Source organism: Acidovorax sp. sif0632, from assembly GCF_019218805.1.
In the GTDB taxonomy this organism is placed as follows: Bacteria; Pseudomonadota; Gammaproteobacteria; order Burkholderiales; family Burkholderiaceae_C; genus Acidovorax; species Acidovorax facilis.
Map to the genome: position 1 here is coordinate 55,478 of NZ_JAHUWW010000007.1, position 53,299 is coordinate 108,776.

Here is a 53,299-nt window from a genome sequence, read left to right on the forward strand (position 1 = left end):
GGGCACTGATGGTCTGCTTGGTCACGCCTGCCACCGCCGCCAGTTCGGTGGCCGTGAGTGCGCGGTCGGCCATCAGGGCCGTGAGGACTTCGGCGCGCGCGCTGTCGCCAATGAGCGCGGCAATGCGCGCGATGTGGGGGCCATCTTTCATGGTTCGATCTTGGGCGAACCATCGAAGGACGTCAACCGCCTATCGTGAAGCCCTGTCCACCAACGACGTCTGAACACCATGATCACCTGCTTTATCCGCTACGACATCGACCCCTTCCAGCGCGAGCTGTTCGCCGAATACGCGCGCCGCTGGGGCCAGATCATCCCGCGCTGCGGGGGCCACCTGATCGGCTATTTTTTGCCGCACGAGGGCAGCAACTACGAGGCCTGGGGGCTCATCGGCTTTGAGTCGCTGGCTGCCTACGAGGCCTACCGCGCCCGCCTGCGCTCCGACCCCGAAGGCCGTGCCAACTTCGCCATGGCGCAGGAAAAGCGCTTCATCCTGCGCGAGGAGCGCACGTTCACGCAGGGCGTGGAAGGCACGCTGGACCTGCCCGCACACCCACTGGAGATCAGCGCATGATGGCCGTCATTTTCGAGGTACAGCCCGCTCCGGGCCAGCAGGACGCTTATCTGGGCGCTGCCGCTGCGTTGCGGCCTTTGCTGGAGCAGATCGACGGGTTTATCTCTATCGAACGGTTCGAGAGCCTCAGTGCTCCCGGCAAACTGCTGTCGCTTTCGTTCTGGCGTGACGAGGAGGCAGTGGCGCAATGGCGCCAGATGGAAGCCCACCGCGCCACGCAGAAAGCCGGCCGCGAGCGGATCTTCGACAACTACCGCCTGCGCGTCGCCGCCGTGGTGCGCGACTACGGCATGCACGACCGCAATCAGGCTCCCGCAGATTCACGATCAGTGCACACCTGACGGGAGCCTGCGCTCCCGGCTACGACGGCCGTGCTGCCGGGCAAGCCTCGCCATGGCCGCGTTTCGAACTGTGGTGGTCTGCACCAGCGCAGGAGAAAGGGGGTTGCCACCCAGATTTGCTGCCGGGTCAGCACCCACCGGCGGCGGATGCGGAGACGGGAGAGATCCGCAGGAGGGGCAAGCCTTCAGCAAGGGGACACAGCGCCACTCATGCTGCCCTGGCACAGGTGCAGGCTGACCCGCGCCCGGTTCAACAGCAGATCGCACAGCCACGCGTACACCAGCGCGATGTATGCCAGCTGCGCCCAGCCCACGTAGCTGCCGAACACGACGGTGTGCAGCCAGTTCTGGCCCCAAAGGTAGATGGCGCTGCTTGCCAGCGTGGCCAGAAGGAGGGTTGCGGTGGCCGGCACCAGCGATACCCCACGGGCGCCGTGGGGTCGCCGCCATGCGGCCAGGCCCAGCAGGGCGAATGCCAGGGCATTGGCACCGCTGAAGATGCGCAATTCGCGCAACAGCTTTTCGGCCGTGTCCATGTAGGCGCTGCGGATCAGCGCATCGAGCTGGGCCTGCATCTGCTGTGCGGTGCCAATCTGCAGTTCCAGCCGTTGTTGCCGCCGTTTGCGGCACTCGCACGCCGGAATCCCCATCTCGGCCGCAATGGCCGCGACCCGGGCGGGCAGGCCCGCAGACAGCGCCTTGCGCGCGGCGTCGATCTCCTGCTCCTTGCCGCGCAAGAAGACCCGCGCCTGGGCGCTCAGAAAGCGTTCGTCCAGGGCCCGGAGCTTTTCGCCCGTCTTGTGCTCGATCTGCTGGCGGATCAGCTCGCGCGCACCGTGTTCAATCCAGGTAGGTTGCAGCAGCGATACCATGAGCAACCCGCCGAAGGCGGCGCTGCCCAGCAGGGACAGCAGGAGTACGAAAGAGCGAAACAAGGTGGAGATCTCCGATGTTCAGTGCAGCTTAGCTCTGCGCAGACCGCACGTCGGCACATCCACTTTCGAGTACCAGCCGGCCCAGTGCGGGCTCCGTGAGCCGGTAGCTCAGCCGTTCGGCCACGCGCTCGGCACCCAGGCTTTCGTAGAACAGGATCCCCCGGGAGTTTGAAGCCTTCACAGGCCAGTCGATGCGGCGGCAGCCGTGTTCCATGGCATATCGGGCGAGCCCGTGCATGAGCGCCCGGCCCGCGCCCTGGCTTCTTGCGGCCGAACTTACATACAACTCTTTGAGCTGGCAGTGTCTGCGCTGGTCCTCTGCAAATTCGACCAACGAATACACCAGCGAGAACGCCGCCAGGCCCACCACAACGCCATCGCTGCGCGAAGCCACCAGCAAACGCTGGGCGGAGCCGGGCGCCAAGAGGTTCTGGCGAAGATGCTCCATCACCACCTGCCGAGGGGGTGTGGCGCCTTGGTTGTAGAAGGCGTGCAGTTCGCACAGCAGGTCGACCAGTGATGCATGCTGGTGTTCGGCGACCAGCTCAATACGAAAGCGGTGTTTTGTGGGATGGAGGGCCTGCATATGGTTTTCTCACCAGGAAGCGTCTGCAAGAGGACGAGCCGCGCATTCTGGCCCCTCCTGCGTGTCCAACGGCCACCGCATCCAGTCGATCCACGCCCTGCGGCGTGTTTCGCGCAGGGGTAGTTGGTCAGGACTTCCGTGGGTCATGCCGACCGTAGGCGCGCGTTGTGTGTACCGCGTGCCTAGGCTTTCACCGCAATCACTTCCATACAGACGCGGTACCGCTGGCTGATGCCATAGCGCACGGGCTTGAAGCCACATTCGGCCAGCAATGCATACAGACGGTCGCGGTCGAAGTTGTGATAGTGCTCAATTTCACCCCAGTACGGGTTCGCATTGCCGGCATCCAGTGCCTTCCAGACCATGGAGCCGGAGTTGGGCATGGAGATCAGCAGCACGCCACCCGGTTGCAACAGTCGGTGGGCGGCATGCAGGCCCACCTTGGGATACGGCATGTGCTCCAGCACATCTGCCATGCTGATCACACTGGCGGGGCGCGACAGCTCGAACCCTTTGACATCCTGGCAATGGGCTGCCACGCCCCATCGGCGCAACTCTTCCACCGATTGCGGACGCAGGTCCAGGCCCACAGGCTCGAAGCCGTACTCGTGCGCCGTGAACAGAAGCGATGCATTGCCAAACCCCACGTCCAGCCACGTGCCGCCGGTCTGGTAGGGCAGCACTTTTTCAATCATCTGCGCAGACACATAGCGCTGCCGCTCCAGGTCATAGCCCACCACCTGGGATTCGTTGGTGCCACGGAAAACGATATTCAGCGCTGCTTCGGTGTAGTAGCCGCTGCGAAAAACATGCTGGCACGCCGCGCATTGGCTCCAATGCATGGTGTGAGAGAGTTCTTGGCTGTAGCGAGGGTGGTGGGAACAGTCCGCACTGCGCAGCGGACGAAAGGCTTTGCTCTCGCACAACGGGCATGCCTGGTAGTCGATCAACTCATTGGCCAGGACTGCGGGGGTGTTTGCTGGAGGCCTGTAAGTCACCGGCGCAGCTGGGAAGGAGTACTTGATCATTGCCTCATTCTAGGAGCCTGTGATCTGCGCATGAGGAGCGCCCTGGCGTCACGCCGAATTGCAAACGCCGCAAGCGCAAAGAGCACGGCCCACGAGACGAAAGCTCCGGTCAGTACGTGCAGGAGGTAGGCCGGGGCCCCGCCCTCGGGCACGAGCCAGTACACCACCGCAGTGGGAGTGATGTGGACAAGGAGTGCAGCCGTTTGGATGCCGGGCCACAGGTAGGTGGTCGAAGCCCATCCAGGCGGAAGGACCGCCAGTGCCAACGCGCCGACAGCCGCCGAGAAACCGATACCGACCAGCACAGCGGCGCGCAAGCCCTTCATGCGGCCAACCAACGCTGCACGGTTCCAGCGTGCCGCTTCCAGCAACCGATGGGAGCGGGGCGGAGCGCTGGGACAGATCGAGCGGCGTGAAAGCGAGCCGTGCACCACAAATGCTATAGAAACAATAGCTTTTCGCGCTTGTCAGACAAGCGCCAGGTGCCAAAAAACCTCCAATCCGAGCCGCGCCAGTCAGCGAGCCCGTTCACGAGGCGGCCCACTCACAGCGCAAAAATTTTCCCCGGGTTCAGGATGTTCTTCGGGTCCAGTGCCCGCTTGATGGCGCGCATCATGTCCACCGCGCCCGTGCCGGTCTCGTCCAGCAAAAAGCCCATCTTGTGGATGCCCACGCCGTGCTCTCCGGTGCAGGTGCCGCCCATGCTGAGGGCGCGGGCCACCAGCGTGTGGTTCATGGCTTCGGCCTTGGTGCGTTCTTCGGCGCTGTTCGGGTCGATGAGGTAGCCGAAGTGGAAGTTGCCGTCGCCCACGTGGCCGACGAGGAAGTAGGGGATGCCGCTGGCTTCGACCTCGTCCACCGATTCGAGCAGGCAGTCGGCCAGGCGGCTGATGGGCACGCAGGTGTCGGTGCTGATGGCGCGGCAGCCGGGGCGGCTTTGCACGGCCGCGAAGTAGGCGTTGTGCCGGGCGGTCCACAGGCGGGTGCGTTCTTCGGGCGTGCTGGCCCATTCGAAGGCCTGGCCGCCGAATTCGCTGGCGATGTCTTGCACCATCTCGGCCTGTTCCTTCACGCTGGCGGGTGAGCCGTGGAACTCCATGAGCAGCATGGGTTCTTCGCGCAGGGTCAGTTTGCTGTGTGCGTTCACCATGCGCACGGTGTGGTGGTCGATGAGTTCCACGCGCGCAATCGGCACGCCGATCTGGATGGTCTGGATGGTGGTACGCACGGCGGCCTCGATGCTCGGGAACGAGCAGATGGCCGCGCTCACAGCCTCGGGCAGCGGGTACAGGCGCACGGTGATCTCGGTCATGACGCCCAGCGTGCCTTCGCTGCCCACCATCAGGCGCGTGAGGTCGTAGCCCGCGCTGCTCTTTTTGGCGCGCGTGCCGGTGTGGATGACTTCGCCGCTGGCGGTCACCACCTCCAGCGCAAGCACGTTCTCGCGCATGGTGCCGTAGCGCACGGCGTTGGTGCCGCTGGCGCGGGTGGCGGCCATGCCGCCAATGCTGGCGTCGGCGCCGGGGTCGATGGGGAAAAACAGGCCTGTGTCCTTGATCGCATCGTTCAGTGCTTTGCGCGTGATGCCGGGCTGCACGGTCACCGTGAGGTCTTCGGCATTGATGCTCAGCACCTGGTTCATGCGGCTCACGTCGATGCTGATGCCGCCCTGCACGGCCAGCAGGTGGCCTTCGAGCGACGAGCCGGCGCCGTAAGGGATCACAGGCACTTCGTACTGGCTGGCCAGCTTCACCGCATCGGCCACATCCTGCGTGCTTTCGGCAAACACCACGGCGCTGGGCGGTGGGGCCTGCAGCGAGCCTTCGTCACGCCCGTGCTGCTCGCGCACGGCCTGGGCCAGCGAGCACTGCGCGGCAAAGCGGGCCTGCAGCGCATCGATGAGGGCCTGGGGCACGTCGCGCAGCTTGATTTCGGGCAGCAGGTGGGCGGCAGCGGTGGGGGCGTTCATGGTGTGTGTCTCCGGTGGGTGCGGTCAATGAGAAGCATTCTAGGTTCGGCCCCGTGCAAGGGCTCTGGGTGATCCAACTTGGGCCTGTGCGGGGATGCGGGTATTCACGGACTTGTGGGTCCAAGGCTGCATAAATACATTACGTTCGAAATGTATATTGTGAAAGCGCCATGAACCACCGTGTTTCCCCCAAGGCCGGGGTGCGCCGCACCCATGCCGAGCGCAGCGCCGCCACCCGCCAGCACCTGATCGCCACGGCCATCGATGTGATCCAGCATCGCAGCCTGGAGGAGATGTCCATCCACGAGCTGGCCAAGTCGGCGGGCATGACATCGGGCGCAGTGCAGCACCACTTCGAGTCGAAGGCGGTGCTGATGATGAATGTGCTGAGCGAGCTGATCGAGTCCACCGTGCGCTCGGGCGAACTCTGGCCCAGCGCGGCACTGCCCGCGCGCGAACGGGCCGCGAAGTTTGTGCAGGCGGTGTGGAGTCTGGTCTATGCGCACCCGCGCTTCATCGTGGCCTGGAACATCTACCTGGGCTGCCGCAACCAGCCCGAGGTGCTGGGCCACATTGCCGAGCTGCGCCAGAGCGTGCAGGCGCGCATGCACCAAGGCTTCTTCACAGCCTTCCCCGAGCTGGCGGCAGAGCCCGACCGCGATGGCCTGCTGGGCCTGGTGCTGTCGTCGCTGCGCGGGCTGGGGATGCTGCAGCTGTTTGCGCCTGCACAGCCATCAGCGCCCGATGCCGTCCATCAGGCGCAGCTGGCCTGCCTGGCCGACTGGATCGCCACCCGGTGCGAGGCCGCAGCAGCCTCTGCGGGCACGCCCACGAAGGTGCGCACGCGCCGCCGCTGACCCCCATCAGATATCAGATGCCCACGCCGTGCGTGGGGCGCATCTGGCCTGCACGCCAAGTGCACGCACCCACACCCAACACCACCAGGAGACACACCATGACCTCTGCTTCTTTGCGCGCCCCGCGCACCCTCGCGCTCAGCGTGCTTGCCGGATTGGCCAGCATGGCAGGTGGCGCCCTGGCGCAGCAGCCGGGCGGCTACCCAGCCAAGCCCATCCAGCTCATCGCCCAGCAACCGCCCGGCAGCGGCTCGGACGCGATGACGCGCGTGTGGGCCGACTGCGCCGCGCGCGAGTTGGGCCAGGCCGTGGTGGTGCAGAACAAGCCCGGGGCTAATGGCATCCTGGCCATCAACTACCTCAAGTCCCAGCCTGCCGACGGCTACAGCCTGCTGAGCATCGGCATGTCGCAGATGACGATCACGCCCTATGTCTACAAGCAGCCGCCGTATGACCCGCAACACGACTTTGATGGTGTGGCCGTGCTGGGCACGTCGCCCCTGGTGTTGGCCGTGCCGCCCGGCATGGGTATCGCCAGCCTGGCTGACCTGCAGAAGCTGGCGCGGTCCACGCCCGGCGGGATCAACTTTGGCTCACCAGGCAAAGGCAGCCCTGCGCACCTGCTCACCTCGGCGCTGGTGGACAAGCTGGGTGTGCCCGGCACCCATGTGCCTTTTGTGGGCGAGGGTGCGGGCCTGACTGCGCTCATGGGCCAGCAGATCCATGCGATGACGTTGGTGATTGGCACGGCGGCGGCGCAGGTCAAGGCGGGTAAGCTGGTGCCGCTGGCGCTGTTCGGTGCCCAGCGCTCGGCGCTGCTGCCCGATGTGCCTACCATCGCCGAGGCCCTGCCCGCCGCCAGCGACTTGGCGCGGCCTGCGTGGATTGCGGTGGTGGCCAAGGCAGGCACCTCGCCCGAGCTGCTGAACCGGCTCAATGCCGTCACCGAAAAATGCCGTGGTGGTGATGCGCAGTACAAGTCCCGCCTGGAAGCCATGAACGTCACACTGACCACTTCCACACCCGGCGATGCCCGCACCTGGGCGGCCCGCGATGCGGCCGTGTGGCGCCCGCTGATCGACAAGCTGGGCCTGGCCACGGAATGAGTGCGAGCACAGCGGCGCCGCTGGTCACGCTGCCCCATGGCGGGCAGCTGCGCGGCCTGTGGGAGCAGGGTGTTCGTGTGTTCCGGGGTGTGCCATATGCGCAGGCGCCGAGCGGCACTTTGCGCTTTGCGGCGCCGGTGCCAGCGCTACCGTGGCCTGGCGTGCGCGATGCCACCGAGTTTGCGCCGATGGCACCGCAGCTGCCCCGCACGGCGCGTGCGGATGCGCCCATGCTGGGGGGCGAGGACTGCCTGGCCGTGAACGTATGGGCCCCGCCTGCCGAGCCCGGCGCCCGCCTGCCCGTGATGGTGTGGGTGCATGGCGGCGGGTTCTTTCGCGGCGCGGCCAGCGAGCCGCTGTACGACGGCGCTTCATTTGCCCGGCAGGGCGTGGTGTTTGTGTCGCTGCAGTACCGCTTGGGCATCGACGGTTTCCTGCATTTCGAGGACGAGGCTGGTTCGCGGGGCGGCGCAGCGCCCGCCAATCGCGGCCTGCTGGACCTGTTGGCCGCGCTGCAATGGGTGCGCGAGCACATCTCCGCCTGGGGCGGCGACCCGGCGCAGGTCACGGGGTTCGGCCAGTCGGCCGGTGCGGGCGCACTGGCCTGTGTGCTGGGCATGCCCGCATCGCGCGGGCTCTTGCAGCGCGCCATCTTGCAGAGCCCGAGCGTGGCGTGCCAGACGCTGCAAGAGGCCGCCGCTGCACGCCGCGCTGTGGCTGCACTGGTGGGGGTGGCGCCCTCTCTGGCTGCGCTGGGTGCGGCAGCCCGGCCTGCCGTGCTGCACGCGGTGCACCGCCTCGCGGCAGACCCGGCCCTGCGGCAGCAGCACGGCCTGGGCATCCGCAACTTCTTTCCCCTGCGGCCCGTGGTGGACGGGCAGGTGCTTGTTGCGTCGCCGCTGCAGGCGCTGGCGCAGCAGTGGGCGGCGCACCCGCCAGACTTGCAGGTGCTGGTGGGCAGCAATGCCGAGGAAATGCGCCTGTACCACGTGCCGGGCGGCGCGATGGACCGCGTGACCGAGGCGCAGGTGCTGGCTTTTGCGCAGGAGGTGGGTTTGGGCGCGCACGCGGTGCAGGTCCTGCGCACCACATTACCGCCCACACACCCAACGCCCGGCGAACTGCTGTGTGCCCTGCAGTCCGACTTCTACTACCGCGTGCCTGCCCAGCGCATTGCCGCACTGGCCAGCCGCTGGGCCCACAGTGCCCATGCCTACGAATTTGGCTGGCCTTCGCCGCAATGGCGGGGGCGCCTGGGGGCAGCTCATGGGGTGGAGCTGCCATTTGTGTTCGGCAACCTCCACACCACCACGGGGCAGGAACTGACAGGGCCCAGGCCACCCACCGCGCTGGCTGCGACCATGCACCAGGGCTGGGTGGCGTTTGCACAAAGGGGCGACCCCGGATGGGCGCCGTACGCGGGCGTGCAACCGCTGGTTCAGCGGTTCGATGTGGCGTCGCCTGCGTATGCGCCCCACCCGGAGCCTGTGCGGCTCTCGCTGTGGGACGGTCTTCTCTGACAAAGTAGCCGCCGAGGTAGCTGCAGAGGTAGATGCCGGAGCGGTGGCTCGCTACACTGGTCCGGCGTCTTGTTGACGACTTCAAACAGAGGGGGTTGCCATGGCTTCAGCCAATGTGGGGGATTGCCTGTCGGGTGCCTGGGGCATCTTCAAGAACAACGCCATCACCCATGTGGTGTGCACCTTGCTGGTGATGGTGGTGGCCAGCATCAGCGCGGGCCTGCTGGCCGGGCCCATGGTGGTGGGCTATATGCGCATGATCGAGCGCGAGACGCGCGGTGAGGCGGTGCAGACCGGCGACATCTTCCGGGGCTTTGACGATTTTGTGCCCGCGTTTGTGGCCGGGCTCATCAGCTCGCTGGTGGTGTCGCTGGGCTTCATGCTGTGTTTCATCCCCGGCCTGCTGGTCATGGCGCTGCCCCCGGTGGCGCTGTTCCTCGTGGCGCGCGGCGAGCGCGATGGTGTGGCTGCCTTCAACCAGGCCTGGAGCATCGTGACGAAGAACCTGGGCTCGGCGTTCTTTTGCTCGCTGGTGCTGGGCATCGTGGGTTCGCTGGGCTTTTTGCTCTGCGGGGTGGGCGCGTTGCTGACGCTGCCGCTGTCCACCATCGGCTCCTACTACATGGCGCGCCAGCTGGTGGGCGATGAACCGGTGGCGCTCCCTCCCCTCTGACCCGGGCCTGTAGTGGTGCCGGTGAGCAGATCGCCCGCCTGGCTGACGCTGGACGGGAACGCTCGGCGGCTGCGGCTGGCGTTCGGCCTGGGCTGGCCACTGGCCATGGCCGCTACGCCCTGGTGGCTGGGGCAGGGCGGGCTGGGCCTGGGCTGCGGGTTTCGCGCGCTGACGGGCATGCCCTGCCCGCTGTGTGGCGGCACGCATTCGTGTGCGGCCCTGGTCCAGGGCGATTGGGCGGCCGCCTGGGCCGCCAACCCGGGCGCGGTGCTGTTGCTGGTGTGGCTGGTGCTGCTGGCGGGCCAGGCGGTGGTGGAGGGCACGCTGGGCCACCACCGCACGGTGCGCTGGCCGTGGTGGCATCCGGCAGTGCTGGTGGCGGTGGGCGGCGGATTGCTGCTGCCCTGGCTGCTGCGCCTCGCGGGGCTCGCGTAGCCGGGTGCCCAGCCTTCTTTCTCGTTCTTCTTTCTCTATTCCTTTCCAACTTTTCGGGCACGCGCGTGCACCGCTTGTGATGTGCGCGCACCACTTGCATGCAAAGCAGCGTGTCCGTGGTGCCAGGGAACCGCCCGGTGCACAGCCTCCGTGCGCCAGACTGGTGCATTCGGCTTGTATACCAGTTGGCACGGAACCTGCGTAACCGCAGGCAATGACCACCGCCACCGAGATCAGCAACCGCATCATCGAAGCCGTGATGGCGCAAAAACTCGCGCCCGGCTCCCGCCTGGGCGAGCAGCAACTGGCCATGCTGTTCGACTGCAGCCGCACCATCGTGCGCGAGGCGCTCACGCGGCTGGCCACGCGGGGCATCGTCACCGTCAGCGCCCGGCGCGGCTGGTATGTGATCGAGCCATCGCAAGACGAAGCGCGCGAGGCCTTCGAGGCGCGCCGCGTGATCGAACTGGGCTTGCTGCACCAGCTCAAGGTGGTGGACAAGGCCGCGTTGCGCCAGCTCAAAAGCCATCTGCAGCGCGAAAAGGCCGCGCTGGCGGGCACCGACGTGGGCATGCGCAGCTTTCTATTGGGCGACTTCCACGTATGCCTGGCTGAATGCCTGGGCAACAGCCTGCTGGCCGACACGCTGCGCGACTTCACGGCGCGCACCACGCTCATCGCCATGCTCTACCAGTCGTCGCACGATGCGGCGCAGAGCTGCGCCGACCATGTGCGCATCGTCGAGGCGCTGGAGGCAGGCGACATTGCCCGCGCCGAAGCGCTGATGTCCGAGCACATCGGCACGGTGCAGTCGGCCCTGCGCCTGCAGGCCAGCAGCGACCCGCTGGCCGGGCTGCGCGATGCGCTGGCACCGGTGCGCAAGAGCCCTGCACAAGCCACCCCACCAGCCCGCGCGCGCAAGCCCCGCGCTGCCCCCAAGAGTTCCACCCCCCCAGCGTCTGACCCAGACGCCCCTGCCGACGCATCCACCTACCTAGGAGCCCTGCTATGACCACCGTCCGCACCGTCACCTCGTCCACCCGCCGCCTGACCCTGGGCGTGTTCGCCGCCGCAGGCCTGTCTGCGGCCCTGATGGCGCCCGCCGCCCACGCGCAGAACGCGCTGGACAACATCCTCAAGGCCAAGGAAATCAAGATTGCCATTCCCACCGACTACCCGCCCTACGGCTTTGTCGGCACGGACCTCAAGCCCCAGGGCCTGGATGTCGAGATGGCCAATTACATCGCCACCAAGCTGGGCGTGAAGGTCGAGTTGATCCCCGTGACCAGCGCCAACCGTATCCCCTACCTGCAGACGCAGAAGGCCGACCTCGTCATCTCCACGCTGGGCAAGAACCCCGAGCGCGAAAAGGTGATCGACTTCACTGCGGCCTATGCGCCGTTCTTCCAGGCCGTGTTTGCCAGCAAGAGCCTGAACATCAAGAGTTTTGCCGACCTCACGGGCAAGAGCGTGGCCGTGACGCGTGGCGCCATGGAAGACCAGGAACTGGCCAAGGTCGCGCCCCCCGGTGTGGACGTGAAGCGTTTTGAAGACCACGCGGCCAGCATCTCGGCTTTCGTGTCGGGCCAGACGCAGGCGATTGCCACCAGCGCATCGACGGCCGGGACCATCATGGTCAAGAACCCCAACCTGCAGACCGAATACAAGCTGCTGCTGAAAGACAGCCCCAACTTCATCGGCGTGGCCAAGGGGGAGGACAAGCTGCGCCTGCGTGTGAACGAAATCATTGCCGAGGCGCGCAAATCCGGCGACATCGACAAGATGTCCAGCAAGTGGCTGGGCCGCCCTGCGGGCGATCTGCCCCTGTAATCGCTGTTGTCGCCCCTGCTGAAAGAACCGAACAGGACCGTGGCGTGACAAGCGCCACAGGGCATTCGCACCATGCTGATTGCGCTTGACTTTTCTGCCGTGCTGTCCTCGTGGCCGTTGCTGGTGCGCGGCGTGCTCTGGACCATTGGCCTGACCATCGTGGGCACCGTGCTGGGCCTGCTGCTGGGCACGGCCTGTGCCTGGGCACGCGCCCGCAACCTCGGGCCGCGTGCACTGCCACTGCGCTGGGCGGTGGCCAGCTATGTGGAGCTGGTGCGCAACACGCCCTTCATCGTGCAGCTGTTTTTCCTGTTCTTCGGGCTGCCCGCGCTGGGGCTCAAGCTCTCGCCAGAGTTCGCCTCCGTGCTGGCCATGGTGATCAACCTGGGCGCGTACTCGGCCGAGATCATCCGCGCGGGCATCGAGGCCACGCCACGCGGCCAGATCGAAGCCGCGCATAGTCTGGCGCTGACGCCGGGCCAGACCTTCCGGCGCGTGGTGCTGCCACCCGCGCTGCAAAAGGTGTGGCCTGCCATGGTCAGTCAGATCATCATCGTGATGCTGGGATCGGCCGTGTGCGGGCAGATCTCCACGCCCGAACTGAGCTATGCCGCCAACCTCATCTCCAGCAACACCTTCCGCGCGTTCGAGGCCTTCATCCTGGCCACTGCCGTGTACCTGGTGCTGTCCATGCTCACCCGCCGCCTGCTGATGTGGGCGGGTGCACGTTTCCTGGTCGGGAGGTAAGCCGCCATGGTCGAGTTCTCTCTGTGGGACATCCTGCGCAACCTGCTGCTGGCAGCGCGCTGGACGGTATCCCTGTCCCTCATCGCCTTCATCGGTGGCGGCCTGGTAGGCCTGCTGCTGCTGGTGCTGCGCTTGTCCAAGGTGCGTGGCACCGAGCGTTTGATCGGTTCCTATGTGCAGGTGTTCCAGGGCACGCCGCTGCTCATGCAGCTGTTCCTGGCGTATTTCGGCATTGCGCTTTTTGGCATCAAGACCTCACCATGGACGGCCGCGGCCGTGGCGCTGACGCTCTACACCAGCGCCTACCTCACCGAGATCTGGCGCGGCTGCGTGGCCTCTATCCCCAAGGGCCAGTGGGAGGCCGCGCAGAGCCTGGCACTCAACTTTGGCGAGCAGCTGCGCCATGTGGTGCTGCCCCAGGCGCTGCGCATTGCGGTGCCGCCCACGGTGGGTTTTCTGGTGCAGGTGATCAAGGGTACGGCGCTGGCTTCGGTGATTGGTTTTGTCGAGCTGACCAAGGCGGGCAGCATGATCTCCAACGCCACCTACCAGCCCTTCCTCGTCTACGCCTGTGTCGCCCTGCTGTATTTTGTTTTGTGCTTTCCGGTAAGCCTGGTGGCGCAATCGCTTGAAAGGAAACTCCATGGCAACCGCCGCTGAAGCCACCACGGCTACCCCCACTCCCGCCCACGATGGCATCGTGGTGAGCGATCCACCCATCGTGGACATCACGGCCCTGCGCAAGTCTTACGGCACCAACGAAGTGCTCAAAGGCATCGACCTCAAAGTGCAAAAGGGCGAGGTGATTGCCATCATCGGAAAAAGCGGCTCGGGCAAGAGCACGCTGCTGCGCTGCGTGAACGGGCTGGAGGTTTTTCAGGAAGGCGCTCTGAGCGTCAACGGCAAGAAACTCATGCACGACAGCCCCGCTGCCATGCGGGAGTTGCGCCAGCAGGTGGGCATGATCTTCCAGAGCTTCAACCTGTTCCCGCACCTGAGCGTGGGCCGCAACATCATGCTGGCGCCCACGCTGGTGAAGGCGCGTGATGCCAAGACGGCAGAAGCGCAGGCGCGCAAGCTGCTCGAACGTGTGGGTCTGGCCGAAAAGTTTGACGCCATGCCCGATCAGCTCTCGGGCGGGCAGCAGCAGCGCGTGGCCATTGCGCGCGCGCTGGCCATGGAGCCGCAGGTGCTGCTGTGCGACGAGATCACCTCGGCGCTGGATCCAGAGCTGGTGGGCGAGGTGCTGCGCGTGGTGGAATCGCTGGCACTTGAAGGCATGACACTGATGATGGTCACACACGAGATGGCGTTTGCCCGCAAGGTGAGTGACCGCGTGATCTTCATGCACCAGGGCCGTGTGCATGAAACAGGTGCGCCCGCCGAGCTGTTTGGCAACCCGCAGACGCCGGAGCTGCAGCAGTTCCTGTCGTCGCTGCACGACTGACCCAAAACAAAGCCCGCCTGCGGTCTGGAGAGTTCCAGGGCAGGCGGGTCCGCAGGCCCAAATCGCCCGCTACATCCCAGAGGTCACCCGGAGGCTGGTACCGTGCCAGGCCCAGGCGCCTCACAAAAAATCAGGACAGAAGGCCCTTTTCGAATTCTGAGGGTGACAGTGCGCCGCTCTGGTCCTTGTCCAGTTCCTTGAAGCGCTGGCTGATGGCCGGCAGCTGGGTCGCTTCTTTCTCGGTCAGCTGGCCGTCCTTGTCGAGGTCTGCGCGGTTGAATGCCGTGGTGGCCGCCCTGGACGGGTTGCCGGTGCCGGGGCCATACGAATATTTGGAGTCCGCCTGGGGTGCCGTTTTACTGGCTGGGGCGGGCTGGGGCGATGCCGAAGTGGTCTGTGCTTGCAATGCGCCCGCGCCGCCCAGGGAGATGGCGGCGAAAAGCATCACGCTGCGCGTGTCGAACGAATAGGTGCGTCGTTGCAGTGCTTTCATGGAAGCTAAGCTCCTTCGAAGTTGAACAGGGTTGCATTGCACCGCAGCACGGTGGTGAAGGCCAGCACTCTTGCCTGCTGTTGCCCAGGTCAACATTTCCCAGCGTGGTGTAACCCGGCAGTACCGGCACATGTAGTTTTTGCGGGTGGATGTAGCCAGAAGTAGCTCGCAGGTTGGCTGCAGCCCTGGCATCGGAGAGAGAGGCTTGGGGCGGCATGCCCCACGGCGGCGCTTGTGCGCAGGATGACCGGCAGGCCCGTGTACGTCCTACAAGCGACGGGCGTGCGCGCCAAAACAATGAATCCAAGCAATTCGCTTGTTCTGGTGTTTTATCGAAGGAGCCTTTCATGCAAAAGCAAACCATCCTCGCCGCCCTGGCCACACTGGCGTGCACCGCCGCCTTGGCACAAGCCCCCGCCAATGTCACCGCGCGTCCGCCTGCAGAAGTCAACCCCACCGCATCGGGCGGCGCTGCGGCTGCCAATGCCCAGAACAAGGTGGACATGCGCAGCAGCCAGAGCAGCGCAGCACCCGCCAACCCCACCGCGGGTGACGGCCGTGCCGCCCCTGTGGCCGAAATCAACCCCAGTGCAGCAGGCGGCAAGGCCGCAGCCACCGCACAGACGCGTGTCAATGCACGCTTGATGGACAGCAATGGCGACGGGATGGTGTCGCGCAAGGAGTGGGACACCTACCATGCGAACGCCTGGAACACCCTGCAGCCCACGAACACGGGCGTATCTACCGCTGACATTGACAAGCTCAACCGCACCCCCATGACCCACTGATCGGGCCGTGCGTAGCCAACGGGTTCGAACCAACGCCCCTGCATGTGATGGCAGGGGCGTTGGTCTGTCTGGGCAGCGCGGAGCACGGTGAAGCCATATCGCAATGTGGCTTCTTGTGCGGAGAGCAGGGTGATAGGCCCCCTCCCACCGCAGTGGGCCTGGGTGGCGGAGAATCTGCGAATTCTTCCACCGCATGCGGCGCCCCTGCCACCTGCGCTCCACCTTACCGAGGCACCCCATGGGCAACCGACTCACACAGATCGCCACGCGCACCGGCGACGCCGGTACCACCGGACTGGGCAACAACCAACGCGTTTCCAAAAACAGCCTGCGCATCCATGCTCTGGGCGACGTGGACGAACTCAACTCCCACATCGGCCTGCTGCTTTGCGAGCGCGTTCCCGCCGATGTGCGCGAGCTGCTTGTCGAGGTGCAGCACCAGCTGTTCAACCTAGGGGGCGAGTTGTCGATTCCCGGCTACGAACTGCTCAAGGCCGAGGCGGTGCTGGCGCTCGATGAGGCGTTGGCCCACCACAACGCGGCGCTGCCCCGGTTGCAGGAGTTCATCCTTCCCGCAGGCACCCGCGCCGCCGCGCAAGCCCATGTCTGCCGCACAGTGGCGCGCCGCGCGGAGCGTGTGGTGGTGGCGCTGGGCAACGAAGAGGCCATCAACGACGCACCCCGGCAGTACCTCAACCGCCTGTCCGACCTGATGTTCGTGCTCGCCCGCGTGCTCAACCGCATGGACGGTGGCGATGACGTGTACTGGAAAAGCGAGCGTCTGGCGCAGCAGAATGCTACTGAATAGATAGCTGCTTGCGCTTGATGGTTGTGCGGTAGCGGCCAATTTTCCTCAAATTTTCACTGCCTTTTGCAACTGGCGCGCACCAGACCAGGGCAGCCGAGCAAGGGCCGCCCCGCAGCGAGGGCTGCGTCCCCCTTCCCGAATCGCGCCTGCGATTCGAGAGAAGGGGGAAGGCACGCAGTGCCTCAGGGGGATGTACCTTATCTCGGTGCCAGGATCGCCATCGTCAGCCGCGACACGCAGGTCAGCTCACCCGCTTCGTTGTGCATATCGATGTGCCACACATGCGTGGTGCGGCCAATGTGCACGGGCCGTGCCGTCCCGGTCACCCAGCCGCTGGTGGCAGAGCGCAGGTGGTTGGCGTTGATGTCCAGGCCCACGGCGCGGTAACCGTCGGGCAGGGTGTAGTAGGCGCCGGTGGAGCCCAGCGACTCGGCCAGCACCACGCTGACCCCGCCGTGCAGCAGGCGAAAGGGTTGCACGGTGCGGTGGTCCACGGGCACCCGTGCACGCAGAAAATCGTCACCCACCTCGACAAATTCAATGCCCAGGTGCTCTACGGCGGTGTTGCGGTTGGCGGCCTCCAGCAGGGCCAGGTCGATGGGTTTTTTCCAGATGGGCATGGTGTTCAACGGGCGTCAGAGCCGGGTCAGTACGAGCCGCGATTGTGCCTATGGCCCGCGGTGAGCAGGTGGAGCTTCCTGCGTACGCTCTCAGCTTTGCTGTATGCCCTCTGTCAGTGCGCTCACTACGCAAGCGGCTTTACCAGGGGCGGCCGATGACAAAACGCACGGGTTGGCGCACGGTCTCCATGTCTTCGTACAGCTCGGCCTGCAGTTCGCCGCGGGTAAAGGCTGTGTCGATATTCCACGTTTGCTGGTGTTCGTTGTTCATACGCGCCCATGCGCCGCGCTCGGCTTGCACCACTTGGCCGGAGGAGAGCTTGAAGGACAGCGTCTTGATGCGCAACAGCGTGTCATTGCCCTGGAACTGGACGCTCTTTCCATCTACCTTGAACTGCTTGATGTCTGCCCCGCCCAGCTTGATGGGGCCTGGGCGTTCCGGGTCGAAAGCCTGGGCCGCTTTTGTGGTCCGCTTGGCCACGCTGAGGGGGACCGTCCCTTCGAAGATCAGTCCGGTCACCGCCTTGTCGGGCAGCCGGTTGAGGGTCAGTGCGAAGCTGCGTGAGCGAGCGTCGGTTGAAAATTTCGGAAAGCTGGCGATGTCCGCCTGACCCAGGCTCTGGGTGGTTTTGTCGGGGAACACCGCCGTCACTCGCACGTCGCCTTTGTCAAAGAACGAGTTCGTCCACTGGGTGAAAAGACCGGAGCGCGTGGTGGCAATAGCGTTGACCTCCACCTTTTCCATGTCGCCGGTGGCAGCAAACGGAACCAGATTTTTATCTCTGCCAGGAGGGGCCTCGATAAAAGTCACGCCTAGGATTTTTACGTCAATGGGAGTCTGCGCATACGCCTGAAAGCTGCACGCCACCAGGGCGGCCCCAATCATCCGAGGCAAGGTCAACAATGCGAGATTTTTCATGCAATCGATCACTGAAGATGGTCGTGGCCTCGGCGGTGACACACCACAGAGGCTTGTGTGGAGCCGAAGTTTCTCCCTCTCTTCGGCCGGGGCATTGTGCAGTATGCGCAGCGGATAGATGCTGTGCATGCAGAAGCAATTGCCAGACAACAACCCTCTATAGTCGGTCCAAGGAAAGGGCGTCACAGACGCCTAGCACAGCTGACACGGCATGGTTCGGACGATCAATCCTCAGCCCACAAACTTGCCGTTGGCGCCCATCACCCCCAGGTCCAGAAAGCGCGAGCCCACATACGGCGCGCCGCCGGCGTAGTCGATGGACAGGCCGCCCAGGTCGCTGCTGCGGATACCGGCCAGTGCGCTGCGCAATTTGGCGCGGGTGAGCTCACGTCCGGCGCGTTCCAGGCCTTCGGTGAGCACGCGGGCATTCACATAGCCTTCAAAGCTGCGGGCCGAAAACTCCTGGTAGCCCAGCGCGCGCATGGCCTTCTGGTAGTCGCGCACCACGGCCACGCTCGTGCGGGCCGCGTCGGGCAGCACCATCGACAGCGCAATTCCCGAGGCCTTGCCGCCCAGCTGGCGCAGGTTGTCGCCCGACAGCGCCACGCTGGTGGCGGCCAGCGGCGTGCTGGACGACACCTTCTTGAACTCGTTGACCAGTGTGGCGGTAACGTCACCTGCGGTTCCGAGAAGCACAGCGGCGGCCTTGGCGGCCACGGCCTTGCCCACCACATCGGGCACCTGCGCGCCCTGTGCATCCAGCTTGAAAGCCTTGGGTGCTGGTTGCTTGGCGGCTGCCATGGCCTTGTTCACGTCCGCCAGAAACTCGCGGCCAAACGCCGTGTCTTGGTACACGATGGCCAGGTCGTTCATGCCCATGGACACCAGCTTTTGCGTCAGGCGCTGGGCTTCGTCGGCGTAGCTGGCGCGCACGTGGAACACCGAGCGGTACTCGGCCTTGCGCAGCGACGTGGCACCGCTCTGTGGGGCCACATAGGGGATCTGCGCCTCGTCCACCAGCGGCAGGATGCGCTGGTTGTTGGCCGTGCCCATGCAGGAGATCAGCGAGACCACGCTGGCGTCGGCAATCAGCTTGCGCACGTTGTCTTCGGAGCGCGCGGCGTCGTAGCCGTCGTCCAGTGCCAGCAGCTTGATCTCGCGGCCGTGGATGCCCTTGGCGTTGGCCTGCGCAATGCCTGCGTCCAGCCCTTGCTTCAATTCCTTGCCCAGGCTGGCCAGTGCGCCGGTGGTGCCCAGCGAGCAGCCAATGGTCACGCTCTTGGCGTCCATGGGGTCCTGCACGCCCACGGCGCGCGAAGAGGTGGCAAGCAGCAGGCCGGTGCTTGCGGCCACAAGGGATTGGGTGAACTGACGGCGTTGCATGGTCAAAAAAACTCACAGGCAAAAAAGCCACCAGCCCCGGATAGGGGCTGGTGGAGGGTGGACTGGGGGAGGTCGATAGACCTAGGGTTAACCCTGATTTTATCTGCCCAGGCTGGCAATTGGCTGTCAAAGGCCTGGCAGGCCTGGGGGTGTCCTCTTTACACCGTGCTGCCAGGGCCCGCTGGCGCGCGCATGCTGCCCGTCTCCACATACCGCTGGTGCCACGACAGCGCCTCGTTCAGCAGGTGCGGTGTGTGCTGGCCCACGGCGCCCCGCTTGGCGCGGGCCACGTAGTCGTGCAGCGCAGGGCGGAAGTCGGGGTGCGCGCAGCGGTCGATGATGATCTGCGCCCGTTGCGAGGGCGAGTGCCCACGCAGGTCGGCCAAACCCTGCTCGGTCACAAGGATCTGCACATCGTGCTCGGTGTGGTCCACATGCGAGGCCATGGGCACGATGCAGGAGATGCTGCCGTTCTTGGCCAGCGACGGCGTCATGAAGATCGACAGGTAGGCATTGCGCGCAAAGTCGCCCGAGCCGCCGATGCCGTTCATGATGGCGGAGCCCATGATGTGGGTCGAGTTCACGTTGCCGTAGATGTCGGCCTCGATCATGCCGTTCATCGCAATCAGGCCCATGCGGCGGATCAGCTCGGGGTGGTTGCTGATCTCCTGCGGGCGCAGCACGATGCGCTGCTTGTAATAGTCGATGCGCTCGTTGAAGTCCTGCATGGCCGCAGGGCTCAGCGACAGCGCCGTGGCCGATGCGCTGGCCAGCGTGCCCGAGCGCAGCATGTCCAGCATGCCGTCCTGCAGCACCTCGGTGTAGGCCGTGAGGTTCTCGAACGGGCCGTTATTCAGCCCCGCCAGCACCGCGTTGGCGATGTTGCCCACGCCCGACTGCAGCGGCAGCAGGTCTTTGGGCAGGCGGCCCTTCTTCACCTCGTGCTGCAGGAACTCGATGATGTGGCCTGCGATGCGGTTGGAGGTGTCGTCCGGCGCGGCATACACACTGTTGCGGTCGGGCTGGTTGGTCATCACCACGGCGATCACCTTGCTCGGGTCGCAGCGCAGATAGGGCTCGCCGATGCGCTCGTCGGGCCGTGTCATCGGGATCGGCTTGCGGTGCGGCGGCACATCGGTGCCGTAGTAGATGTCGTGCATGCCTTCGAGCCCCGGGTGGTGCCATGCGTTCACCTCCAGGATGATTTTGTCGGCCTGGTCCAGCCAGGTCTTGTTGTTGCCCACCGAAGACGAGGGGATCAGCCGCCCGTCGGGCAACACGCCCGCCACCTCGACCACGGCCACATCCAGCTTGCCCAGAAAACCGAACCACACAAACTGCGCCACGTGCGACAGGTGGATGTCCACATACTGCATTTGCCCCGCATTGATCTGGCGGCGCACCGTCGGGTCGGACTGGTAGGGCAGGCGCATCTCGATGCCGTCCACCTGGGCCAGCGCGCCGTCCAGCTCAGGCGCGGTGCTGGCCCCCGTCCACAGACCGATCTTGAAGCCATGGCCCTGCGCGTTCAGGCTTTCGATGCGGCGGGCCAGCGCGCCCGGCACAGCCTTGGGGTAGCCCGCGCCGGTGAATCCGCTCATGCCCACATGGGCGCCGGCAGGGATCAGGGCGGCCGCTTCATCGGCGGACATGGTGCGGGAGAGAAAGTCGGGGTACAGCACCCGATCGGCCAGGGACATGAACAAACTCCGCAAAAAGAAAAAGGCCACCCGCCCGGTGAGCGGATGGCCCTGTGGACAAAACCCAAGATGCTAGCCTTCGTTCCTTACAAATTAAGGGTTAACCCTTACAAATGCGGTCCGACGTCCCCATACCCGCAGATTACGCCGCTTTGCGGTTGAGCAGCGCGTACAGCAGGATCGCCCCGAACGTGGCGGTGCCGATGCCGCCCAGCGCAAACTGGCCGAACTTGAGCGTGAAGTCGCCCGTGCCCAGGATGAGGGTGATGGCCGCCACGATGAGGTTCTTGTTCTGCGAAAAGTCCACCTTGTTGTCCACCCAGATCTTGGCGCCCGCCACCGCGATCAGGCCAAACACCACGATGGACACGCCGCCCATCACCGGCAGCGGAATGGTCTGGATCAGCGCGCCGAACTTGGGGGAAAAGCCCAGCACCAGCGCAAACACGCCCGCCAGCAAGAACACGGCGGTGGAATAGATCTTGGTGGCGGCCATCACACCAATGTTTTCGGCGTAGGTGGTCACGCCTGTGCCGCCTGCAGCGCCGCTCACCATGGTGGCTACGCCGTCGCCAATGAACGCGCGGCCCATGTAGCGGTCCAGGTCCTGGCCCGTCATGGCCGTCACGGCCTTGATGTGGCCCAGGTTCTCGGCCACCAGGATGATGGCCACGGGCGCAATCAGCAGCATGGCATTGGCTTCGAACACCGGCGCAGCAAAGTTGGGCAAACCAAACCATGCGGCGTTGGCCAGTGCGGACAGGTCCATGGGCTTGCCCAGCCCCAGGCCGTTGGTTAGCACCGCGTAGATGATGCTCGCCACGATCAAGCCCACCAGAATCAGCAGGCGCTGCACCATGCCGCGCGTGAGCACGGCCACCAGGCCCACGCTCACAAAGGTCACCACCTGCATCCAGCTGTCAAAGTTGCTGGCCGCCATGTTCTTGATGGGAATGCCCGCGAGGTTCAGCCCGATCACCGCCACCACCGAGCCCGTGACCACGGGCGGCATGAAGCGCTCGATCCAGCCCGTGCCAATGGCCTGCACCAGCGCGCCGATGAGCGTGTAGACCAGGCCACACGCAATGATGCCGCCCAGCGCCACGGCAATGTTGGCGTTGGCACCTTTGCCCGCGTAGCCCGTGGCCGCAATCACCACGCCAATGAACGCAAAGCTCGACCCCAGGTAGCTGGGCACCTTGCCGCCCGTGACCAGGAAGAAGATCAGCGTGCCCACGCCGCTCATCAAGATCGCCACGTTCGGGTCAAAGCCCATCAGGATGGGCGCCAGCACCGTGGCCCCAAACATCGCAATCACGTGCTGCACCCCCATCACCGCCGTCTGCGGCCAGGGCAGCCGCTCATCGGGCCCAATCACCCCACCTTGTTGCAGCACCTCAGCGCTTTTTGTGCGCCAGTTCATGAATCCCATCTTGTCGGTTCCTTGTTGTTGAGGCGCGAATGCTAGTGGATGGGTGAGGCAATGCCGCGAAGCTGCAACTCTTTCGCCGGACGCCCGCCGTGCCCCGGGTTAGCATTTGGGCCTACCCCGCTCTGCCCCTTGTGGGCACCGCCGCCATGCACTCTCAGCCGTCCTGCCCCAACTGCCGCCAGCCCATGCAGGCCCACCGGTTCACCAGCAACCAGGGGCACTCGCTGGAACTGGACATCTGTTTTGCCTGCCAGGGCCTGTGGTTTGACAGGCACGAAAACCTCAAGCTCGCGCCCCAGTCGGTGGTCGAGCTGTTCCGCCTGCTGCACGAACACCGCACCGACCAGCACCAGCCCCTGGCAGAACGCATGGCCTGCCCGCGCTGCAACACCAGCCTGGCCAAAGGCTTCGACGTGGTGCGCAGCGGCCGCTACATGATCTACCGCTGCGCCCGCCTGCATGGCCGCTTCAGCACCTTCTCGTCCTTCATGGTCGAAAAGGGCTTTGTGCGCCACATGACGCGCCCCGAGATCGACGACCTGGCCAAACGCGTGGGCGCCATCTATTGCACCAGCTGCGGCGCCCCCGTGGACATCCGCAAGGACCACGCCTGCCCCTACTGCCGCGCCGCGTTCTCCCTCATCGACCCCGACGCCGTGGTGCGCGCCATGGAGGGCTACGCCAAGGCCAGCAGCGAGCGCACCACCCACGCCACCCCCTCGGTGGACATCGGCGACGCCCTGGTGGCCCTGGAGCGCGACCGCAGCCGCGCCGAACGCGAGCGGCAAAAGCGCGCGTTCACCAGCGCCAGTGATGCGAGCGACAGCTCATTCACGGGCGATCTGCTGACGGCCGGGGTGGAGTTGGTGTGGGCCTTGATCAACACCAGAAGCCATCACTGAGGGCTTCCGAGGTGGAGCATGACAACGCCTCCCACCACGCACACCAGACCCACTACTTTGATGACACCCACTGGCTCGCCAAACAGCGCCATCCCCACCACGGCTGCGGCCGCCGTGCCGCTGGCCGCCCAGACTGCATAGGTGAGGCCCATGTCGAGCTGGCGCATGGCCACGGCCATGAGCCAGATGGCGAGTGCGTAGCACGCAGCTGCCATACCGGACGGGAGGAGTCTGGAGAAGCCATCGGAGTACTTGAGCGCGACGGTTCCGGCAACTTCTGCAATGACGCTGGCTGCGACGAGCAGCCAGGCCGATAGGTTTGGATTCATGGGGCACCTTGGCCGAACATGCCCGTTTGTCACTTGTACCGAGTGACACGGGCAGTACGATGAAGCGGTACCCAGATGGTGAAGGGCCGCAGTGTAGCCACGCCCTTGCGATCCATCAAGAACACCCCACACAGGCTCTGGCGGCCACTTGCGTTTGCGCGGATCATGGAGCGTTGACACAGCGGCAGCGCCGGATGGAGGGCGTGATGGTGTCCCTTCACGCACCCAGCCCATCCCCCGCACCACACTCCAACCCGTTCACAATGGCGCAGGCCTGTGTTCTGGTGGGCCCCGTCGCAAACAACCAACCAGCCGTGGCACCCGGTGGCCACAGGAGGAGAGGACCTTGCAGCCGCATCCGCCCCCAACCCGACGCCGTGCCCGCACCGCCGCCGCCCCGGCGCAGCGCAACCCTGAGAACGCGGGGGATGGCGCCGCCGCCTCCGACGCCGCTACCCCCTGCCTGCTGCAGCGCGCACACCTGCGGGCCGTGCCCAGCACCCTGCTGATCCCGCTGGCAGCGCGCGCGCGGGGGAGCCGTTACTTTCCTTGGCTGGCCTGCAACGACGTGGTGGCCACCAGCCTCGTGGAGCGCCTGGGTGCCGATGTGGAACCGTGCCTGGACGACTTGCCCACGGTGCTCAACGTACTGTGGCGCACGCGCGCCATCAAGGACGCGGGCCGCAGTTTCTTCCTTGCGCACCCGAAGGCTGGAGGCGTGAGCCTGGGCTGTGGCCTGTCGCACCACTTCCAGTGGCTCGATACGGGCGCCAACCAGTGGCTCGATGCTGATCTGCCCGAGGTCATGGACCTGCGCCGCGAGCTGCTGCCGGTGCGCTGCCCGCGCACGCGCCATGCCACGGTGGACATCACGCAGCCTGGCTGGTGGCAGCGGCTGGGGCTGCCAAAGGAGGAAGGGGAGGGCGATGGCGCGGGCGTGCAGCCGGTGTTCATCGTCTGCGAAGGGGTGCTCATGTACCTGCAGCCCGCGCAGGTGCAGGCCGTGCTGCGCGAGTTTGCGCAGTGCGCGCCGGAAGGCTCGCGCCTGGTGATTGATGTCATGACGCACCGTGCCGTGGGCCGCGCGGCGCAGCACGCCAGCGTGGGACCCACGGGGGCGGAGTTCCACTGGGGCGTGGGCAGCATGGACGAGCTGGCCGCCGCACACCCGCGCCTGGCGCTGCTGCGCCAGCAGAGCGTGTCGGAGTGTTATGGCTGGCCGGGTGTGGTGCTGGAGACCCTGTGGTGGCCGTGGCTGGGGGCGCCGCTGTATGGCATGGCGACCCTCGGCGTGGACGGCGCGTAAAGCTGCTCGCCGGTGGCTGCTTGGCAGCACTCTCCTAGGAGCGCGCCAGCTGCGCCCACACCGGCGCCTTGCCCGTCAGCTGCCCCACGATGGCGGCCTGCAGCGGCGGCAGCCGCCGCGCGCCCTGCAGCACCAGCTGCCGCAGCAGGCGCGGCACGGGGCGCGTGTCGGTATACAGCCGCACGATGGCATTGGTGCCCTCGTACATCGGCCATGCGTGGCGATGGTGCGCCCGCGCATAGGTGGCCAGGGCTTCGCCATTGCCGATGTCGTGGCCCTGGCTGCGGGCCGCCACCACGGCGGCTGTCAGGCGTTCCACACCGGCCAGACCCAGGTTGTAGCCATGCGCCGTCACGGGGTGCATGCCCACGGCGGCGTCGCCCAGCAGCGCGCAGCGGTGGTCTGCAAAACGCTGTGCATACACGGCCACCAGCGGGTAGGCGTGGCGTTCGCCCTCCAGCTGCAAAGGCCCCAGGCGGTCGCCCAGCTGGGCCTGCACCGTAGCGGCGAATGCCTGCGGGCTCTGGGCCATCAGCGCACCTGCGTCGGCAGTGCCCGCCGTGACCACCACCGAGCACAGCGCATGCCCCTCTTGGGGGTCATTGGGCAAGGGCAGCACCGCCAGCGTGCGTTCATAGCCAAAACACTCGTGCGCCACGCCGCCATGGGGTTGGGCATGGCGCATGCGGCAGACGATCACGGTGCGGCCAAAGTCCGTCATGCGTGCGCCAATGCCCAGCTGCCGCCGCGTGGCCGAGAAGCGACTGTCCGCCGCCACCAGCAGCGGGGCCTGCAGGCGCTGTGGCGGTGCCGCAGCGCCATCGGCGGAAGGCTGCGGCAGGTACTCCAGCTCGGCATGGGCGGCTTGCGTGGCCACGCGCACCACCTGGGCGCCGGTCACGATGCGGACACCCGGTGTGCGTGCCGCTACGGCATAGGCCGTGCGGCGCAGTGCGTGGTTGGGCACGATGAAGCCCAGAGCCTCCAGCCCCGTACCTTGGGTGCCCAGCTGCAGGGCGCTGCGCTGGCCCAGCGGGCCGTCGTGCACCTGCGCTTCGCGGATGGTGCCCACCTCGTGTGGCGCCAGGCCGGCCCAGGTGCCCAGCCGCTGCAGTGTGGCCACGCTGGGGTGGGTGAGCGCGATCTCGCGGCCATCGGGCGCGGGGTGGGCCAACGTGGCCTCAGACTGCTGTTCGACCACGGTGGTGGTGAACCCGGCCTGCGCCAGGGAAATGGCCAGCGACAGGCCCGCAGGGCCCGCGCCGACGATGAGAACGTCGCTGTGTGAGGAGGAGGTCATGGCAAGAAGACCGGGCGAAGCAGCCCGGCATCCACCCTGCAACCGTGGGGTGGGGCTTGCCATTGTGGGCGGGCACTCCGCGCGGCGGTTTGCCCTGCATCAAGGCAGTGTGCCTGAATGCTATAAATTAAATAGCTAAAAAAGATACGGGATAAGCGCTAGGGCCTTAAAACATCAAAAATTATGGTGCGTTACGAGCGTGCCGGTTTGCGCGCGCCCTTGGCGGGCTTCTTGCGGGCGCCACCCGCTGGCTTGCCGCGCAGGTGCAGCCCCCAGGTGACCAGCACCCACAGGTACGCCGCCAGCACGCTGTAGGCCGCCATGGCGGCCAGCGACAGCGGTGGTGCGGCGATGGAGCGCGGGCTGGCCATGGTCTCCAGCAGCTGGCGTGTGCCCGTGCCCAGCACCGGCATGGCCGCGCTGCCCGAACGTGCCATGCGTGCCGCCATGAAGATGAAGAACTCCATCAGCAACGCACCGATGACCCAGCAGGCCAGCAGGGCCAGGAGCTGCGCAAACGCCCTGCGGTCGCCCTTGGCCAGGAAGTAGATGGCCGACACCAGCACTAGGGCGGGCAGCAGCAGGGCCAGGGCAGGCCAGGCGGACATGAGGAGATGCATCGGAAGAATGTGGGGGCGGATCGGAGAGTGTGTCGGGCAGCGCCAGGGCTGCGGACTGCGAATGATAGAGGAGGCTCCCGGCACCCAGTGCCGCCCCAGGGCAGGGTCTGCCTGTAAGGGGGCTATGGGTGCGTGTCGCCGTGCTGCCCCTGGCGGAAGGTGTTCGGTGTGCAGCCCAGCAGCGTGCGGAACGAGGCGATGTACGCGGCGGGGCTCTCGAACTGCAGGGCGTGTGCGATGCCCTTGACCGGGCGGCCCGAGGCCAGCAGATCGAGAGAGGCAATGATGCGCGCACGCTGGCGCCAGGCGCGAAAGCTCAGGCCCGCTTCCGCCGTGAAGCGCCGGGTGAAGGTGCGGTCGGACATCGCGGCCTCGGCCGCGAGTTCGTGCAGCGAGAGCTGCCAATGGTGGGCCTGCAGCAACAGCGCGAGCGCGCGCCGCAGCCCTTCGCTGGCAGGCATCGGCAGGTGGGTGGGCAGGCAGGGCGTGTGCTGCAGCGTATGCAGCAGCAGGGACACCATCAACTGCCGCGTGGGGTGGTCGAACCCGCCGTTGAAGAGCCCCAGCACCAGCTGCTGGATCAGCGGCGACGCGACCACCGCGTGCACCTCGTCCCGGCGCGCAAACGATGCGCACTGCGCCACCAGCGCCGGCTGGCAGTACACCGTGCGCAGGTCGGTGGCGGAGAGGATTTCGATCGCATGGGCGTGGTGCGGGGGCACCCACAGCGCCCGCTGCGGCGGCACGGTCCAGCGCGCGTGGGGTGTCTCCACCAGCATCACGCCCCGCGTGGCAAACACCAGCTGGCCGCTGCGGTGCTGGTGCGCTGGCAAAAGCGTGCCGGCCGCGTGCGTTTTTGCCAGCGTGGCCCACAGGCCGGCGTCTTGGCGCCCTGGCGATGTTTGTTGGCGTTCTGGTGCTGACATGCCGTCCTATTATGAAACCACCTCCTCCCCACTCCTTCCCCGAAACCCGCCCCCAGCCCATGCACACCACCACCTTCCTTGTCCATTCGGGCCGTCAGACGGCCCGCGCCGCCCAGGCCATCAACCCGCCGCTGGTGCGGGCCTCGACCGTCGTGTTCGACACCCTGGCTGCCTACAAACACGCGCACCACCAGACCGTGTTCGACTCGCCGCGCTACGGCCGCTCGGGCACCTCCACCACGTTTGAGCTGCAGCGCTGCATGGCCGCGTTGTCGGGCGCAGAAACCTGCCTGGCCACGGCCAGCGGACTGGCGGCCATCGTGGCCGTGCTCAGTGCCCATGCGGGGCCGGGCCGCCACCTGCTGCTGAACCAGGGTGTGTACGGGCCCACGCGCATCTTCTGCGACCAGGAACTGGTGCCGCAGGGCACCACCGTCGAGTACTTTCCGGAAGGCGCCGACATCGCGCCCTACCTGCGGGACAACACCAGCCTGGTCTACATCGAAACCCCCGCGTCGCTGACCATGGAGATGCTGGACGTGCGCGCCGTGTGCGCGGCGGCACGCCAGCGCCACATCCCGGTGGCGGTGGATGCCACCTGGGGCACTCCGGTGTTTTTTGACGCCCACGCCCTGGGTGTGCACATCGCCATCCATTCGGCCACCAAATACATCAACGGGCACTCCGACCTCATGCTGGGGCTCATCACTGGTTCGCACGCAGACCTGGCCAGCACCCGGCGCTTTTGCGACCGCAGCGGCGCCCACGCGGCGCCCGATGTGTGCTGGCTGGCGCTGCGCGGCCTGCGCACCCTGGCGGTGCGGCTCGAACGGCACCAGCAGACCGCGCTGGCGACGGCCCAGTGGCTGCAAGAGCAGCCGCAGGTCCGGCGTGTGCTGTTCCCCGCGCTCCCCTCCGACCCGGGCCATGCGCTCTGGCGCGCGCAGTTTTCGGGCGCCGCGGGTCCGTTCACCTTTGAGCTGGCGCCCTGCAGTGAAGCCGCATTTGCGGCTTTCATCGACGCGCTTGCGCTCTTTAGCCTGGGCACCAGCTGGGGCGGGTACGAAAGCCTGGTGCTGCCCGCCGTGCCCTATGACCAGCGCCACCTGGCAACGCTGCCGGACGAGGGGCGCCTTGTCCGCCTGCATGTGGGGCTGGAAGACGCCCGCGACCTGCGCGCGGACCTGGCACAGGCGTTCAGCAGTCTGGGCTGACCGGCGCCAAGTGTCCCGAGTTGGAAGTTCGTTGATGAAATAAGGATGTCGAAATCGTCGTCAGGCAAGGCGCAAACCACAGCGATAGCCGGTGCTATCGCGAGGATTTGCAACGCAGCATGGCGGCGATTCTCGACGTCTTTATGAAACGAATTTCCAATTCGGGACACTAGCTCGCCACGAAGTCCACCACCGACTGCAGCACCTCTGCCTGCTGCAGGATCTTGCGGTGCCCCAGCCCCTCAGTGGCCAGCAGCGTGGCGCCCGGGATGTGGTCGCGGTAGGCCTCGCCGTCGGCAAAGCGGTTGATGCGGTCGCCCCGGTCGTGCACCACCAGCGTGGGCAGCGCGATGCGTGGGCCCACAGCTGGGGGCTCGAACTGGCGCATCAGGATGCCTTCTCGGGCTTCGATGCGCCGCTGCAGGGCGGCACGCGTGCGCTCCGAAAGGCCGAACACCTGGGCGAACAGGCGCGTGTATTCGTGCGGCGACGCGGGCGGTGCCAGCAGCACCAGCCGCTGGGTGGCCAGGCCCCGGCTGGCCGCGTGCGCCGCTGCGTTGGCAGCCAGCGAATGGGCCACCACGGCATGGGGCGCCGAGTCCTGCGCGTGCAGGCGGGCGGTGGCGTATTCGATGGCGCGGGCGAACTGGGGCAGGTTGCTCACGCGGCCCCGGCTGCCACCGTGCGCAGGCAGGTCCACCAGCACCGGGCGCAGGCCGCGCGCTGCCAGGGCATCGGCCAGCGGCAGCATCTGGCGCGCATGCCCGCCCCAGCCGTGCAGCAGGAGCACCGTGGGGCCGTGCGGCTGGGCCTGGGGCAGGTAAAGCGTGATCTCGGCGTCTTCAAACGGCCAGCGCTCTGTGCGCCAGTGGCCGGGCGGCACGGCTTGGCGGCCGGGTTTGCGCAGTGGTAAGGGCGTGCCAAACAGGCGCGCAGCCACGCGCACGGCCAGTGCGGGCCACAGTCGCTCGGTGGCGCCCAAGGTCAGGCGCACAAGGCGCATGGCGGGGTGCTCGCCGTAGAAGCTGGACGTGGCCCGCAGGGCGGTGGATGAAGAGGAGGTGTTCATGGTGGGGTTCCTGAAGGGATGGAGTGGGGCGCGCGGCGCGCACCTCAGAAAAAGACCCAGTCCCGGTTGCTGCGCGGGAGGCTGGTGAGGGTGCTGCGCAGCGACCGGATGGCGCCCACTGCGGCCGCAATGGCGGCAATGCCCAGGATGATCAACATGGTGGTTCCTTTCTTCGCACGGTTGTGCGAAATTGGGGCATAAAAAAAACAAGAGGTCTCCCTGGCACACCACCGCGTCTCAGGCGGGGGAAGGGAGGTAGCTCTTGACGAGGCGCGCCCAGGACGCCTCGGTGCGTGACACTGCCTGCGGATCGCGCAGGAAGCGGACGTCGTGCAACAAGCCCATGATCATGGAATAGATCTCGCCCACCAGCTGGTCGGGCGGGGTGTCGACTGGCAGGTGCCCGGCCTCGATGGACTGGATCACCGTGCGGCGCAGTGCCGCGCGCCAGCGTGTGATCTCTGAATGCAGCAGGTCGCGCAGCTCGCCTTCGCGGTCGTCCAGCTCGAAGGCCCCTGCGGTGTAGATGCAGCCGGTGAAAGCCTCCACATCGCGCGTGCGGGCAATCCAGCGGCGCACGATTTCTTGGAGGCGCGGCAGGCCCTTGGGGTGCTGCATGGCGGGCACAAACACATCGGCCAGGAAGCGGCGGCCAAACTCCTCGATCACCGCCTTCTGCAGCGCCTCGCGCGAGCCGGCGCGCGAGAACACGCCGCTCTTGGACAGACCCACGCGGTCGGCCACGGCCTGCAGCGTGATCGACTCCAGCCCTTCGGCCGCAGCCAGGTCCAGCGCTGCGCCCACAATGGCCGCGCGGGTGAGTTCTGATTTCTGGGTCTTGGCATCCATGGGGCGAAATTTAGCACGAATGTGCGAAATATGCATTTCACCCTGCTGTCAACCGGGTGACGGGGGTGGCTGGCCTGCGCACCGTGCCGCTGGTACGCTGCGTCGCCATGGAGACAAAACAAAACACCCCGCCTTACATCCCCCAGATCCGCCTGTACCAGAACTGGCTGCGCGACCAGCGCGGCCTGCAGTTCGACAGCTACGACGCCCTGTGGCGCTGGTCCACCACCGAGCTGGATGCGTTCTGGCAAAGCGTGTGGGACTACTTCCAGATCGAATCGCCCACCCCCCACACCGCCGTGCTGGGCAAAAACACCATGCCCGGCGCCCAGTGGTTTCCTGGCGCTCAGGTCAACTACGCGCGCCAGGCGCTGCGGCATGTGGATGCCGCCCACGCCGCAGGCCTGCCCGCCATCATCAGCCGCAATGAAAAAGGCCAGCACCGCGAGCTGAGCTGGCCCGCGCTGCGCCGCCAGGTCGCGTCGCTGGCGCTGCACCTCAAGGCCCAGGGCATCCAGCCCGGCGACCGCGTGGCCGCCTACCTGCCCAACGTGCCCGAGGCCATGATCGCCTTTCTGGCCACGGTGAGCATCGGCGGCGTGTGGAGCATCTGCGCGCCCGACATGGGCACGCACGCAGTGCTCGACCGCTTCCGCCAGATCGAGCCCAAGGTGCTGATCGCCGTGGACGGCGTGACCTACGGCGGGCGTGACCACGACCGCACTGGCGTGCTGGCCGAGCTGCGCGCCGACCTGCCCAGCGTGCAGCATGTGGTGTTGCTGGGTAATCTGAATGCTTCTGTTTCGATAGCTGGTTGTGTAGACTGGACAAGCGCTACGGCACAAAATGATGCGGAGGCCGCAGGGTTTGAACCGATGTGGCTGCCGTTTGACCACCCGCTATGGATCGTCTATTCCAGCGGCACCACGGGGCTCCCGAAGCCCATCGTGCACGGCCATGGCGGCACGGTGCTGGTGGCGCTGCAGCTCAAGGTGCTGCACAACGACATCGGCTGCAGCTACGAACCCAACAGTTTGGGTGAGCGCTACCACTGGTACAGCTCCACCGGCTGGGTGATGTGGAACGCGCAGCTCAGCGGCCTGCTCTCGGGCACCACCTGCGTGATCTACGACGGCAACCCCGGCGGCAGCAAGGACCACCCCGACTGGGGCGTGCTGTGGCGCTTTGCGGCCGAAACGGGCGTGACCTTTTTCGGCGCGGGTGCGGCGTTTTTTGCCAACTGCATGAAGGCGGGCATCACGCTGGCCGACTTTGGCGACCTGACGCGCATCCGCGCGCTGGGCACCACGGGCTCGCCGCTGTCGCCCGAGGTGCAGCAGTGGGGCACGGCGCAGTTCGAGGCCATTGGTACGCACGATATCTGGTGGAACAACATCTCGGGCGGTACGGATTTTTGCGGCGCCTTTATCGGCGGCAACCGCGAGATGCCGCAGGTGCCCGGCGAGATGCAATGCCGCATGCTGGGCGCGGCAGTGGAGTCGTGGGACGCAGAGGGCCGCCCCGTGCAGGACGCGGTGGGCGAGCTGGTCTGCGCGCAGCCGATTCCGTCGATGCCGTTGTACCTGTGGGGCGACACGGACGGCAGCCGCTACCTGTCGAGCTACTTCGACATGTACCCCGCAGGCCACGGCCGCCAGCCGGGCGGTGGCGACGGCCCCGCGAGCATGGGCGCGGTGTGGCGACATGGCGACTGGCTCAAGATCGGCGCCAACGGCGGCTGCGTGATCTACGGCCGCAGCGACGCCACCATCAACCGCCACGGCCTGCGCATGGGCACGAGCGAGATCTACAGCGCGGTCGAATCGCTGCCCGAGGTGCTCGACAGCCTGGTGGTGGACCTGGAATACCTGGGCCGCGAGAGCTACATGCCGCTCTTCGTCGTGCTGCGCCCGGGCTACGCGCTCGACGATGCCCTGCGCGCCCGCATCAACGGCGCCGTGCGCACGGCCTTGAGCCCACGCTTTGTGCCCGACGACATCTTTGCCGTGGCCGAGGTGCCGCGCACCTTGAGCGGCAAGAAGCAGGAGCTGCCCATCAAGAAGCTGCTGCTGGGCCAGCCGATCGAAAAGGTGGTGAACAAGGACGCGATGGCGAATCCTGGGTGCCTGGACTGGTATGTGGCGTTTGCGGCGCAGCGGGCGAAGTCGATGCAAAAAACATAGCTACCTGCGATTTGGGGAAAAGCGCAGGAGCCTGTTTTAATTTGAAATTGTCCTATCCGTGGGGTGCCTGGCCGTCCTTGGTTCCAGCCGCCCTGTTTCTCCTGACTGCTCGCCTCAGGGCGTGACGCCATGCCAGTGCCGCCGCGCAAGGGCCGCCCCGCCGCGCTGGCGGCGTCCCCCTTCAGGGGGAAGGCGCGCAGCGCCTCAGGGGGTTAGTCAAGTTTCGCGCCGGACGCCTTGATCAAGCGCTCCCATACCGGCCGCTCTTTGGCAATCGCGGCGGAGAACAGCGCGGGCGAGCTGTTCTGCACATCAAAACCCATGGCCGCAATACGCTGGGCCACATCGGGCAGCTGCGTGGCCTTGCGCACCTCGTCGGCAATGCGCTCCAGGATGGCGGGCGGCGTGCCTGCGGGGGCACCAAACGCCAGCCAGCCCGCCACGCGGTAGGCCTCGTCGTTCAGGCCCTGTTCGGCCAGGCTGGGCACATTGGGCAGAGTGCCCATGCGGCGCTCGCCGCTCACGCCAATGGCCTTGAGCTTGCCCGCCTCGATGTGGGGCTTGACCTGCAGCGCGCTGGCAAACGCGATCTGGATCTGGCCGCCCAGCAGGTCCTGCACCATGGGCGCCTCGCCCCGGTAGGCCACGTGGCTCATGTCGGCGTTTTGCGTGAGGCTCATGTAGGCCCCGGCCAGGTGCGGATACGCGCCCGTGCCGTACGAGCCATAGGCCACCTTGCCCTTGTTGGCCACCACGTATTTGAGCAGTTCGGGCCCCGTGGATGCGGTCACGCTCGGGTGCGCCACCAGCACCAGCGGCGCGATGGCGATCTGGTAAATGGGCGCGATGTCCTTCTCGGGGCTGTAGGGCAGCTTGGTATAGAGGAACTGGTTGGTGAGCATGGAGTTGCTCAGGCCCAGCAGCAGCGTGTAGCCGTCGGGCGCCGCCTTGGCCACCGCGTCGGTCCCGATGATGCCGGCCGCACCGGGTTTGTTGTCGATGACCATGGGCTGGCCCAGGCCCACGGCCATCTTTTCGGCCAGCACACGCGCCAGCACGTCGGTGGCGCCGCCTGCGGCAAAGGGCACCACGATCTTGATGGGCTTGTTGGGGTAGGCCTGCGCGAAGGCGGTCGTGCCAGTGCAGGCGGCGGCTAGCGCAGCGGCGCCGAGCCAGGTGCGGCGGGACATCAGGGGGTGGAAGTGCATCGGTTTGTCTCCTGTCATGGTTATAAAAATTCACTCAGCGGGCTCCGCGTGCATGGTGGCGGGCCGGGGCCTGGCTGTCACGCCATGGGCTTATGGGGTCTGGGGGCTCCCTGCGGCGGGGGCGGTGGTGATGCGCACGGTGATTGGCAGGGGCGCGAGCACCTCGCGCAGGCGGGCGGCCAGTGCGTCTGCCTGTGCGCAGGGGGCCACAGCCACACGCACCGCGTTGTCGCCTTCGGGCTGCACCTGGGGACGGAGGCCGTTCGTGACTGGTCCGCACACCCCATCGACCAGCGCTTGCACCGTGTGGCAGGCCGCGCGCTGGCGCAGCTCGGGCTTGTAGATCTTGCCCACGTTCGTCACGGGCATGGTCTCCAGCACCTGCACCCAGCGCGGGCGGGCCACGGCCTCGTCCACGCGTTCGGCGGTGAAGGCCAGCAGTTCGGCCTCGGTCGCCTGTGCACCGGGCACCAACGTGGCGTAGACCACGGGCAGCTCGCCCGCATAGGCGTCGGGCGCGCCCACGGCGGCAGCAAGCTGAACGGCGGGGTGGGCGCCCAGCGCGTCTTCGATCACCTTGGGGTCGATGTTGTGGCCGCTGCGGATGATGAGGTCCTTGGAACGGCCGCTCAGGTGCAGGCGGCCCTGGTCGTCCACAAAGCCGAGGTCGCCGGTGGCCAGCCAGCCATCGTGGGTAAACGCCTTGGCCGTATCGGCCGCGTCGAGAAAACCCGAGAACAGGTTGGGGGACTGGAAAAGCACCATGCCCGGCTGGCCGGGTGGCAGGTCCTGGTCGGACGCATTGCCCTGAGCATCCAGCGCCACCACGCGCAGCTGCGTGTAGGGCAACCGCCAGCCCACGCAGCCTGCGGGCGCGCGCACGCCCGGCGGGGTGATGGTGGAGATGCCCGCCATCTCCGTCATGCCCAGACTTTCGTGGATGTGCAGGCCAAACAGGCGCTCAAACCGCGCCGCCAGCTCGGGCGCCAGGATGGCCGCACCCGTGCGGCAGTAACGCAGGGTGGAGATATCGGCGCCGCCCAGCGGCACATTGGCCAGTGCCGCCAGCACCGTGGGCACGGCCGACAGGTAGGTGCAGCGGTAGCGCTCTACCAGCCGCCAGTAGTTGGCAATCACCTCGCGGTTGCGGAACAGGCCGGTGGTGGGGATGATGGTCTCCACGCCTGCAGACAGCGCCGCGAGCGAGCCCGGCAACACCCCCGCCACATGGAACAGCGGGTAGCCGTTGATGCCCACGTCCTCGGGCCGTATGCCCTGCATTTGAACGCTGCCCCAGGCGGTGAACACCTGCGCGCCGTGGCTGTGGCGCGCCAGCTTGGGCGCGCCGGTGGTGCCACCGGTGTGAAAGTAGGCGGCGATGTCGCTGGCTGCGATACGGCGCCCGCTCACCAGGTGGTCGCCGGGGTGCTGGTGGCGTTCGGCCAGGTCCACCACACCAGCAGGCAGCGGGCCCGCCGCGCCGGGGGCTTCCGTGTGGGGGGCCACGCGCAGCACGGTGGTCAGCGTGGGCACCATGCCCATCAGGCGCTGGGCCTTGCTCCAGTAGCCCACATCGCCTTCGGCGCCGTAGGCAATCAGCACCTTGGCACGTGCCAAGGTCATCATGGCCGCGATCTTCTCGTCGGTGAGCATGGGGTTGAGCGGTTGCACGATGCCCGCCGCCTCGCCGCCCCACAGGGCCAGGTGGTATTCCAGGCAGCCGGGCAGCAGCACGGCCACCGCGTCTTGTGGGCCCACGCCCAGGTGGTGCAGCAGGTTGGCTGTCTGGTGGATGCCGGTCAGCAGCTGCGCATACGACCAGCGGATGGGCTCGGCGGCCGGGTCGGCCGTGGGCAAAAAAGTCAGCGCCGTCTTGTCGCCAAACGCCGCCGCCGAATTCACAAAGATTTCGTAGGTGCTTTGCACTGGCAGCGCTTCGGCCAGAGGGCGGGCTTCATGCCGTTCTACATCCTGCAGGCTGCGCACCGGGGCACCGGGTGAGAAGGGCGTGTGGAGCGGGGGCATCTGTGGGAGGCGCATGGCGGGTCTCGGGTCTGATGGGGCTGCGGGTCGGTCACCGACGGGGGGCGGATGCGGCATCGTCCTACCCGCCTGCGCCCGCCGCGTGGCCACAGTCTGTCTGTGTGCCGGCGCAAAAGCAGTCACGCAGATGTCAGAGAGGGTTAAGGACCCCCTGCGAGACCGTCCGCAGGCTCTCAGCGCCGGGTGGTGCTGCGGCACACCCATAATGGACCTTGTTGATTGCCACTGCGCGCCCTGCCGCGCGCCTTCCCTCCATGAACACTCCGCAGCCGCCCAAACGTTTTTCGATGATCCGTGAGTTCCACCTCGCCGACTGGTTCACGCTGGGCAATGCGGTCTGCGGCGTGGGCGCGCTGTTCTCGGTCATGTCGTACCTGGAAACGAACGACGTGCTGCATGTGTACTTTGCGTGCGCCCTGGTGCTGGCCGCACTGATCTTTGATGTGCTGGACGGCCGCATCGCGCGCTGGCGACAGAAGAGTTCAGCCATGGGCCGCGAGCTGGATTCGTTGGCCGACGTGATCTCCTTCGGCGTAGCGCCCGCCATCATTGCCTACGGCTGCGGCATGCAGGGCCTGTATGACCGCATCGTGCTGGCCTACTTCGTGGCCTGTGGCGTGTCGCGCCTGGCGCGCTACAACGTGACGGCCGAAACCCTGTCGGGCGACGACGGCAAGGTCAAATACTTTGAAGGCACGCCGATTCCCACCTCGATCATGCTGGTGGCGTTGATGGCCCTGGCCGCCTGGCTGGGCGCTGTGCGCGAGAGCCTGTGGTTTGGCAAGGTACTCATTGGCGGCTTTACGCTGCACCCGCTGGTGCTGCTGTTTGCGGTGTCGGGCTCGTTGATGATCAGCCGGATTCGCATTCCCAAGCTCTGAGCCACTGGCTGCCCTGCCATCTCCTGTCCTGTCCTGTCCTGTCGTTCTGGATGTTGAACACCATGGCACTTCAAAAAATCGCAGCTTTCTCCGATGGCCCTGTGGGCGGTAACCCCGCCGGTGTGTGGATGGGTGACGAGTTGCCCGCCCCCGCCGAGATGCAGCGCATCGCTGCCGAGGTCGGCTTTTCTGAAACCGCGTTTGCCGCCCCGCTGGGCGGTGGCCGCTGGAAGGTGCGCTACTTTTCGCCCGAGAGCGAGGTGCCCTTTTGTGGCCACGCCACCATTGCCTTGGGCGCCGCGCTGGCGCAGCGCGAGGGCGACGGCGTGTTTGCGCTGTCGCTGAGCCAGGCCGAGATCACGGTCGAAGGCCGCCGCCAGGGCGATCTGGTGCAGGCGGCGCTGCAGTCGCCCCCCACGCGCAGCGGGCCTGTGCCTGCCACGTTGCTGGCCGACGCGCTGGCCCTTTTTGGCCTCAGCGCGGCCGATTTGGACCCGCGCATCCCGCCCGCGCTCATCCACGGCGGTGCGGACCACTTGGTGCTGGCCCTGCGCAGTCGTGCGGCGCTGGCGGCCATGCACTACGCGCTGGATGCAGGCCGCACGCTCATGGTGACCGCCGGGCTGGTCACCATCGTGCTGGTGTGGGTGGAGTCCAACCGCCTGCTGCACACCCGCAATGCTTTTGCCTCGGGCGGCGTGCTGGAAGACCCGGCCACGGGTGCCGCCACCGCCGCGCTGGCGGGCTACCTGCGCGACCTGGGCTGGCCGCATGGCGGCGCCATCGACGTGGTGCAGGGCGAGGACATGGGCATGCGCTCGCGCCTGCGCGCCGAGATCGGGCCGGTGGTGGGCAGCTCCATCCGCGTGTCGGGCACGGCACGGTGGATGGGCGACGGCGAATGATCTAGGGTTCCTATTAAAATATAGCTGCCAACGCATGCTGAACGCGCGGAGAGGGCAGTTGCTTGCCTAAACAGTGCGTGCAGGGTTGGGCGCGGAAGGCTCTGGGGCGTTCATGGCGTCCTTGAGCCATTGCACCAAACGCAGCGTCTCCGGCGACGGGTCCGGGGCCGTGCCGAAGTAGTGCCGCGTCAGCGGCAGCCGCAAGCTGGGCAGGGGGGGCACCAGTCGTCCCGAGGCCAGGTCGTGGGCAATCAGCGACACCGGGGCCACCGCAAAGCCCAGCCCATCCACGGCCGCCTGCAGCACAAAGTGCAGGTGGTCAAACTGCAGGCAGCTGGCGGGCTGGAGCGTTGGCAGGTTCACCAGCTTCTTCCAGCTTTCCCAGTCCTTGCTGCGCGACTTGGACAGCAGCAGCACATGGGACGACAACGCCTCGGGCCGCGTCACCGGGCGCTGGGCGAACAGCGCCGGCGACCCCACCACCAGCGCCTCGTCTTCCAGAAACGGTTGGACCTGCATGCCCGGCGGCCACCCGCGCGGGCCGCGCCGCAGGGCCAGGTCGAAGGCCTCGGCCGCGTGGTCGGGTGCCAGCGTGCTGGTGATGACCTGGGGCTCGATGTCCGGGTGCTGGGCCACAAAACCCGGCAGCCGGGGGATCAGCCAGCGCACTGCAAAGCTGGGCCGCACATTGATCTTGACGCTGCGCAGCCCGGCATCGCCGCGCAGCGACTGGGCGGCGGCGCCGATCTGCGCGAGTGCAGGCCCGACCTGCGCGTGAAACTGATGCCCTGCCGCCGTGAGCAGCACCTGCCGCGTCTTGCGCTCGAACAGCTCCACGCCCAGGTGCTCCTCCAGCGCCTTGATCTGGCGGCTGATGGCGCTGTGGGTGACGTGCAGCTCCAGCGCAGCGCGGGTAAAGCTCTGGTGGCGCGCCGCCGCCGCAAAGGCGCGGACGGCGTTGAGCGGGGGCAGGCGGGGTGACATGCGTGCAATTTTGTCACGCATGGGGCGCAGCAATATCGTTTGTCGCGCCGGGCACCGCCGCGCACCATGCGGGCCATGCCACAGCCTTCAGCCAACCCCTCTGCCTCAGACCTCCACTCGCGCCGCGCTGCCTTGGCGCTGGGCCTGTCACTCCCCGGGGATACGGTGCTCTACCTGCTGCTGCCGATGTTTGCCCCGGCGTTTGGCGTCACCCTGTTTGAAGCGGGCATTCTGCTGGCCGCAAATCGCCTCGTGCGCATTGCGGGCTACGGGGCGGTGGCGCGGTTCTATGCCCGCCATGGCGAGCGCCTCACCTGCTCGCTGGCCGTGCTGGCCGCCGCCGCGTGTGCGCTGGGGTACGCCACCCTCAGCGGCTTCGTCGCCTTGTTGGGCCTGCGGCTGCTGTGGGGCCTGGCCTTTGCGGCGCTGAACCTCGCGACGCAGGCGCTGGCCACAGCCGAGCCTCTGGGCGCAGCGCGACGCGCCGGGCAGTCGCGCGCCTTTGCAGCGCTAGGGCCCATGCTGGCCCTGCCTGCGGGCGGTGTCTGCGCGCTCTGGTGGGAGCCCCGGGCCATCTTCTTTGCGTTTGCGGCTGTTGCGTTGTGCGCCTTGCTGGCCACGCGGCACTTGCCCGCCCAGCCGCATGCCCTGCCGCCACCGCCCAAGCGCTGGGGCAAGTTGCCGGGCCGCCTGGACCGTTTTTCCTTCGTCGAGGGGCTGGTGCTGGACGGCCTGTTCATCATCGGCCTGTCCTACCTGGGCCGCGATGTGCTGCCGGGCCATCCGGTAGTCGTGGCGGGGCTGTTGCTGTCGGTCCGCTACCTGGCCGAGATCGTGCTGAGTGCGGTGGGTGGCGACCTGGCCGAGCGCTATGGCGCCGAAGTGCTGCTCGTGGGTTTCGCCGTGCTCACGTCGCTGGCCCTGGTGGGTTTTGGCCTGGGGTGGCTGTGGACCAGCGCACTGGCCATCGTGACTTTGCGGGCCCTGTTGCTGCCGCTGTTGCCACCGCTGGTGGCGCGCCGCACGCCGGGGCCGGGGCGCATCCAGGCGCTGGCGACGCGGTCGGTCTGGCGGGACCTGGGCGCCGGTGCGGGCCCGGTGTTGGCGGGGGTGCTGCTGCCCATTGCGCCGTCCGCCTGGGTGTATGGCGTCGCAGCCTTGTTGCTGTCGGCCACGGCCATCGCCTGCTGGGCGCCTCGCGGCGATGGATAAGGCACGCAGCGGCCACCGCCCCCTTTTCACAAACCTCTGCTTTGGAGAATTGCCCTTGAACATTCACACCACCCTGATCCGCTGTGCCGGTGGCACGGTCGACCTGCCCGCGCGGCCCATGAACCACCGCGGCGATGGCGGGCATGTGCTGGTCCACCCGCCGCGCCCCGTCTGGGAACGCAGCGAGCTGACGCCCGAAGAGCTGGCGCATTGGTCGTGCCTGGTGGCCGCAACGGGCAGGGCCATGCTCGACACCTTGCCGCAGCTTGCCGGTGGCTGCCTGAACTACTGGGAGGCGGGCAACAACGCGCTGAACCCACTGGCCCATCCCCAGGGGCCGAAAACCCCCGCGCTGCACCGCAAGATGCACCTGCATGTGTTCGGTCGAAGCCCCCGGGCCACCCACCCGGACTGGCTGTGGGGCGAGCCGCCCCGGTTTCCGGCATTTGCGCAGTCTGAGGCTTGGACCGCGCAGTTCACGCGGCTGGAGGACCAAGAAGGCGCCGCGCTGGGTGCGCGCATTCAGGTGTTGCTGGATACGCGGTACGCACTGAGTCTGGTGGGCTGACGACACCTGAATACAAAGATTTGCTATTAAAAATATAGCTATCAGTGCTTTATGGTGAAGCGCTAGGCCGAATTTTTATGCAAACTCTTTTGTCGCGGGTACTACGCCACCGCAGGCCGCCGGTTCACCAGCACGATGCCCGCCGCCACCAGCACCAGTGCCGCTACCAGCCCCGGTGTGACCGGTTCGCCCAGCCACAGCGCGCCAAACAGCAGCGCAAACACGGGCGTGAGGAACACAAACACCGAAATCTTGGTCGCCGGGTAGTGCGCCAGCATCCACATCCAGGCCAGGTAGCTCACAAACGCGCCCACCAGGGCCTGCACCAGCAGCGAGCCCCAGGCAAACGCGCTGAACTGCCAGACCCAGGCCTCGCCCAGGCCCAGCGACAGCACTGGCAGCACGGCCGTGCTCACCGCCACTTGATAGAAAAGTTGCTTGGCGGGGGCCACACGCGCCAGCGGTGTGGTGCGGATGACCACCGTGGTCAGCGCCCACATCAGGCCCGCGGCCAGCCCGAGCAGATCGCCCAGCCATGCCTGGGGCAGGGCGGCATTGGCAGGGCCCAGCAACCCGTCCCCCAGCGCCAGCCCCACGCCCGCAAACGCGGCAGCCAGGCCCAGCCACTGCCAGCCCTGCAGCCGCTCGCCGGGGATGAAGCGCGGCAGCAGTAACGCCACCCAGAACGGCGAGGCATACAAAAACACCGTGAGCCGAGAGGCGGTGGTGTACTGCAGGCCCAGGTAGATACACGCAAACTCGCCCGCAAACAGCGCCCCGGCCAACAGCCCGGCGCGGTCCGCCCCGGCGGGCTCGGCCGCTGCCGACAGCCGCACACCGCGCCACAGGCACCAGGCCGCCACCGCCACCGTGGCCAGTGCAAAGCGCACAAAGGCCTGGAACACGGGCGCCACCTCGGCCACTGTGGCCTTGACCAGCACCTGCTGGAAGCCCCAGAACATGCAGCACGCGAGCAGCAGGGAGATGGCGAGGGAGTCGAGGTGGGTTTTGCGGGCAGACAGGGACATCGGTCGATTATGAAAGGCAAGCCGTGAGCTTCAGGTCGCCTGTGTGCCGTGACCTTCTGGCCCTGCGCAGCGCCGCGGCGACGACAGGCAACGCTAAGCGTGGGTAGTTGGTCCTACAGCGGTTGCGCTTTTGGCGGACGCTGCCAGGCGGGTGATCTGGTTAGTGTGTGGCTTTCGGGTACGCACCAACTCTGCACCACCCTGCGGCGAAAGCCCTTGCCTTTGCCCTTCAAAGATCCAACATGAACGTATCCCACACAGATCCGGACCGCGCCGAGCCAAGGAGCGAAGGGCAAAGGCATGGACGGCACAAGGACCGGCTGCTGTCCGGCGCTGCACTGCTGGTTTTGGTTGTCCTGCTGCTGGGGTTTATGCGGCTGTGGCCAGCGATGCAGCAGCCATCGCAGACCACAGGAGCGCTGTCCTTGGGCGCCGACTTGGCGAACCCTATAGACACATCAGCTGCGAAGGTCGCGTCGCCAGCGCCGCAGCCAACCCAGGTACCGCGCAGGGCACAGTTCGGTAAGGAGCCCGCCTCGGCCGAAGCCCGCCAGATCGCGGCGTGGGCTTTGCACTCGGGTGACAACCAGAACCGCGCGGTCGTGGTGGTCGACAAAATGCACGCAAAGGTCTATGTGTTTAACCGCGACGGTGCGCTCCAGGGCGCGGCCCCGGCGCTGATGGGGTCGGCCATCGGCGACCACACCGTTCCCGGCGTGGGGGACAAGCCCGTCGGCCAGGTACTGCCCGAAGAACGCACCACCCCCGCAGGCCGGTTCGTTGCCGAAACCGGTTTGAACGCCAATGGCGAAGACGTGGTTTGGGTGGACTACGACGCGGCGGTCTCCATGCACCGAGTGCGGGCCAACGTCAAAGCCGAGCGTCGGTTGGAGCGGCTGGCCTCCAGCACCGCCGCAGACAACCGTATCTCCTTCGGTTGCATCAACCTTCCAGTCTCTTTCTACGAAAAAGTGCTGAGCCCCCTGGTGCGTGGCATGGGCGCTGTGGTGTACGTGCTGCCCGAGACACAACCGGCAGCCGCTTTTTTTTGGCGCCTATGACCTGCCTGCGCAGTGATGCCCATTGACCCACGGTGTGTGCGGGCTTGTTGAACAGGGTGTTTTCGGACTGCGATGGCAAGACCCACACCGTGCAGGCCCGTCCCTGTCCGACATGCGCTGCGGTCTCAAGCTGACGTAGCGCCAGCCGCAAACAACTAGCCTGGGTACAGCTGGCGATGTTGCTGGCGATTTCCAAATTCACCACACACCAAGGAGTCTCCACATGACTGCATCGAACACACTCAAGACATTGCTCGCGGGCCTGGCTGCCGTCGCCGTTGTGGGCACCGCTATGGCGCAGGGCACGCCACCCACCACCGCAAGCCCCAACGCTGCCACGGGCGCCGGCCAGCAAAGCTCGCAAGGCACGCCGATGGGCACCACGGGCGTTGGCGGTGGGGGCGCCGCGACGGCGACCACGCAAGCCGCTCCAGCACCTGCCGCTGCAGCCCCCGTAACCACAGACAGGACCATGTCGGGCTCCGGCGGTGCGACAACCCGCCCCATGCGCGCTGACCGCAACTAAGCCGGGGAACCCTGGCAATAGCAAGAATGCCGGGTACGCCCGGCTTTTTTGTGGGTGAGGGCGCGCGAACAGTGCAAACACGCCGTGAACAAGCGCTTACGTGGCCCCACGGTACACTTTGCGCCTTCTGAAACGGTTCCCGCGCTCCTTTCCACACCCCATTCATGGCCCTTACGACGGCGGCCCAGGCCCGCACCAGCTTTGACCTCAAGAGCGCATCGCTGCCCGTGGTGGCCGTGGTGCTCAAGACCACCGACGCCGCGCAGTTCGCCGCCGACCTGGCCGAGCGCGTGGCCGACGCCCCGGGCTTTTTTGACAACGACCCCGTGCTGATCGACCTGGCCGCCGTGCGCGAGGCCGAGGCGCCCATCGACTTTGCCGCCATCGTGGCCGAACTGCGCAGCCGCAGCACCCTGCCCGTGGCCGTGCGCGGGGGCAACCCCGCCCAGATGGACGCTGCGCGCGCCGCAGGGCTGGCGGTAGCGCCCGATGCACCGCCTGCCCGTGCGGAGGCTCCCGCCCCCGAGGTGCGCGAGGTCATTCGCGAAGTCGTGCGCGAGGTGGAGGTCGTTCGCGAAGTGCCCCTGCCAGGCCCCGGCACCGTGGTGGTGGACAAGCCCCTGCGCTCCGGCCAGCAGGTGTATGCGCGCGGCGCCGACCTGGTCGTGATGGCCGTGGTGAGTTTTGGCGCCGAAGTCATTGCCGACGGCAACATCCACGTCTATGCCCCGCTGCGCGGCCGTGCGATTGCTGGCGCGCGGGGCAACACCGAAGCACGTATTTTTTCGACCTGCCTGGAGCCGCAGCTGGTCTCCATCGCGGGCATCTACCGCACCACCGAGACCGAGTTGCCCGCCGATGTGCGTGGCAAGCCCGCCCAGGTGCGGCTCGACGGCGAGAAGCTCATCATCGAGCCGCTTGCCTGAGTTCCCATTTCATTCGTACCAACCCCACAGAGAATCAGCAACACATGGCCAAAATCGTCGTCGTGACCTCCGGCAAGGGTGGCGTGGGCAAGACCACCACCAGTGCCAGCTTTGCCACCGGCCTCGCCCTGCGCGGCCACAAGACTGCCGTGATCGACTTTGACGTCGGCCTGCGCAACCTCGACCTCATCATGGGCTGCGAACGCCGCGTGGTGTATGACCTGATCAACGTGATCCACGGTGAGGCCAACCTGAACCAGGCGCTCATCAAGGACAAGCAGTGCGACAACCTGTTCGTGCTGGCCGCCAGCCAGACGCGCGACAAGGATGCGCTCACGCAAGACGGCGTGGAAAAGGTGCTCAAGGACCTGGCCGAGATGGGCTTTGAGTACATCGTCTGTGATTCGCCCGCCGGCATCGAAAGTGGCGCGCTCATGGCCATGCACTTTGCCGATGAGGCGCTGCTGGTGACCAACCCCGAAGTCTCGTCGGTGCGCGACTCCGACCGCATCCTGGGCATGCTGGGCAGCAAGACCAAGCGTGCGATTGAAGGCGGTGAGCCCATCAAGGAGCACCTGCTCATCACGCGCTACAACCCCAGCCGCGTGCAGGACGGCCAGATGCTGAGCCTGGAAGACATCCAGGACATCCTGCGCATCAAGCTGATCGGCGTGATCCCCGAGTCGGAAGTGGTGCTGCAGTCGTCCAACCAGGGCACGCCCGCCATCCATGCCCAGGGCACTGATGTGTCCGAGGCCTACAAGGATGTGATCGACCGCTTCCTGGGTGCCACCGACAAGCCGCTGCGTTTCATCGATGCGGAAAAGCCAGGCTTCTTCAAACGCCTGTTCGGGAGCAAATAAGCCATGGCTTCTTTCCTGTCCTTCCTGCTCGGCGAGAAGAAGAAAACCGCCAGCGTCGCCAAAGAGCGCCTGCAGATCATCCTGGCGCACGAGCGCAATGGCCGCAACGCCGCCGAGCCCGACTACCTGCCTGCGCTGCAGCGCGAGCTGGTGGCCGTGATCTCCAAGTACGTCAAGATCAACCCCGAAGACCTCAAGGTGCACCTGGAGCGCCAGGACAACCTGGAAGTCCTGGAAGTCAAGATCGAGCTGCCCGATACGGTGCGTTGAAGGTTCGGTTTCGAGCAAAATTGGGCTCTGGCGCTTATCTGGTAAGCGCCAGCAGCTATCAAAATTGATGAATCCAGTGGGGCCTGGCTAGCGCGCGTGTTTTGCCCACTTGCCCGCCAGCGCCTGCGCAATGCTCAGCCCGCGCTGCCCGGGCACCAGCGTGGCGGTCTCTCCTGCGGCGATGGTGCCAGGCTTGTCCACCGCAAGGTAGTAGCCGCAGCACCCGGCCAGGGCCATGGTGCGGCCCGCCTGCGCAAAACCCATGACGGCGTTGAACTTGAAGCACGGCTCGCGCGGTGCACTCACCCGCAGCACGCAGTGGGGGAAATGCCATTCGTCGCCCACAAACACATCCGCTTCCAGCGGCCCGTCGATCGTGAGGTTCTCGCCCATGAAACCCGGCGGCAGCGTTTCATCGAACAGGCTCACGCCCCGTTCGCGGCGTTGGGCCTGCCAGAACGCGTAGTGGGCGGCGGGGTAGGCGTATACGGCCTTGCCCAGGCCACCATGCACGCTCGGGTCGGCCTGCTCGTCGCCTGCCAGCCCTAGCGGGCCCACAGCCACGGGGCCGGTGACGGGGGCCTTGCCGATGGCAGTGAGCACCGAGCGCTCGCCCACCTTCAGGCGCCGGGCCAGGCCGATGTTCACGTGGCGCACGACCACGGTGGGGGTCGTCACAGCGGGTGCTCGGTGTAGAACTTGCCACCGTGGTACAGCAGGGGCGAGATGCCTTCTCGGTGTTCACAGCGCTCGACCTCGCCCACAAAGATGGTGTGGTCGCCCTCCTTGTACTGGCTGCGGTTGAAGCACTCGAACGTGGCGGCTGCCCCGGCCAGAAGCGGGGCGCCGCTGATGCCGGGCCGGTGTTCCAGGCCTGCCCAGCGGTCGATGCCGCGCGTGGCAAAACGCTCGGCCAGCGCCTTCTGGTCTGCGGCCAGCACGTGGATGGCGTAGTGCGAGCCATCGGCAAAGGTGGGCAAGGTGCTGGCGCCGTGCGACAGGCTCCACAGCACCAGCGGGGGTGCCAGCGACACCGAATTGAAGGAACTGGCCGTGAGCCCCACCAGGTCGCCCGCAGCCGTGCGGGCCGTGACGATGGTCACGCCCGTGGCAAACATGCCCAGCGCATCGCGAAACTCGCGCGTGGAGAAGCTCGGTGGCAGGGCGAGGGTGGGGCGGGGGAGCGAAGGGTTCACAAAAGCGGTGCCAGCGGTGGCAGCATGGGGGAGCAACTATTATCAGGCGCCACCCACCACCGCGCTGTTGCGGGGTTTACTGGTTTTTCCACCGCATGGCCGTCCTACCTACCTTCACCACCCTGGGCTCCGGCCCCACCGTGCTCCTGCTGCACGACGCCGATGGCGACCACCTCACCTTTGCCCCCCAGGTGGAAACGCTGGCCACGGCCGGTTACCGCGCCGTGGCCTGGAACATGCCGGGCTATGGCCGCAGCGCGCCCGTGGAGCCGTACACCTTCAAGGCGCTGGCGCAGAGCTGCCTAGCCTTGATCGACGCCCTGCAGGGAGGCCCCGTGACCCTGGTGGGGCACGGCATGGGCGCCATGGTGGCGCTGGAGGCCGCCGTGCGCAGCCCGTCGCAGGTGCGCCGCCTGCTGCTCTGTGCAGGTGGGCCGGCGCTGGATGCGCAGGCCATGGATGACTGGGTGGCGCCCCGCTTGGGTGCTCTGAAGGCGCTGGACGCCGGTGGCAGTATGGAGCAGCTGGCGCAGACGCTGGTGCCCCAGTTCATCGGCACCGGTGCGTTGCCCGAAGGGGTGCGGCTGGCCAGCCACGCGCTGGGCCAGGTGTATCCAGGGGCCTACCGGCGCGCGCTGGAGGCCTTGTCCACGTTTGATCGCGGAGCCTCTGCCTTGGCGCAGCTGGCCATACCCGCGCTGCTGGTGGGGGGCGAGCTCGACCGCTGCACACCGCCGGCTGCCCTGGAGGCACTGGCCCAGGTGATGCCCGATGCGCAGACGGTGTTGTTGCCCCACATCGGGCACTGGCCGCAACTGGAGGACCCGGAGGGTTTCGATGCCGCGCTGCTGGACTTTCTGGCGCAGCGGCGGGTGCTGCACTGAGTTCGCCCCACCCGGCGTGGCCGATTTTTCGGCCCTTCAAACGTTTCTTTTTCCCTGCCATGCCCTGGCGCCACCGGGCGGGTTCGCGCGGGTCTGATTGCTCCTCTTGTTTTATGTGGTTTGCCCTGAAAAAAATACTGTCTGCGCTGCTGCTGCCCCCGGTGTCCAGCATCCTGCTGGCGCTGGTGGGGCTGTGGATCGCGCGCTACCACCGCCGCACGGGCATCACGGTGGTGGTACTGTCACTGCTGTCGGTGCTGGTGCTGTCCTGGCCGCCGGTGTCGGACGCGCTGGTGCGCAGCCTGGAGCGCTATCCGGCGGTCGTCCCCAAGGACTTGCCTTCGTCAAAGGTGCAGGCCATCGTCGTGCTGGGCGGCGGCGCCGACACGGTGGCGCCTGAATACGGCGTGGACGTGCTCAGCCGGGGCGCGCGTGAGCGGGTGCGCTACGCCGTGTACCTGCAGCAGCAGACCGGGCTTCCCATCCTGGCCACGGGGGGCTCCACCGGCGGCACGCGGGCCGAAGCGCTGGTGATGAAAGATGTGGTGGAGCGTGAGTTCAGGGGCCGGGTGCGGTGGACCGAGGTGGAATCCCTTGACACCCGCAGCAACGCCGAAAGATCTGCCGTGTTGCTCAAGGCCGCTGGCATCGAGCGCATTGCGCTCGTCACCCACGGCTGGCACATGGTGCGCGCGGCCAAGACCTTCGAGCGCGCCGGTCTGCAGGTCCTGCCCGCGCCCATGGGCTTCAAGGGCGGCCAGGCGCGCAAGCTGTACCGGGTGTTGCCGCGCGCCTCCGCGCTGGCCGACAGCAGCCTGGCGCTGCATGAATGGCTGGGCATCCTGGCCCAGCACGGGTCGCTGGATCGCTAAGCCGTCAAGCTGCGGCCGGTGTCAGTAGAAAACGGCTGGCTGCCTCCATCGCCTGCGCATCGGCCTGCACCGCGCCCGGTGGCCCGCCCTTGCCCCACAGGGCGCCGCCCCAGGTCATCGACAGGAACTGCGCGCACAGCGCCACGGAATCGATCATGGGCTGGGCCTTGGTGCGGTCGCCGCTGGTGGTGACAAGCGCCAGCGTCTTGGAGGCCATCGGCTCCTTGAAGGCCAGGCCGGGGACGCGCATCCACGCGCTCCAGTGGTCCAGGTAGGTCTTGAGCGGCGAGGGAATGCTGTACCAGTAAACCGGCGCCACAAAGACGATGTGCGTGGCTGCCAGCGTGGCGTCGAGCAAGGTCTTCATGTCGCCTTCGGGCGGTGCATAGGTACCCGAGGTGTGGCGCTGGTCCACGAAGGGCGGCAGGTTCATGCGGGCCAGGTGGTGCCAGGTTTGCGCAGTACCGGCAGGGAGTGCGGCGGCGGCCTGGCGCGCCAGCCATTCGGTATTGCCGGTGTGGCCTGGTTCGCGGGTTGAGGTGGTGAGAAAGAGGTAGTGCGGTGCGGTGGGCGTGGTCATGGTGCCATCGTAGCGCCGCCCCCCAGACCCGCGCCGGGTGCCAGGGTTGCGATGCACAGCTCCACCAGCGCCTGCTCGAATTCGGGGCTGTCCAGCAGGGGCGACTGTTCCAGCGATGCCGCCCGCACCGCGCCCATGAAGGCGCGGGTGAGCACAAACAGCTGGGTTGCCGAGGGTGCGGGCATCTGCTGCTCTTGCGCCACACGCTGCAGGTGCAGGGCCAGCCGCTCGCTGGCGCCGCGCACCGAGATCAGCACGGACGCGCGGTAGTCGAGCTTCCACGACAGGCGGGCAAGTGCGCGCCCTTCCTGGGGGCCGCCGCCAAAGGCCTGCAGGTAGTGGCGCACATACCCGCGCACCTGCTGCTCGGGCGTCCAGCCTTCGGTGCGGGCCTGGGCGAGCAGGGCGTCCAGCTCCAGCATCACCCGGTCGCAATGCTGGTCGAGCATGGCCAGGAGGATGGCTTCCTTGCTGGGAAAGTACTGGTAGAGCGAGCCCACGGACACACCCGCAACCTCGGCGATGCGGTTGGTGGTGAGCGCGTCCTCGCCCTGGGTGGCCACGATGCGTGCGACGGCTCCGAAGATGGCATCGACTGTGAACTGCGAGCGTTCCTGGCGGGGCGAACGGCGGGGGGCGGAGGAGGCAGGGGGCATGGAAAACCTGAGCGCAATGCGAGTAGGCGGAGACGGCGCTGCTGCCTATTCTGCCGCCAGTCCCTTGCAACATCCGGAGAAAACCTTCATGCACGCAACCAGCCAACTCGCCCTGGGAGCCGCCGCCGTCGGCCTGGCTGGCACCTGGGCATGGCGCCAGCGCCTTGCGCTGCGGGCCGTGCACCGCGCCAGTGCCATCGCGCTGGCATTGTTCCTGGCGGCCCACTTGCTGGGCCACCTGGCGGGGCTGGCCGGAGCGGCAGCGCACCAATCCGTGCTGCAAGCCCTGCGCCTGATCTATCGCCAGCCGTTGGTCGAAGGCGTGCTGCTTGGCTGTCTGCTGTTCCAGATGGGCAGCGGCCTCACCTTGCTGTGGCGCGGGCGGGGCCGGCGCCGTGGGGGCGTGGCGTGGATGCAGGCCATCTCGGGGGGCTACCTGGCGCTGTTCCTGGTGATCCATGTGACGGCCGTCTTGGCGGGCCGGTTTCAGGGCGTGGACACGAACCTGCAGTTTGCAGCGGCGGGCATGCACACACCGCCCTGGCAGTGGTTCTTTGGCCCGTACTACTTTTTCGCAGTATTCGCGCTGGGCACGCACGTGGGTTGCGCTTTGTACTGGAACCTGCCAGAGCCTCTGCGGGCGCGAGCGTTGGTGGGGGCCATGCTGGCGGGCTGGATGCTGGCTGTTTGTTTGGTGGTGTTGCTGGCGGGCGGATTCCATGCACTGGAGATTCCGGCCCGTTACCTGGCCCCCCTGGCCGGGCTCGCAGGTCGGGGTTGAAGGGGGGCCAGAGCATCCGCGCTGCCTGCGGTCTTTGCGGTTTATGCGCCGGCCTGGCTTCGCAGCCAAGCTCTCACGCCCGCGACGACCTCCGGTGCGCGTTGCTTGCGCGGAGCCACCAGGTAGTAGCCGGCGCCCGTGTGTGCTTCTTCCTCAAACACCTTGGCCAGCCGACCGGTGGACAGGCCCTGCGCCACAAAATCTTTCTGCACCAGCGCGAGCCCCTGGCCGGTCAGGGCCGCGTCGATCGCGAGCGTCGTCTGGTTGAACCAGATGGCCTGCGGTGTGGGATCTGAAGCCCCGGGAGCGGGCGGTGTGTGCTGCGCAAGGTAGTCGGCCCATGGAGACTGGGAGTCGTGCAGCAGCACGTAGCGGCCGATGTCACCCGCGGTGCCGGGTGGCCCCGAGCGGCGCAGCAACAGCGGGCTGCCCACCGCCACCAGGCACTCTTCGAACAGGAGATCGGCAGTGAGCCCCGGGCCGAATGGGGGGCGGCCGTACCGCACCGCCAGGTCCACGGCCTCGGTCTGAAAGTGCGACAGGTGCTCGGTCGCCAGGATCCGCAGATCAACCCCAGGGTGAAGGCGCGTGTAGTCCGCCAGCCGTGGGATGAGCCACTTGGTGGCGAAGGTCGGAGTGACGCTGACCGTCACATGCAGGGGCTCGGGCCGCAGGCCCTGTGTGGCATCGGCCAGCATCTCGAACGCGCGCCGCACCCCGGTGGCGTAGCGCTGGCCGTTGTGGGTCAACACGAGGGTGCGCGGGTGCCGCTCGAACAGCTTGAGGCCCAGCTCCGCCTCCAGCGCACGAATCTGCTGCGCCACGGCGCCCTGGGTCACGCCCAGCTCCAGCCCGGCCAGCCGAAAGTTGAGATGGCGGCTGGCGGCCTCGAACGCTCGCAGCGCATTGAGAGAGGGCATGGGGCCCAACGGGGAGGTCATGGGTGTAGATTTTCTACTGGATCGAAGCACGGCGGCTGCTCCGTCCGGTCGTCCAAAACATAAAGGATACGAAACAATTGCCAGATGCCGGTGTGCGGCATCCAAGGACGATCATGGCAGTAGAAAAAGTAGCGCTCATCACTGCGGGCGGCACCGGCGTTGCCCCTGCCACCGCCCGCCGGTTGGCAGAGGATGGTTTTCAGGTCGGCATTCTTTCGTCGTCGGGCAAAGGCGAGGCCTTGGCCCAGGAACTCGGAGGCGTTGGCGTCACGGGGTCCAGCCAGTGCCTGGCGGATCTGGGCCGCCTGGTGGATCTGGCGCAAGCCCGCTGGGGCCGGGTCGATGTGCTCATCAACAGCACCGGCCATGAACCGCGCGCGCCTTTGTTGTCTCTGGCGGATGAGCGGTGGCTGCAGGGGACGGACACCTATCTGCAGAGCGTGATCCGGCCCACGCGGCTGGTGGCCCCCTTGATGCAAGCGCAGCGTGGTGGCGTGATCGTGAATCTGTCGTCAGCCTGGGCGGTGGACCCGAGCGCGCTGTTTCCGACATCGGCGCTGGTGCGCGCCGGGCTGGCTTCATTCACACGGATCTTTATCGACAGCTATTCGCGGCACAACATCCGCATGAACAACGTGCTGCCGGGCTGGATCGACACCTTGCCCGTGTGGGAAGAGCGCCGCACCGCCGTGCCCCTGCAGCGGTATGGGCAGGCCGCCGAAGTGGCCGCGACCATCGCGTTCCTAGCTTCGGAAGGGGCGGCCTATATCAACGGGCAGAACCTGCGGGTGGACGGCGGACTCGCGCTGGCCACCTGAGTGCCCGCGCAACGAGCGGGTTGGTGGGATGGACCCACCCCAACCCGGGCAGGCTGTGTGGGTGCTCTCAGGCGGCCAGCGCCGTGGCCGATGCGCGCCGTGCAGATCCTTGGTGGCCCAGGAAGCCGAAGTTCATCGCGGGCTGTTCGCCGCTGATCAGCTCGGCCAGCGCCTTGCCCGAACCTGCACCGTGTGTCCAGCCCAGCGTGCCGTGGCCCGCGTTCACCCAAAGCTTGCCCACGCGGGTCTGCCCGATGAACGGGATGTTGGTGGGGGTGGCCGGGCGCAGGCCGGTCCAGTACTGCGGGTCGCCGCCTTGTTCGGGCGTGCGGGTGTCGCACACGCCGGGCAGGATGGCCTCGATGCGGCGCGAGAGCATGTGGCAGCGTGCGCGCGCCAGGGAGCTGTCGAGCGTCAGGTCCCAGCCATTGAGTTCGATGGTGCCCGCCACGCGCAGGTAGTTGCCCAGGCGGCTCATGGCGATCTTCTTGCCGTCGTCGATGGTGGAGACCATGGGCGCGCCCTCGGGCTTGAGCAGCGGGAACGTGGCGCTGTAGCCCTTGCCAGGGTAGATCGGCAGGTCCACGCCCACGCTGCGCAGCAACGGTGCGCTGTACGAGCCGCAGGCGACGACGACGGCGTCGGCCTTCAATATGAAGTCTTTTTTGCCGCCAGCGCTTGTCTGTTTTGGCATGACAGCTACTGAATCAATAGCATTGCCGATTTTGTTCAGGCGCAGCACATCGTGGCCGTAGAGGAACTGCGCCCCGCGTGCCATGCAGCGGCGGGCCAGCTCCTGGGTGAACACGCGGGCGTCGCCGCTTTCGTCGGTGCTGGTGTAGGTGCCGCCGGTGATCTTGTCGCCGTAGGCCTTGAACGCGGGCTCGATCTTGAGCAGTTCGTCGCGGCTGACCAGGCGGCGCTGCACGCCGTGCTTGCGCATGAGCTCCACCGCGTGGCCGGCGGCGTCAAAGGACTTCTGGTCTGTGTAGAAGTGGGCAATGCCGCGTTCGAGCCGGTTGTATTCGATGCCCGTGGTGCTGACCAGATCCTTGAGCGCGGCATGGCTGTAGGCGCCCAGCGCCACGATCTGCTGCACATTGCGCTCGAACGCGGCGTCGTTGCACTGCGCCAGGAACTGCAGGCCCCAGCGCCACTGCTGCCAGTCCATCTGCGGGCGAAACAGCAGCGGGGCTTCCTTGTCGAA

Annotated in this window: 58 protein-coding genes (2 of these 58 cut by a window edge); 31 read left to right on the forward strand and 27 right to left on the reverse strand. The window is 66.8% G+C overall.

Annotated features, from left to right (window positions below):
* A protein-coding gene (locus tag KW832_RS20080; RefSeq protein ID WP_218301366.1) for a helix-turn-helix transcriptional regulator crosses the window boundary here: on the reverse strand, positions 1-151 show its beginning. Its footprint begins 575 nt before the window's first position; the window shows 151 of its 726 coding nt (coding positions 1-151); the start codon lies at positions 149-151; its stop codon lies off the left edge, out of view.
* Positions 152-229: 78 nt separating this feature from the next.
* On the opposite strand from KW832_RS20080, the gene KW832_RS20085 reads away from it, so the two are divergent.
* Positions 230-574 (forward strand): NIPSNAP family protein, encoded by a 345-nt coding sequence (locus tag KW832_RS20085; RefSeq protein ID WP_010465174.1) that lies wholly within the window; start codon positions 230-232, stop codon positions 572-574.
* Positions 571-915: an antibiotic biosynthesis monooxygenase gene (locus KW832_RS20090; protein ID WP_055396150.1), complete on the forward strand. Its 345-nt coding sequence runs from the start codon at positions 571-573 to the stop codon at positions 913-915. Before KW832_RS20085 ends, KW832_RS20090 begins: the two co-directional genes overlap by 4 nt.
* 185 nt (positions 916-1,100) lie before the next feature.
* On the opposite strand, the gene KW832_RS20095 is transcribed toward KW832_RS20090, so the two are convergent.
* The 4 genes from KW832_RS20095 to KW832_RS20110 all read right to left on the reverse strand — a co-directional run bounded on the left by KW832_RS20095 (position 1,101) and on the right by KW832_RS20110 (position 5,433).
* Positions 1,101-1,850, reverse strand: coding sequence for a hypothetical protein (locus tag KW832_RS20095; RefSeq protein ID WP_218301365.1), 750 nt, complete (start codon positions 1,848-1,850; stop codon positions 1,101-1,103).
* Between the two features lie 28 nt (positions 1,851-1,878).
* Positions 1,879-2,436, reverse strand: a complete 558-nt coding sequence (locus KW832_RS20100) for a GNAT family N-acetyltransferase (protein WP_218301364.1) — start codon at positions 2,434-2,436, stop codon at positions 1,879-1,881.
* 182 nt (positions 2,437-2,618) lie between these two features.
* Positions 2,619-3,278, reverse strand: coding sequence for a class I SAM-dependent methyltransferase (locus KW832_RS20105; protein WP_055396210.1), 660 nt, complete (start codon positions 3,276-3,278; stop codon positions 2,619-2,621).
* Between the two features lie 730 nt (positions 3,279-4,008).
* A complete protein-coding gene (locus KW832_RS20110) occupies positions 4,009-5,433 on the reverse strand; it encodes an FAD-binding oxidoreductase (protein WP_218301363.1) in 1,425 nt (474 codons plus the stop codon).
* 170 nt (positions 5,434-5,603) lie between these two features.
* Here KW832_RS20110 and KW832_RS20115 point away from each other — a divergent pair, with 170 nt between their 5' ends.
* From KW832_RS20115 to KW832_RS20160, 10 genes are all read left to right on the forward strand, one after another.
* Positions 5,604-6,290 carry a TetR/AcrR family transcriptional regulator gene (locus tag KW832_RS20115; RefSeq protein WP_218301362.1) on the forward strand — a complete coding sequence of 229 codons (687 nt, stop codon included), beginning with the start codon at positions 5,604-5,606 and terminating at the stop codon, positions 6,288-6,290.
* A 98-nt stretch (positions 6,291-6,388) separates the two neighbouring features.
* Positions 6,389-7,396 (forward strand): tripartite tricarboxylate transporter substrate binding protein, encoded by a 1,008-nt coding sequence (locus tag KW832_RS20120; RefSeq protein ID WP_218301361.1) that lies wholly within the window; start codon positions 6,389-6,391, stop codon positions 7,394-7,396.
* A complete protein-coding gene (locus tag KW832_RS20125) occupies positions 7,393-8,916 on the forward strand; it encodes a carboxylesterase/lipase family protein (protein WP_218301360.1) in 1,524 nt (507 codons plus the stop codon). The genes KW832_RS20120 and KW832_RS20125 overlap by 4 nt, the downstream gene beginning before the upstream one ends.
* A gap of 100 nt (positions 8,917-9,016) precedes the next feature.
* On the forward strand, positions 9,017-9,589 hold the full coding sequence (locus KW832_RS20130) for a hypothetical protein (protein ID WP_218301359.1): 573 nt from the start codon (positions 9,017-9,019) through the stop codon (positions 9,587-9,589).
* 21 nt (positions 9,590-9,610) lie between these two features.
* Positions 9,611-10,024 carry a DUF2752 domain-containing protein gene (locus KW832_RS20135; protein ID WP_370628762.1) on the forward strand — a complete coding sequence of 138 codons (414 nt, stop codon included), beginning with the start codon at positions 9,611-9,613 and terminating at the stop codon, positions 10,022-10,024.
* A 214-nt stretch (positions 10,025-10,238) separates the two neighbouring features.
* Complete coding sequence (locus tag KW832_RS20140; RefSeq protein WP_121507979.1) at positions 10,239-11,036, forward strand: GntR family transcriptional regulator; 798 nt, start codon at positions 10,239-10,241, stop codon at positions 11,034-11,036.
* Positions 11,033-11,854 (forward strand): transporter substrate-binding domain-containing protein, encoded by an 822-nt coding sequence (locus tag KW832_RS20145; RefSeq protein ID WP_055396171.1) that lies wholly within the window; start codon positions 11,033-11,035, stop codon positions 11,852-11,854. The genes KW832_RS20140 and KW832_RS20145 overlap by 4 nt, the downstream gene beginning before the upstream one ends.
* Before the next feature lie 72 nt (positions 11,855-11,926).
* Positions 11,927-12,601, forward strand: coding sequence for an amino acid ABC transporter permease (locus KW832_RS20150; RefSeq protein ID WP_055396173.1), 675 nt, complete (start codon positions 11,927-11,929; stop codon positions 12,599-12,601).
* Positions 12,602-12,607: 6 nt separating this feature from the next.
* On the forward strand, positions 12,608-13,261 hold the full coding sequence (locus KW832_RS20155) for an amino acid ABC transporter permease (protein WP_218301358.1): 654 nt from the start codon (positions 12,608-12,610) through the stop codon (positions 13,259-13,261).
* A complete protein-coding gene (locus tag KW832_RS20160; RefSeq protein ID WP_255577867.1) occupies positions 13,245-14,048 on the forward strand; it encodes an amino acid ABC transporter ATP-binding protein in 804 nt (267 codons plus the stop codon). The genes KW832_RS20155 and KW832_RS20160 overlap by 17 nt, the downstream gene beginning before the upstream one ends.
* A 130-nt stretch (positions 14,049-14,178) precedes the next feature.
* Here KW832_RS20160 and KW832_RS20165 read toward each other — a convergent pair whose 3' ends face one another.
* Positions 14,179-14,541 (reverse strand): calcium-binding protein, encoded by a 363-nt coding sequence (locus KW832_RS20165; RefSeq protein ID WP_055396178.1) that lies wholly within the window; start codon positions 14,539-14,541, stop codon positions 14,179-14,181.
* Positions 14,542-14,888: 347 nt separating this feature from the next.
* Here KW832_RS20165 and KW832_RS20170 point away from each other — a divergent pair, with 347 nt between their 5' ends.
* Both KW832_RS20170 and KW832_RS20175 read left to right on the forward strand, forming a co-directional pair.
* The gene (locus KW832_RS20170; RefSeq protein WP_121421820.1) at positions 14,889-15,329 is read left to right on the forward strand and encodes a hypothetical protein; all 441 of its coding nucleotides are present in this window, start codon (positions 14,889-14,891) and stop codon (positions 15,327-15,329) included.
* Between the two features lie 238 nt (positions 15,330-15,567).
* Complete coding sequence (locus KW832_RS20175; protein ID WP_121421821.1) at positions 15,568-16,137, forward strand: cob(I)yrinic acid a,c-diamide adenosyltransferase; 570 nt, start codon at positions 15,568-15,570, stop codon at positions 16,135-16,137.
* Positions 16,138-16,334: 197 nt separating this feature from the next.
* Here the strand turns inward: KW832_RS20175 and KW832_RS20180 are convergent, their stop codons facing one another.
* The 5 genes from KW832_RS20180 to KW832_RS20200 form a co-directional block, all read right to left on the reverse strand.
* Entirely contained in the window at positions 16,335-16,757 is a 423-nt protein-coding gene (locus tag KW832_RS20180; protein WP_218301357.1) for a hotdog fold thioesterase, read from the reverse strand.
* A 139-nt stretch (positions 16,758-16,896) separates the two neighbouring features.
* Positions 16,897-17,805 carry a hypothetical protein gene (locus KW832_RS20185; RefSeq protein ID WP_218301356.1) on the reverse strand — a complete coding sequence of 303 codons (909 nt, stop codon included), beginning with the start codon at positions 17,803-17,805 and terminating at the stop codon, positions 16,897-16,899.
* Between the two features lie 102 nt (positions 17,806-17,907).
* Entirely contained in the window at positions 17,908-19,059 is a 1,152-nt protein-coding gene (locus tag KW832_RS20190) for an ABC transporter substrate-binding protein (RefSeq protein WP_218301355.1), read from the reverse strand.
* Between the two features lie 158 nt (positions 19,060-19,217).
* Positions 19,218-20,759, reverse strand: coding sequence for an acetyl-CoA hydrolase/transferase family protein (locus tag KW832_RS20195; RefSeq protein WP_218301354.1), 1,542 nt, complete (start codon positions 20,757-20,759; stop codon positions 19,218-19,220).
* Positions 20,760-20,901: 142 nt separating this feature from the next.
* Positions 20,902-22,191, reverse strand: coding sequence for a solute carrier family 23 protein (locus KW832_RS20200; RefSeq protein WP_055396189.1), 1,290 nt, complete (start codon positions 22,189-22,191; stop codon positions 20,902-20,904).
* Between the two features lie 146 nt (positions 22,192-22,337).
* On the opposite strand from KW832_RS20200, the gene KW832_RS20205 reads away from it, so the two are divergent.
* On the forward strand, positions 22,338-23,093 hold the full coding sequence (locus tag KW832_RS20205; RefSeq protein WP_121508887.1) for a zf-TFIIB domain-containing protein: 756 nt from the start codon (positions 22,338-22,340) through the stop codon (positions 23,091-23,093).
* Here KW832_RS20205 and KW832_RS20210 read toward each other — a convergent pair.
* Positions 23,087-23,422: a multidrug efflux SMR transporter gene (locus tag KW832_RS20210; protein WP_121421825.1), complete on the reverse strand. Its 336-nt coding sequence runs from the start codon at positions 23,420-23,422 to the stop codon at positions 23,087-23,089. The genes KW832_RS20205 and KW832_RS20210 overlap by 7 nt on opposite strands.
* 346 nt (positions 23,423-23,768) lie before the next feature.
* Here KW832_RS20210 and KW832_RS20215 point away from each other — a divergent pair, with 346 nt between their 5' ends.
* A complete protein-coding gene (locus KW832_RS20215) occupies positions 23,769-24,728 on the forward strand; it encodes a class I SAM-dependent methyltransferase (protein ID WP_238385530.1) in 960 nt (319 codons plus the stop codon).
* 34 nt (positions 24,729-24,762) lie between these two features.
* Here KW832_RS20215 and ubiM read toward each other — a convergent pair whose 3' ends face one another.
* The 3 genes from ubiM to KW832_RS20230 form a co-directional block, all read right to left on the reverse strand.
* The gene (ubiM, locus tag KW832_RS20220; RefSeq protein WP_121421826.1) at positions 24,763-26,028 is read right to left on the reverse strand and encodes a 5-demethoxyubiquinol-8 5-hydroxylase UbiM; all 1,266 of its coding nucleotides are present in this window, start codon (positions 26,026-26,028) and stop codon (positions 24,763-24,765) included.
* 191 nt (positions 26,029-26,219) lie between these two features.
* Positions 26,220-26,648 carry a hypothetical protein gene (locus tag KW832_RS20225; protein ID WP_176887775.1) on the reverse strand — a complete coding sequence of 143 codons (429 nt, stop codon included), beginning with the start codon at positions 26,646-26,648 and terminating at the stop codon, positions 26,220-26,222.
* 122 nt (positions 26,649-26,770) lie between these two features.
* The gene (locus KW832_RS20230) at positions 26,771-27,574 is read right to left on the reverse strand and encodes a helix-turn-helix transcriptional regulator (RefSeq protein ID WP_218301353.1); all 804 of its coding nucleotides are present in this window, start codon (positions 27,572-27,574) and stop codon (positions 26,771-26,773) included.
* A gap of 59 nt (positions 27,575-27,633) precedes the next feature.
* Between KW832_RS20230 and metC the strand changes: the two genes are divergently transcribed.
* Positions 27,634-28,788, forward strand: coding sequence for a cystathionine beta-lyase (gene metC / locus KW832_RS20235; protein WP_218301352.1), 1,155 nt, complete (start codon positions 27,634-27,636; stop codon positions 28,786-28,788).
* Positions 28,789-28,957: 169 nt separating this feature from the next.
* On the opposite strand, the gene KW832_RS20240 is transcribed toward metC, so the two are convergent.
* The gene (locus KW832_RS20240) at positions 28,958-29,857 is read right to left on the reverse strand and encodes an alpha/beta fold hydrolase (RefSeq protein WP_218301351.1); all 900 of its coding nucleotides are present in this window, start codon (positions 29,855-29,857) and stop codon (positions 28,958-28,960) included.
* Between the two features lie 237 nt (positions 29,858-30,094).
* Positions 30,095-30,706: a TetR/AcrR family transcriptional regulator gene (locus KW832_RS20245; RefSeq protein ID WP_218301350.1), complete on the reverse strand. Its 612-nt coding sequence runs from the start codon at positions 30,704-30,706 to the stop codon at positions 30,095-30,097.
* A 107-nt stretch (positions 30,707-30,813) separates the two neighbouring features.
* Between KW832_RS20245 and KW832_RS20250 the strand changes: the two genes are divergently transcribed.
* The gene (locus tag KW832_RS20250) at positions 30,814-32,889 is read left to right on the forward strand and encodes an acetoacetate--CoA ligase (RefSeq protein WP_218301349.1); all 2,076 of its coding nucleotides are present in this window, start codon (positions 30,814-30,816) and stop codon (positions 32,887-32,889) included.
* Positions 32,890-33,101: 212 nt separating this feature from the next.
* Here KW832_RS20250 and KW832_RS20255 read toward each other — a convergent pair whose 3' ends face one another.
* Together KW832_RS20255 and KW832_RS20260 are read right to left on the reverse strand one after the other, a co-directional pair.
* Positions 33,102-34,097 (reverse strand): tripartite tricarboxylate transporter substrate binding protein, encoded by a 996-nt coding sequence (locus KW832_RS20255; RefSeq protein WP_218301348.1) that lies wholly within the window; start codon positions 34,095-34,097, stop codon positions 33,102-33,104.
* Between the two features lie 90 nt (positions 34,098-34,187).
* On the reverse strand, positions 34,188-36,137 hold the full coding sequence (locus KW832_RS20260; protein WP_218301347.1) for an acyl-CoA synthetase: 1,950 nt from the start codon (positions 36,135-36,137) through the stop codon (positions 34,188-34,190).
* A gap of 257 nt (positions 36,138-36,394) precedes the next feature.
* Between KW832_RS20260 and pssA the strand changes: the two genes are divergently transcribed.
* The gene (gene pssA, locus KW832_RS20265) at positions 36,395-37,021 is read left to right on the forward strand and encodes a CDP-diacylglycerol--serine O-phosphatidyltransferase (protein ID WP_218301346.1); all 627 of its coding nucleotides are present in this window, start codon (positions 36,395-36,397) and stop codon (positions 37,019-37,021) included.
* A 62-nt stretch (positions 37,022-37,083) separates the two neighbouring features.
* Positions 37,084-37,926, forward strand: a complete 843-nt coding sequence (locus tag KW832_RS20270) for a PhzF family phenazine biosynthesis protein (RefSeq protein ID WP_218301345.1) — start codon at positions 37,084-37,086, stop codon at positions 37,924-37,926.
* Positions 37,927-37,992: 66 nt separating this feature from the next.
* Here the strand turns inward: KW832_RS20270 and KW832_RS20275 are convergent, their stop codons facing one another.
* Positions 37,993-38,910 carry a LysR substrate-binding domain-containing protein gene (locus tag KW832_RS20275; RefSeq protein ID WP_218301409.1) on the reverse strand — a complete coding sequence of 306 codons (918 nt, stop codon included), beginning with the start codon at positions 38,908-38,910 and terminating at the stop codon, positions 37,993-37,995.
* Positions 38,911-38,976: 66 nt separating this feature from the next.
* Here KW832_RS20275 and KW832_RS20280 point away from each other — a divergent pair, with 66 nt between their 5' ends.
* Complete coding sequence (locus KW832_RS20280; protein WP_370628761.1) at positions 38,977-40,122, forward strand: MFS transporter; 1,146 nt, start codon at positions 38,977-38,979, stop codon at positions 40,120-40,122.
* A gap of 55 nt (positions 40,123-40,177) precedes the next feature.
* Positions 40,178-40,690 (forward strand): hypothetical protein, encoded by a 513-nt coding sequence (locus KW832_RS20285; RefSeq protein WP_218301343.1) that lies wholly within the window; start codon positions 40,178-40,180, stop codon positions 40,688-40,690.
* A gap of 101 nt (positions 40,691-40,791) precedes the next feature.
* Here the strand turns inward: KW832_RS20285 and KW832_RS20290 are convergent, their stop codons facing one another.
* Positions 40,792-41,718 carry a DMT family transporter gene (locus KW832_RS20290; protein WP_218301342.1) on the reverse strand — a complete coding sequence of 309 codons (927 nt, stop codon included), beginning with the start codon at positions 41,716-41,718 and terminating at the stop codon, positions 40,792-40,794.
* 242 nt (positions 41,719-41,960) lie between these two features.
* On the opposite strand from KW832_RS20290, the gene KW832_RS20295 reads away from it, so the two are divergent.
* The 5 genes from KW832_RS20295 to minE all read left to right on the forward strand — a co-directional run bounded on the left by KW832_RS20295 (position 41,961) and on the right by minE (position 45,364).
* Positions 41,961-42,779: a hypothetical protein gene (locus tag KW832_RS20295; protein ID WP_218301341.1), complete on the forward strand. Its 819-nt coding sequence runs from the start codon at positions 41,961-41,963 to the stop codon at positions 42,777-42,779.
* Between the two features lie 223 nt (positions 42,780-43,002).
* A complete protein-coding gene (locus KW832_RS20300) occupies positions 43,003-43,305 on the forward strand; it encodes a proteophosphoglycan ppg4 (protein WP_218301340.1) in 303 nt (100 codons plus the stop codon).
* 164 nt (positions 43,306-43,469) lie between these two features.
* The gene (minC, locus tag KW832_RS20305; protein ID WP_218301339.1) at positions 43,470-44,231 is read left to right on the forward strand and encodes a septum site-determining protein MinC; all 762 of its coding nucleotides are present in this window, start codon (positions 43,470-43,472) and stop codon (positions 44,229-44,231) included.
* Positions 44,232-44,275: 44 nt separating this feature from the next.
* The gene (gene minD, locus KW832_RS20310) at positions 44,276-45,094 is read left to right on the forward strand and encodes a septum site-determining protein MinD (RefSeq protein ID WP_055397265.1); all 819 of its coding nucleotides are present in this window, start codon (positions 44,276-44,278) and stop codon (positions 45,092-45,094) included.
* 3 nt (positions 45,095-45,097) lie between these two features.
* Positions 45,098-45,364 carry a cell division topological specificity factor MinE gene (minE, locus tag KW832_RS20315; protein WP_010465263.1) on the forward strand — a complete coding sequence of 89 codons (267 nt, stop codon included), beginning with the start codon at positions 45,098-45,100 and terminating at the stop codon, positions 45,362-45,364.
* An 87-nt stretch (positions 45,365-45,451) separates the two neighbouring features.
* Here the strand turns inward: minE and KW832_RS20320 are convergent, their stop codons facing one another.
* Positions 45,452-46,042, reverse strand: a complete 591-nt coding sequence (locus KW832_RS20320) for an MOSC domain-containing protein (RefSeq protein WP_218301338.1) — start codon at positions 46,040-46,042, stop codon at positions 45,452-45,454.
* Positions 46,039-46,560 (reverse strand): flavin reductase family protein, encoded by a 522-nt coding sequence (locus KW832_RS20325; RefSeq protein ID WP_055397294.1) that lies wholly within the window; start codon positions 46,558-46,560, stop codon positions 46,039-46,041. Before KW832_RS20325 ends, KW832_RS20320 begins: the two co-directional genes overlap by 4 nt.
* Positions 46,561-46,655: 95 nt before the next feature.
* On the opposite strand from KW832_RS20325, the gene KW832_RS20330 reads away from it, so the two are divergent.
* Together KW832_RS20330 and KW832_RS20335 are read left to right on the forward strand one after the other, a co-directional pair.
* A complete protein-coding gene (locus KW832_RS20330) occupies positions 46,656-47,444 on the forward strand; it encodes an alpha/beta fold hydrolase (protein WP_055397261.1) in 789 nt (262 codons plus the stop codon).
* 113 nt (positions 47,445-47,557) lie between these two features.
* Positions 47,558-48,316, forward strand: a complete 759-nt coding sequence (locus tag KW832_RS20335) for a YdcF family protein (protein WP_055397259.1) — start codon at positions 47,558-47,560, stop codon at positions 48,314-48,316.
* Between the two features lie 4 nt (positions 48,317-48,320).
* On the opposite strand, the gene KW832_RS20340 is transcribed toward KW832_RS20335, so the two are convergent.
* The gene (locus KW832_RS20340; RefSeq protein ID WP_218301337.1) at positions 48,321-48,896 is read right to left on the reverse strand and encodes a flavodoxin family protein; all 576 of its coding nucleotides are present in this window, start codon (positions 48,894-48,896) and stop codon (positions 48,321-48,323) included.
* A complete protein-coding gene (locus KW832_RS20345) occupies positions 48,893-49,552 on the reverse strand; it encodes a TetR/AcrR family transcriptional regulator (RefSeq protein WP_218301336.1) in 660 nt (219 codons plus the stop codon). Before KW832_RS20345 ends, KW832_RS20340 begins: the two co-directional genes overlap by 4 nt.
* Before the next feature lie 88 nt (positions 49,553-49,640).
* Here KW832_RS20345 and KW832_RS20350 point away from each other — a divergent pair, with 88 nt between their 5' ends.
* Positions 49,641-50,333 carry a hypothetical protein gene (locus tag KW832_RS20350; RefSeq protein ID WP_218301335.1) on the forward strand — a complete coding sequence of 231 codons (693 nt, stop codon included), beginning with the start codon at positions 49,641-49,643 and terminating at the stop codon, positions 50,331-50,333.
* A 41-nt stretch (positions 50,334-50,374) separates the two neighbouring features.
* On the opposite strand, the gene KW832_RS20355 is transcribed toward KW832_RS20350, so the two are convergent.
* Positions 50,375-51,274 carry a LysR substrate-binding domain-containing protein gene (locus KW832_RS20355; protein ID WP_218301334.1) on the reverse strand — a complete coding sequence of 300 codons (900 nt, stop codon included), beginning with the start codon at positions 51,272-51,274 and terminating at the stop codon, positions 50,375-50,377.
* A gap of 113 nt (positions 51,275-51,387) precedes the next feature.
* Here KW832_RS20355 and KW832_RS20360 point away from each other — a divergent pair, with 113 nt between their 5' ends.
* On the forward strand, positions 51,388-52,092 hold the full coding sequence (locus KW832_RS20360; RefSeq protein WP_218301333.1) for an SDR family oxidoreductase: 705 nt from the start codon (positions 51,388-51,390) through the stop codon (positions 52,090-52,092).
* A 67-nt stretch (positions 52,093-52,159) separates the two neighbouring features.
* Here the strand turns inward: KW832_RS20360 and KW832_RS20365 are convergent, their stop codons facing one another.
* Positions 52,160-53,299 carry the 3' portion of a D-amino acid dehydrogenase gene (locus tag KW832_RS20365; protein WP_121507954.1) on the reverse strand. The gene runs 204 nt beyond the window's last position, so 1,140 of the gene's 1,344 nt are visible here — the last part of the coding sequence; the start codon falls outside the window, past its right edge; its stop codon occupies positions 52,160-52,162.

Excerpts from the sequence above, each read along its gene's own strand:
- KW832_RS20120 (WP_218301361.1), top strand. The coding sequence starts at position 6,389 with ATGACCTCTGCTTCTTTGCGCGCCCCGCGCACCCTCGCGCTCAGCGTG.
- KW832_RS20360 (WP_218301333.1), top strand. The coding sequence starts at position 51,388 with ATGGCAGTAGAAAAAGTAGCGCTCATCACTGCGGGCGGCACCGGCGTT.
- KW832_RS20250 (WP_218301349.1), top strand. The coding sequence starts at position 30,814 with ATGGAGACAAAACAAAACACCCCGCCTTACATCCCCCAGATCCGCCTG.
- pssA (WP_218301346.1), top strand. The coding sequence starts at position 36,395 with ATGAACACTCCGCAGCCGCCCAAACGTTTTTCGATGATCCGTGAGTTC.
- KW832_RS20185 (WP_218301356.1), bottom strand. The coding sequence starts at position 17,805 with ATGCACAGCATCTATCCGCTGCGCATACTGCACAATGCCCCGGCCGAA.
- KW832_RS20145 (WP_055396171.1), top strand. The coding sequence starts at position 11,033 with ATGACCACCGTCCGCACCGTCACCTCGTCCACCCGCCGCCTGACCCTG.
- KW832_RS20195 (WP_218301354.1), bottom strand. The coding sequence starts at position 20,759 with ATGTCCCTGGCCGATCGGGTGCTGTACCCCGACTTTCTCTCCCGCACC.
- KW832_RS20210 (WP_121421825.1), bottom strand. The coding sequence starts at position 23,422 with ATGAATCCAAACCTATCGGCCTGGCTGCTCGTCGCAGCCAGCGTCATT.
- KW832_RS20150 (WP_055396173.1), top strand. The coding sequence starts at position 11,927 with ATGCTGATTGCGCTTGACTTTTCTGCCGTGCTGTCCTCGTGGCCGTTG.
- KW832_RS20345 (WP_218301336.1), bottom strand. The coding sequence starts at position 49,552 with ATGCCCCCTGCCTCCTCCGCCCCCCGCCGTTCGCCCCGCCAGGAACGC.
- KW832_RS20115 (WP_218301362.1), top strand. The coding sequence starts at position 5,604 with ATGAACCACCGTGTTTCCCCCAAGGCCGGGGTGCGCCGCACCCATGCC.
- KW832_RS20165 (WP_055396178.1), bottom strand. The coding sequence starts at position 14,541 with ATGAAAGCACTGCAACGACGCACCTATTCGTTCGACACGCGCAGCGTG.
- KW832_RS20170 (WP_121421820.1), top strand. The coding sequence starts at position 14,889 with ATGCAAAAGCAAACCATCCTCGCCGCCCTGGCCACACTGGCGTGCACC.
- KW832_RS20085 (WP_010465174.1), top strand. The coding sequence starts at position 230 with ATGATCACCTGCTTTATCCGCTACGACATCGACCCCTTCCAGCGCGAG.
- KW832_RS20330 (WP_055397261.1), top strand. The coding sequence starts at position 46,656 with ATGGCCGTCCTACCTACCTTCACCACCCTGGGCTCCGGCCCCACCGTG.
- minC (WP_218301339.1), top strand. The coding sequence starts at position 43,470 with ATGGCCCTTACGACGGCGGCCCAGGCCCGCACCAGCTTTGACCTCAAG.
- KW832_RS20200 (WP_055396189.1), bottom strand. The coding sequence starts at position 22,191 with ATGGGATTCATGAACTGGCGCACAAAAAGCGCTGAGGTGCTGCAACAA.
- KW832_RS20140 (WP_121507979.1), top strand. The coding sequence starts at position 10,239 with ATGACCACCGCCACCGAGATCAGCAACCGCATCATCGAAGCCGTGATG.
- KW832_RS20295 (WP_218301341.1), top strand. The coding sequence starts at position 41,961 with ATGAACGTATCCCACACAGATCCGGACCGCGCCGAGCCAAGGAGCGAA.
- KW832_RS20280 (WP_370628761.1), top strand. The coding sequence starts at position 38,977 with ATGCGGGCCATGCCACAGCCTTCAGCCAACCCCTCTGCCTCAGACCTC.
- ubiM (WP_121421826.1), bottom strand. The coding sequence starts at position 26,028 with ATGACCTCCTCCTCACACAGCGACGTTCTCATCGTCGGCGCGGGCCCT.
- KW832_RS20275 (WP_218301409.1), bottom strand. The coding sequence starts at position 38,910 with ATGTCACCCCGCCTGCCCCCGCTCAACGCCGTCCGCGCCTTTGCGGCG.
- KW832_RS20230 (WP_218301353.1), bottom strand. The coding sequence starts at position 27,574 with ATGTCAGCACCAGAACGCCAACAAACATCGCCAGGGCGCCAAGACGCC.
- KW832_RS20355 (WP_218301334.1), bottom strand. The coding sequence starts at position 51,274 with ATGACCTCCCCGTTGGGCCCCATGCCCTCTCTCAATGCGCTGCGAGCG.
- KW832_RS20110 (WP_218301363.1), bottom strand. The coding sequence starts at position 5,433 with ATGAACGCCCCCACCGCTGCCGCCCACCTGCTGCCCGAAATCAAGCTG.
- KW832_RS20105 (WP_055396210.1), bottom strand. The coding sequence starts at position 3,278 with ATGCATTGGAGCCAATGCGCGGCGTGCCAGCATGTTTTTCGCAGCGGC.
- KW832_RS20245 (WP_218301350.1), bottom strand. The coding sequence starts at position 30,706 with ATGGATGCCAAGACCCAGAAATCAGAACTCACCCGCGCGGCCATTGTG.
- KW832_RS20270 (WP_218301345.1), top strand. The coding sequence starts at position 37,084 with ATGGCACTTCAAAAAATCGCAGCTTTCTCCGATGGCCCTGTGGGCGGT.
- KW832_RS20240 (WP_218301351.1), bottom strand. The coding sequence starts at position 29,857 with ATGAACACCTCCTCTTCATCCACCGCCCTGCGGGCCACGTCCAGCTTC.
- KW832_RS20260 (WP_218301347.1), bottom strand. The coding sequence starts at position 36,137 with ATGCGCCTCCCACAGATGCCCCCGCTCCACACGCCCTTCTCACCCGGT.
- KW832_RS20340 (WP_218301337.1), bottom strand. The coding sequence starts at position 48,896 with ATGACCACGCCCACCGCACCGCACTACCTCTTTCTCACCACCTCAACC.
- KW832_RS20225 (WP_176887775.1), bottom strand. The coding sequence starts at position 26,648 with ATGCATCTCCTCATGTCCGCCTGGCCTGCCCTGGCCCTGCTGCTGCCC.
- KW832_RS20090 (WP_055396150.1), top strand. The coding sequence starts at position 571 with ATGATGGCCGTCATTTTCGAGGTACAGCCCGCTCCGGGCCAGCAGGAC.
- minE (WP_010465263.1), top strand. The coding sequence starts at position 45,098 with ATGGCTTCTTTCCTGTCCTTCCTGCTCGGCGAGAAGAAGAAAACCGCC.
- KW832_RS20350 (WP_218301335.1), top strand. The coding sequence starts at position 49,641 with ATGCACGCAACCAGCCAACTCGCCCTGGGAGCCGCCGCCGTCGGCCTG.
- KW832_RS20335 (WP_055397259.1), top strand. The coding sequence starts at position 47,558 with ATGTGGTTTGCCCTGAAAAAAATACTGTCTGCGCTGCTGCTGCCCCCG.
- KW832_RS20100 (WP_218301364.1), bottom strand. The coding sequence starts at position 2,436 with ATGCAGGCCCTCCATCCCACAAAACACCGCTTTCGTATTGAGCTGGTC.
- KW832_RS20155 (WP_218301358.1), top strand. The coding sequence starts at position 12,608 with ATGGTCGAGTTCTCTCTGTGGGACATCCTGCGCAACCTGCTGCTGGCA.
- KW832_RS20300 (WP_218301340.1), top strand. The coding sequence starts at position 43,003 with ATGACTGCATCGAACACACTCAAGACATTGCTCGCGGGCCTGGCTGCC.
- minD (WP_055397265.1), top strand. The coding sequence starts at position 44,276 with ATGGCCAAAATCGTCGTCGTGACCTCCGGCAAGGGTGGCGTGGGCAAG.
- KW832_RS20180 (WP_218301357.1), bottom strand. The coding sequence starts at position 16,757 with ATGCCCATCTGGAAAAAACCCATCGACCTGGCCCTGCTGGAGGCCGCC.
- KW832_RS20160 (WP_255577867.1), top strand. The coding sequence starts at position 13,245 with ATGGCAACCGCCGCTGAAGCCACCACGGCTACCCCCACTCCCGCCCAC.
- KW832_RS20130 (WP_218301359.1), top strand. The coding sequence starts at position 9,017 with ATGGCTTCAGCCAATGTGGGGGATTGCCTGTCGGGTGCCTGGGGCATC.
- KW832_RS20205 (WP_121508887.1), top strand. The coding sequence starts at position 22,338 with ATGCACTCTCAGCCGTCCTGCCCCAACTGCCGCCAGCCCATGCAGGCC.
- metC (WP_218301352.1), top strand. The coding sequence starts at position 27,634 with ATGCACACCACCACCTTCCTTGTCCATTCGGGCCGTCAGACGGCCCGC.
- KW832_RS20175 (WP_121421821.1), top strand. The coding sequence starts at position 15,568 with ATGGGCAACCGACTCACACAGATCGCCACGCGCACCGGCGACGCCGGT.
- KW832_RS20255 (WP_218301348.1), bottom strand. The coding sequence starts at position 34,097 with ATGCACTTCCACCCCCTGATGTCCCGCCGCACCTGGCTCGGCGCCGCT.
- KW832_RS20290 (WP_218301342.1), bottom strand. The coding sequence starts at position 41,718 with ATGTCCCTGTCTGCCCGCAAAACCCACCTCGACTCCCTCGCCATCTCC.
- KW832_RS20190 (WP_218301355.1), bottom strand. The coding sequence starts at position 19,059 with ATGCAACGCCGTCAGTTCACCCAATCCCTTGTGGCCGCAAGCACCGGC.
- KW832_RS20125 (WP_218301360.1), top strand. The coding sequence starts at position 7,393 with ATGAGTGCGAGCACAGCGGCGCCGCTGGTCACGCTGCCCCATGGCGGG.